This window comes from Inquilinus sp. CA228, assembly GCF_052078665.1.
Taxonomy (GTDB): domain Bacteria; phylum Pseudomonadota; class Alphaproteobacteria; order DSM-16000; family Inquilinaceae; genus Inquilinus.
Window position 1 is genome coordinate 1 of the sequence record NZ_JBQJIK010000058.1, and the last position, 53,808, is coordinate 53,808.

49 protein-coding genes are annotated in these 53,808 nt (G+C 70.4%); 16 read left to right on the plus strand and 33 right to left on the minus strand.

From position 1 onward, the window contains the following. Positions 1-973, plus strand: a 973-nt coding sequence (locus tag ACTOWL_RS25735; RefSeq protein ID WP_441324139.1) for an ABC transporter permease, incomplete at its 5' end; no start/stop codon positions are given. 29 nt (positions 974-1,002) lie between these two features. Beyond that, positions 1,003-1,794, plus strand: coding sequence for an SDR family NAD(P)-dependent oxidoreductase (locus ACTOWL_RS25740; protein WP_441324140.1), 792 nt, complete (start codon positions 1,003-1,005; stop codon positions 1,792-1,794). Between the two features lie 13 nt (positions 1,795-1,807). On the opposite strand, the gene ACTOWL_RS25745 is transcribed toward ACTOWL_RS25740, so the two are convergent. Continuing rightward, positions 1,808-2,668: an amidohydrolase family protein gene (locus tag ACTOWL_RS25745; protein WP_441324141.1), complete on the minus strand. Its 861-nt coding sequence runs from the start codon at positions 2,666-2,668 to the stop codon at positions 1,808-1,810. A 13-nt stretch (positions 2,669-2,681) separates the two neighbouring features. Beyond that, the gene (locus tag ACTOWL_RS25750; protein ID WP_441324142.1) at positions 2,682-3,668 is read right to left on the minus strand and encodes an aldo/keto reductase; all 987 of its coding nucleotides are present in this window, start codon (positions 3,666-3,668) and stop codon (positions 2,682-2,684) included. Between the two features lie 273 nt (positions 3,669-3,941). Between ACTOWL_RS25750 and ACTOWL_RS25755 the strand changes: the two genes are divergently transcribed. The 6 genes from ACTOWL_RS25755 to larA all read left to right on the plus strand — a co-directional run bounded on the left by ACTOWL_RS25755 (position 3,942) and on the right by larA (position 9,904). Then, positions 3,942-5,153 (plus strand): ABC transporter substrate-binding protein, encoded by a 1,212-nt coding sequence (locus tag ACTOWL_RS25755; protein WP_441324143.1) that lies wholly within the window; start codon positions 3,942-3,944, stop codon positions 5,151-5,153. A 107-nt stretch (positions 5,154-5,260) separates the two neighbouring features. After that, on the plus strand, positions 5,261-6,130 hold the full coding sequence (locus ACTOWL_RS25760) for a branched-chain amino acid ABC transporter permease (RefSeq protein WP_441324144.1): 870 nt from the start codon (positions 5,261-5,263) through the stop codon (positions 6,128-6,130). Further along, entirely contained in the window at positions 6,127-7,146 is a 1,020-nt protein-coding gene (locus ACTOWL_RS25765; protein ID WP_441324145.1) for a branched-chain amino acid ABC transporter permease, read from the plus strand. The genes ACTOWL_RS25760 and ACTOWL_RS25765 overlap by 4 nt, the downstream gene beginning before the upstream one ends. Before the next feature lie 3 nt (positions 7,147-7,149). Next, complete coding sequence (locus ACTOWL_RS25770; protein ID WP_441324146.1) at positions 7,150-7,866, plus strand: ABC transporter ATP-binding protein; 717 nt, start codon at positions 7,150-7,152, stop codon at positions 7,864-7,866. Then, positions 7,863-8,594 (plus strand): ABC transporter ATP-binding protein, encoded by a 732-nt coding sequence (locus ACTOWL_RS25775; RefSeq protein WP_441324147.1) that lies wholly within the window; start codon positions 7,863-7,865, stop codon positions 8,592-8,594. Before ACTOWL_RS25770 ends, ACTOWL_RS25775 begins: the two co-directional genes overlap by 4 nt. Positions 8,595-8,614: 20 nt before the next feature. After that, positions 8,615-9,904: a nickel-dependent lactate racemase gene (gene larA / locus ACTOWL_RS25780; protein ID WP_441324148.1), complete on the plus strand. Its 1,290-nt coding sequence runs from the start codon at positions 8,615-8,617 to the stop codon at positions 9,902-9,904. Positions 9,905-9,911: 7 nt separating this feature from the next. Here the strand turns inward: larA and ACTOWL_RS25785 are convergent, their stop codons facing one another. After that, positions 9,912-10,667 carry a FadR/GntR family transcriptional regulator gene (locus tag ACTOWL_RS25785; RefSeq protein ID WP_441324149.1) on the minus strand — a complete coding sequence of 252 codons (756 nt, stop codon included), beginning with the start codon at positions 10,665-10,667 and terminating at the stop codon, positions 9,912-9,914. A gap of 128 nt (positions 10,668-10,795) precedes the next feature. Here ACTOWL_RS25785 and ACTOWL_RS25790 point away from each other — a divergent pair, with 128 nt between their 5' ends. Genes ACTOWL_RS25790 through larB form a run of 3 tightly spaced genes read left to right on the plus strand, consistent with a single transcriptional unit; the run spans position 10,796 to position 13,457 of the window. Next, on the plus strand, positions 10,796-11,983 hold the full coding sequence (locus ACTOWL_RS25790; protein WP_441324150.1) for a LarC family nickel insertion protein: 1,188 nt from the start codon (positions 10,796-10,798) through the stop codon (positions 11,981-11,983). Then, on the plus strand, positions 11,980-12,783 hold the full coding sequence (locus ACTOWL_RS25795; protein ID WP_441324151.1) for a hypothetical protein: 804 nt from the start codon (positions 11,980-11,982) through the stop codon (positions 12,781-12,783). The genes ACTOWL_RS25790 and ACTOWL_RS25795 overlap by 4 nt, the downstream gene beginning before the upstream one ends. After that, positions 12,780-13,457: a nickel pincer cofactor biosynthesis protein LarB gene (larB, locus tag ACTOWL_RS25800; protein WP_441324152.1), complete on the plus strand. Its 678-nt coding sequence runs from the start codon at positions 12,780-12,782 to the stop codon at positions 13,455-13,457. Before ACTOWL_RS25795 ends, larB begins: the two co-directional genes overlap by 4 nt. Here the strand turns inward: larB and ACTOWL_RS25805 are convergent. Then, positions 13,423-14,205: a FadR/GntR family transcriptional regulator gene (locus ACTOWL_RS25805; protein ID WP_441324153.1), complete on the minus strand. Its 783-nt coding sequence runs from the start codon at positions 14,203-14,205 to the stop codon at positions 13,423-13,425. The two genes, larB and ACTOWL_RS25805, sit on opposite strands and share 35 nt — an antisense overlap. A 4-nt stretch (positions 14,206-14,209) precedes the next feature. Continuing rightward, on the minus strand, positions 14,210-15,652 hold the full coding sequence (locus ACTOWL_RS25810) for an FAD-binding oxidoreductase (RefSeq protein WP_441324154.1): 1,443 nt from the start codon (positions 15,650-15,652) through the stop codon (positions 14,210-14,212). A 158-nt stretch (positions 15,653-15,810) separates the two neighbouring features. On the opposite strand from ACTOWL_RS25810, the gene gloA reads away from it, so the two are divergent. Together gloA and ACTOWL_RS25820 are read left to right on the plus strand one after the other, a co-directional pair. After that, positions 15,811-16,215 carry a lactoylglutathione lyase gene (gloA, locus tag ACTOWL_RS25815; RefSeq protein ID WP_441324155.1) on the plus strand — a complete coding sequence of 135 codons (405 nt, stop codon included), beginning with the start codon at positions 15,811-15,813 and terminating at the stop codon, positions 16,213-16,215. 82 nt (positions 16,216-16,297) lie between these two features. Further along, positions 16,298-16,942 carry a hypothetical protein gene (locus ACTOWL_RS25820; protein WP_441324156.1) on the plus strand — a complete coding sequence of 215 codons (645 nt, stop codon included), beginning with the start codon at positions 16,298-16,300 and terminating at the stop codon, positions 16,940-16,942. Between the two features lie 353 nt (positions 16,943-17,295). Here the strand turns inward: ACTOWL_RS25820 and ACTOWL_RS25825 are convergent, their stop codons facing one another. From ACTOWL_RS25825 to ACTOWL_RS25840, 4 genes are all read right to left on the minus strand, one after another. After that, the gene (locus ACTOWL_RS25825; protein WP_441324157.1) at positions 17,296-18,807 is read right to left on the minus strand and encodes a sugar ABC transporter ATP-binding protein; all 1,512 of its coding nucleotides are present in this window, start codon (positions 18,805-18,807) and stop codon (positions 17,296-17,298) included. Positions 18,808-18,809: 2 nt separating this feature from the next. Further along, positions 18,810-19,775: an ABC transporter permease gene (locus tag ACTOWL_RS25830; RefSeq protein WP_441324158.1), complete on the minus strand. Its 966-nt coding sequence runs from the start codon at positions 19,773-19,775 to the stop codon at positions 18,810-18,812. After that, positions 19,775-20,815: an ABC transporter permease gene (locus ACTOWL_RS25835; protein WP_441324159.1), complete on the minus strand. Its 1,041-nt coding sequence runs from the start codon at positions 20,813-20,815 to the stop codon at positions 19,775-19,777. Before ACTOWL_RS25835 ends, ACTOWL_RS25830 begins: the two co-directional genes overlap by 1 nt. Before the next feature lie 67 nt (positions 20,816-20,882). After that, a complete protein-coding gene (locus tag ACTOWL_RS25840) occupies positions 20,883-21,905 on the minus strand; it encodes a sugar ABC transporter substrate-binding protein (RefSeq protein ID WP_441324160.1) in 1,023 nt (340 codons plus the stop codon). Between the two features lie 168 nt (positions 21,906-22,073). On the opposite strand from ACTOWL_RS25840, the gene ACTOWL_RS25845 reads away from it, so the two are divergent. Next, positions 22,074-22,826, plus strand: a complete 753-nt coding sequence (locus ACTOWL_RS25845; RefSeq protein WP_441324161.1) for a GntR family transcriptional regulator — start codon at positions 22,074-22,076, stop codon at positions 22,824-22,826. 11 nt (positions 22,827-22,837) lie between these two features. Here ACTOWL_RS25845 and ACTOWL_RS25850 read toward each other — a convergent pair whose 3' ends face one another. The 9 genes from ACTOWL_RS25850 to ACTOWL_RS25890 all read right to left on the minus strand — a co-directional run bounded on the left by ACTOWL_RS25850 (position 22,838) and on the right by ACTOWL_RS25890 (position 31,438). Then, complete coding sequence (locus ACTOWL_RS25850; protein ID WP_441324162.1) at positions 22,838-23,944, minus strand: mandelate racemase/muconate lactonizing enzyme family protein; 1,107 nt, start codon at positions 23,942-23,944, stop codon at positions 22,838-22,840. Positions 23,945-23,979: 35 nt separating this feature from the next. Beyond that, positions 23,980-24,657, minus strand: coding sequence for a GntR family transcriptional regulator (locus tag ACTOWL_RS25855; RefSeq protein WP_441324163.1), 678 nt, complete (start codon positions 24,655-24,657; stop codon positions 23,980-23,982). Between the two features lie 197 nt (positions 24,658-24,854). Continuing rightward, a complete protein-coding gene (locus ACTOWL_RS25860; RefSeq protein ID WP_441324164.1) occupies positions 24,855-25,745 on the minus strand; it encodes a glycine betaine ABC transporter substrate-binding protein in 891 nt (296 codons plus the stop codon). 31 nt (positions 25,746-25,776) lie between these two features. Continuing rightward, positions 25,777-26,553, minus strand: coding sequence for an ABC transporter permease (locus tag ACTOWL_RS25865; RefSeq protein WP_441324165.1), 777 nt, complete (start codon positions 26,551-26,553; stop codon positions 25,777-25,779). Further along, positions 26,550-27,671: an ABC transporter ATP-binding protein gene (locus ACTOWL_RS25870; protein WP_441324166.1), complete on the minus strand. Its 1,122-nt coding sequence runs from the start codon at positions 27,669-27,671 to the stop codon at positions 26,550-26,552. The genes ACTOWL_RS25865 and ACTOWL_RS25870 overlap by 4 nt, the downstream gene beginning before the upstream one ends. Beyond that, the gene (locus ACTOWL_RS25875) at positions 27,668-28,330 is read right to left on the minus strand and encodes an ABC transporter permease (RefSeq protein ID WP_441324167.1); all 663 of its coding nucleotides are present in this window, start codon (positions 28,328-28,330) and stop codon (positions 27,668-27,670) included. The genes ACTOWL_RS25870 and ACTOWL_RS25875 overlap by 4 nt, the downstream gene beginning before the upstream one ends. 29 nt (positions 28,331-28,359) lie before the next feature. After that, a complete protein-coding gene (locus tag ACTOWL_RS25880; RefSeq protein ID WP_441324168.1) occupies positions 28,360-29,043 on the minus strand; it encodes an isochorismatase family protein in 684 nt (227 codons plus the stop codon). After that, positions 29,043-30,347 carry a M24 family metallopeptidase gene (locus tag ACTOWL_RS25885; RefSeq protein WP_441324169.1) on the minus strand — a complete coding sequence of 435 codons (1,305 nt, stop codon included), beginning with the start codon at positions 30,345-30,347 and terminating at the stop codon, positions 29,043-29,045. Before ACTOWL_RS25885 ends, ACTOWL_RS25880 begins: the two co-directional genes overlap by 1 nt. A gap of 110 nt (positions 30,348-30,457) precedes the next feature. Then, positions 30,458-31,438: a GlxA family transcriptional regulator gene (locus ACTOWL_RS25890; protein WP_441324170.1), complete on the minus strand. Its 981-nt coding sequence runs from the start codon at positions 31,436-31,438 to the stop codon at positions 30,458-30,460. A gap of 92 nt (positions 31,439-31,530) precedes the next feature. On the opposite strand from ACTOWL_RS25890, the gene ACTOWL_RS25895 reads away from it, so the two are divergent. After that, entirely contained in the window at positions 31,531-32,373 is an 843-nt protein-coding gene (locus ACTOWL_RS25895) for an alpha/beta hydrolase (RefSeq protein ID WP_441324171.1), read from the plus strand. Between the two features lie 85 nt (positions 32,374-32,458). After that, entirely contained in the window at positions 32,459-33,049 is a 591-nt protein-coding gene (locus ACTOWL_RS25900) for a dioxygenase family protein (protein ID WP_441324172.1), read from the plus strand. 88 nt (positions 33,050-33,137) lie between these two features. Here the strand turns inward: ACTOWL_RS25900 and ACTOWL_RS25905 are convergent, their stop codons facing one another. The 15 genes from ACTOWL_RS25905 to ACTOWL_RS25975 form a co-directional block, all read right to left on the minus strand. Then, positions 33,138-34,637: a substrate-binding domain-containing protein gene (locus tag ACTOWL_RS25905; RefSeq protein ID WP_441324173.1), complete on the minus strand. Its 1,500-nt coding sequence runs from the start codon at positions 34,635-34,637 to the stop codon at positions 33,138-33,140. A 333-nt stretch (positions 34,638-34,970) separates the two neighbouring features. Further along, positions 34,971-35,660, minus strand: coding sequence for a calcium-binding protein (locus tag ACTOWL_RS25910; RefSeq protein ID WP_441324174.1), 690 nt, complete (start codon positions 35,658-35,660; stop codon positions 34,971-34,973). Between the two features lie 263 nt (positions 35,661-35,923). Then, a complete protein-coding gene (locus ACTOWL_RS25915; RefSeq protein WP_441324175.1) occupies positions 35,924-37,795 on the minus strand; it encodes a GldG family protein in 1,872 nt (623 codons plus the stop codon). A gap of 5 nt (positions 37,796-37,800) precedes the next feature. Further along, positions 37,801-38,535, minus strand: a complete 735-nt coding sequence (locus ACTOWL_RS25920; RefSeq protein ID WP_441324176.1) for an ABC transporter permease subunit — start codon at positions 38,533-38,535, stop codon at positions 37,801-37,803. A gap of 1 nt (position 38,536) precedes the next feature. After that, complete coding sequence (locus tag ACTOWL_RS25925; protein ID WP_441324177.1) at positions 38,537-39,277, minus strand: ABC transporter ATP-binding protein; 741 nt, start codon at positions 39,275-39,277, stop codon at positions 38,537-38,539. After that, positions 39,277-39,597, minus strand: a complete 321-nt coding sequence (locus ACTOWL_RS25930) for a hypothetical protein (protein WP_441324178.1) — start codon at positions 39,595-39,597, stop codon at positions 39,277-39,279. The genes ACTOWL_RS25925 and ACTOWL_RS25930 overlap by 1 nt, the downstream gene beginning before the upstream one ends. 26 nt (positions 39,598-39,623) lie before the next feature. Beyond that, on the minus strand, positions 39,624-40,547 hold the full coding sequence (locus ACTOWL_RS25935) for a peptidylprolyl isomerase (protein ID WP_441324179.1): 924 nt from the start codon (positions 40,545-40,547) through the stop codon (positions 39,624-39,626). Then, entirely contained in the window at positions 40,544-41,188 is a 645-nt protein-coding gene (locus ACTOWL_RS25940; protein WP_441324180.1) for a hypothetical protein, read from the minus strand. Before ACTOWL_RS25940 ends, ACTOWL_RS25935 begins: the two co-directional genes overlap by 4 nt. 11 nt (positions 41,189-41,199) lie before the next feature. Next, complete coding sequence (locus ACTOWL_RS25945; RefSeq protein WP_441324181.1) at positions 41,200-42,807, minus strand: putative porin; 1,608 nt, start codon at positions 42,805-42,807, stop codon at positions 41,200-41,202. Positions 42,808-42,815: 8 nt separating this feature from the next. Then, positions 42,816-43,550, minus strand: coding sequence for an energy transducer TonB family protein (locus ACTOWL_RS25950; RefSeq protein WP_441324182.1), 735 nt, complete (start codon positions 43,548-43,550; stop codon positions 42,816-42,818). 22 nt (positions 43,551-43,572) lie between these two features. Continuing rightward, on the minus strand, positions 43,573-43,980 hold the full coding sequence (locus ACTOWL_RS25955) for an ExbD/TolR family protein (RefSeq protein ID WP_441324183.1): 408 nt from the start codon (positions 43,978-43,980) through the stop codon (positions 43,573-43,575). A gap of 9 nt (positions 43,981-43,989) precedes the next feature. Continuing rightward, complete coding sequence (locus tag ACTOWL_RS25960) at positions 43,990-45,942, minus strand: DUF2341 domain-containing protein (RefSeq protein ID WP_441324184.1); 1,953 nt, start codon at positions 45,940-45,942, stop codon at positions 43,990-43,992. A 48-nt stretch (positions 45,943-45,990) separates the two neighbouring features. Further along, complete coding sequence (locus ACTOWL_RS25965) at positions 45,991-47,637, minus strand: ShlB/FhaC/HecB family hemolysin secretion/activation protein (RefSeq protein ID WP_441324185.1); 1,647 nt, start codon at positions 47,635-47,637, stop codon at positions 45,991-45,993. A gap of 341 nt (positions 47,638-47,978) precedes the next feature. Further along, complete coding sequence (locus tag ACTOWL_RS25970) at positions 47,979-49,469, minus strand: substrate-binding domain-containing protein (RefSeq protein WP_441324186.1); 1,491 nt, start codon at positions 49,467-49,469, stop codon at positions 47,979-47,981. Between the two features lie 190 nt (positions 49,470-49,659). Further along, positions 49,660-53,808 (minus strand): filamentous haemagglutinin family protein (locus tag ACTOWL_RS25975; protein WP_441324187.1); only part of this gene is annotated, 4,149 nt, incomplete at its 5' end.

Consider the following 53,808-nt stretch of genomic DNA (forward strand, 5'->3'; position numbering starts at 1 on the left):
GGCTCCGGGCGGAGGCCGCGCCATGACCCGCCTGCTCGATCCCGCGGCCGTGCGCAGCGCCGCGCCGGCGCTGTTCCTGCTGCTGCTGGTGGTGGCGATCGCCATCGTCGAGCCGGGCTTCGGCTCGCCCGACACGCTGCTGATCGTGCTGGCCGACACCACCACCCTGTTCACCCTGGCCGCGGGCGTGACCTTCGTCATCCTGCTCGGCAGCATCGACCTCTCGATCCCGGCGGTGGCCTCGCTGTCCACCGTCATCGTCGCCCTGCTGCTGCCGCGGATCGGCGTCGGCGCCTTCGCCGTGGCGCTGGCCGCGGGCGCCACGGCCGGCCTGGTCAGCGGCGTCGTCCATGTCCGGCTGCGGGTGCCGTCCTTCATCGCCACCCTGGCGACGGGCGGCGTGGTCGGCGGCGTCGCGCTCTACATCTCCGACGCCCGCAACATCGCCATCCCGGCCGAGACGCGGGCGCTGCTGGACTGGATCACCGGCAGCACCGCCGGCGTGCCGAACATCATCGGCGTCGGCGTCGTCGCCCTGGCGATCGGCGTCTATCTGCAGCGCTACAGCCGCTTCGGCCGCTACAGCCTGGCGATCGGGGCAGGGGAGCCGGCGGCCTGGGCGGCCGGCATCCGGGTCAACCGGCATAAGATCCTGGCCTTCGTCCTGTCCGGCGCCTTCGCCGCCCTGGCCGGCATCCTGCTGTCGGCGCGGCTGGCCAGCGGGTCGCCGACCGTCGCCAACCAGCTGCTGCTGCCGGCGATCTCGGCCGTGCTGGTCGGCGGCACGGCGATCACCGGCGGCATCGGCGGCATCGGCCGCACCCTGGTGGGGGCGCTGACCGTCTCGGTCGTCCGCATCGGCATGACCTTCCTCGGCGTCAACATCTTCGCCCAGCAGATGGTGTTCGGCACCGTCCTCATCCTTGCCGTGGCCATCACCCTGGACCGCGGCAAGATCCTGATCGCGAAGTAGGCCCCGGGGAGGGGCAGGGGAGCAGCCAAATGGATCTCGGATTGGGCGGCAAGGTCGCCGTCATCACCGGCGCCAGCGTCGGCATCGGCCTGGCGGTCGCCGAAGGCTTGGCGGCCGAGGGTGCCCATATCGTGCTGGCCGCCCGCCAGGCCGAAAGGCTGGAGGCCGAGGCCAAGGCGATGGCGGACCGGCACGGCGTGCGCACTCTGGCGGTGGCCTGCGACGTCGCCACCAGCGCGGGCACGGACGCGCTGGTGGCAGCGGCGGAGCGGGAGTTCGGCGGCGCCGACATCCTGATCAACAACGCCGGCACCGGGTCGAACGAGACCATCCTGGAGGCGCCGGACGAGAAGTGGCAGGCCTATTGGGACCTGCACGTGATGGCGGCGGTGCGGCTGGCGCGCGGCCTGGTGCCGGGCATGAAGCGGCGCGGCGGCGGGGTGATCCTGCACAACGCCTCGATCTGCGCGGTCCAGCCGCTGTGGTACGAGCCGATCTACAACGTCACCAAATCGGCGCTGATGATGTTCTCCAAGACCCTGGCCACCGAAGTGGTGAAGGACAACATCCGGGTGAACTGCGTGAACCCGGGCCTGATCCTGACGCCGGACTGGATCAAGACCGCTAAGCAGCTGACCGCCGACAGCGGCGGCAACTGGGAAGGCTACCTGCAGGGCGTGGCCGACGAGCACGCCGCGATCAAGCGCTTCGGCACGCCGCAGGAGCTGGCGCATTTCTTCGTCTTCCTGTGCTCCGACAAGGCCAGCTACAGCGTCGGATCGACCTATTTCGTCGATGGCGGGATGCTGAAGACGCTATAGCCGGCGGGCCCTGTCAGTCGTACAGGGCGGGCAGCCGGTACGCCTCGATCGCCGAGCGGCCGAAGATCTGGTCCCGCTCGGCCTCGGTCAGATGCTCCAGGCAGGACCTCAGCGCCCGGACCACCTGGCCGTAGCTGCCGGCGACCAGGCAGACCGGCCAGTCGGTGCCGAACATGCAGCGGTCGACGCCGAAGATGCGCAGCGCCTCGGCGACATAGGGCTTCAGGTCGTCCGGCGACCAATGCTCCCAGTCGGCCTCGGTGATCATGCCCGACAGCTTGCACCAGACATGGTCGCGGTGGATGGCGAAGCCACGCATCAGCGCCGCCCAGGGCTCGAAGCCGCCGCCCTTGATGTCCGGCTTGGCGATGTGGTCGAGGACGAAGCGCAGGTCCGGGAAATCCGCCACCGTGCGCAGCACCGCCGGCAGATGCGGCGGCTTCGGCACCAAATCGTAGACCAGCCCGGCATCGGCCACCGCACGCAGGCCGCGGCGGACGTCGTCACGCAGCAGCCAGTTCGGGTCCGCCTCCTCATGGATCAGGTGGCGGATGCCGACCAGCCAGCGCCCCTCCGGCGCCGCCTTCAGCTCGGCCAGCACCTGCCCGACCTCCGGATCGGTCAGGTCGACCCAGCCGACCACCCCGGCGACGAGATCCGTCGCCGCGGCGGTGCGGATGAAGTCCCAGGTCTCGCCCAGGTCGTTCCAGGTCTGCACCAGCACGGTGCCGGCGACGCCGTTGCCCTGCAGCGCCGGCCGCAGGTCGTTCGGCGCGAACACCCGGCGAATCGGGGCGAAGGGCCCGCTCAGCCAGCCATAGTCGCCTTTGTCCGGGTCCCAGAAATGCTGGTGCGAGTCGATGATGATGGCCACGGGCCCGCTCCCCTCACCAGCGCTGATGCACGAAGGGCTTGATGTCCTGGTCGTAGATGGCGCGCAGCTCGGCCATCGTCGCCGCCGGCAGCGCGGGCAGGGCGGCGGCCTCGGCGTTCGACCGGGCCTGCGCCCCGTTGCGGGCGCCGGGGATGGCGACCGTGACGGCGTCGAACATCAGGATCCAGCGCAGCGCGAACCTGGCCATGGTGGTGTCGCCGCCGACCAGCGGCCGCACCCGCTCCACCGCCGCCAGGCCCTTCTCGTAGGGAACGCCGGAGAAGGTCTCGCCGACGTCGAAGGCCTCGCCGTTGCGGTTGAACTGGCGGTGGTCGGTCTCTTCGAACCTGGTGTCGGCGCGGAACTTGCCGGACAAGAGGCCGCTGGCCAGCGGCACCCGGGCGATGATCGCGACCTGCTTCTCCTGCGCCCGGGCGAACAGCCGCTCCGCCGGGCGCTGGCGGAAGATGTTGAAGATGATCTGGATGCTCTGGACGCCCGGATACTCGATCGCCTTCAGCGCCTCCTCGACCCGCTCGACGCTGACGCCGTAGTTGCGGATCTTGCCCTGCTCGACCAGCCGGTCCAGCGACCCGAACACTTCCGGGTGGTAGTACAGCTCGGTCGGCGGGCAGTGCAGCTGCACCAGGTCCAGCGTATCGACCTGCAGGTTCTTCAGGCTGCGGTCGATGAAGCCGGACATGGTCTCCAGGCTGTAGCCCGCGACCTCCTGCTTCGGCAGGCGGCGCCCGGTCTTGGTGGCGACGAAGGGGCGGTCGCCGCCGCGCTCCTTCAGCACCCGCGCGATCAGCTGCTCCGACCGGCCGTCGCCATAGACGTCGGCGGTGTCGAGGAAGGTGACGCCGGCATCCAGCGTCTCGTGCAGCGCGGCCAGCGCATCGGATTCGTCGACATGGCCCCAGCTGGCCCCGATCGCCCAGGCGCCGAAGCCGATCTCGCTGACCTTGCGGCCGGTCCGTCCGAAGTCCCTGCTTCGCATCCTCGCCTCCATCTCCTGCGCGGGTCCGTTGCCTTGATTCAATCAAGTCGCAGGGTTATCATACAACCGTCCATGTTCTGGCAAGGGACTTCTCCGGATCGGCCGGCGAACGGTGCATGCCGATCGTGGTCCGCCTCGTCGCTGGCGGATCCGCGCGGGATCGTTCCTCCCAGCCTGCTCTCCGACGGCGGCCCTTGACAGATCGGACAAATCAGATCGTATGGTTGTATGATAACAGTGTAATCAACAGACAATTCAGGGAGGCCCCGCTCGATGACGACATTCTCCAGAGGACATCTGCTTCTCGCTTTGGCGGCCATTGCGCTGGCCGGGCCCGCCATGGCGGCCGACGACACGGTCAAGATCGGCGTGGTGGCGGCGGAATCCGGCTCCTTCGTCTCGGCCGGCCACACTTTGCCGGCCGGCGTCAGCCTGGCGGTGAAGGAGATCAACGACGCCGGCGGCGTGAAGGTCGGCGACAAGACCTACAAGATCGAGCTGGTGCGCCGCGACGACCGCACCGACATCGGCACCGCGGTGGCGGCGACGCAGGAGCTGGTGCGCGACGTCGGGGTGAAGGCGATCTTCGGGTCGGAGTCGCACGACTTCACTTTGGCCATGGCCAAGATCACCCAGCCGGCCAAGATCCTGCACTTCGCCGGCAACAGCACGCTCGACACCATCCTGACCGACGCGGCGGTCGCCCCGGGCGGCGAGGCCCATTACCTGTTCCAGTCCGAGCCGCGCGAGTTCCAGCGCAGCGGCAGCACCGCCCGCGGCGTGCTCAGCCTGCTGCAGCCGCTGGTCGACCATCCGATCAAGACATCGGTGATCATCGTCGGCAACGACGCCACCGGGCAGTTCCTGTCCTCCTACTACATCAAGGCGCTGAAGGCGGAAGGGCAGGAGGTGCCGGACATCATCTTCTACCCGCCCGACACCACCGACTTCTCGCCGATCCTGACCCGGGCCAAGAGCCTGAATCCGGACGTGGTGCACTTCTGGTACAACGGCGACTCGACGCTGACGGCGCTGCCGCAGGCGCTGGAGCTGGCCGTCGCCCCGAGCTACTTCCTGTTCGGCGTCGACCCCGGCATCTGGAAGGAGCGGGGGCTGTCGGCCGACGTGCCGGTGGCGATGAGCTGCGTGCCGGTGTGCTGGGGCGAATCCTCCAACGCCAAGGCCAAGGCCTATTTCGACGCCTATTTCGCGGCCGGCGCGCCGAAGGGCGTCACCTCCTCGGTCTCGCTGCTCTACTACGACTACGTCCACATGCTGGCGGAGGCCTGGACCAAGGCCGGCAGCTTCGACCCGGACAAGGTGGTCGACGCGCTCTTGGTGCTGCACCACCAGGGCGTGGTGTCGGATGACCTCAGCTTCAACGCCCACCACCAGGTGACGCACGCCACCGAGGTCTGCGTCGCCGACCCGGAGGGCAAGATCTCCTGCGCCATGCAGCAGCCGCCGGCCGACGCGCCGATGTGATCCGTTCCGGCGGCGTCCCCACCGCCGCCGGTCCCGGCCTGCCGGAGGGCTCCTCCACCCTCCCCGACGCCCTCCGGCAGGCCGGCCCTCTCGCACCGGGACCCGCCTTGGACATCCTCCTGCAGCAGATCCTGAACGGGCTGTCGATCGCCAGCGTGATCACGCTGATCGCGGTCGGCGTCACGCTGATCTTCGGCCTGACCGGCATCATCAACTTCGTCCATGGCGAGTTCCTGATGGTCGGCAGCATCGTCACCTGGCTGGCGGTCGGCGCCGGCTGGGGCTTCCCGCTGGCGCTGGTCGCCGGCATCGCCACCGTCGCCCTGCTCGGCCTGGTGCTGGAGCGCGGGCTGTTCCGCTTCACCCTCGACCGGCCGACCAACGGCTTCATCGTGTCGCTGGGCCTGATCGTGGTGCTGCAGCACATCGTCATCCTGTTCTGGAACGCCAACCAGAAGAGCATCCCGCGGCCGCTGACCACGATCTGGGAGGTCGGCGGCGTGCGCATCGCCGCGGTCCGGGTGATGGTGATCGTGGTGACCGCCGCGGTGGTGGCCCTGACCTTCTTCATGATCACCCGCAGCCGCTACGGCCGCGCCCTGCGCGCCAGCGTCGAGGACCGCGACACCGCGGCGCTGATGGGCATCCCCGTGCGGCGCTACATCACCGGCGTCTTCGTCTTCGGCAGCGCCCTGGCCGGCCTCGGCGGCGCCCTGCTGATCGCGCTGTTCCCGATCACGCCGTTCACCGGCGGCACCATCGTGATGAAGGGCTTCGCCGTGGCGCTGATCGGGGGCCTCGGCAACCTCACCGGCGCGGTCGTCGCCGGGCTGATCCTCGGCCTGGTCGAAGGCTTCAGCGCCGGCTACGGCCTGTCGGAATGGACCGACGCCTATTCCTTCGCCCTGATGATCATCGTGCTCCTGGTCCGGCCGCACGGCCTGTTCGGCGGCACCTCCGGCCCCAGAGTGACATGATCTCGATGCATTCCCGATCACCCCTCAGGGGACTGGTGCTGGCGCTGGTCCTGTTCGCGCTGCTGGCGCTGGTGCCGGCGCTCGGCCCCAGCAACCGGCTCTTGTCCCTGGCCATCACCGCCGGCATCAACATCGTGGCGCTGTATGGCCTGTCGGTACTGTTCGGCCAGACCGGCATCCTGTCGATGGGCCATGCCGCGCTGGTCGGCGTCGGCGCCTACACCGCCGCCATCCTGGCCCGCGACCTCGGCCTCGACTTCTGGGCGGCGCTGCCCTGCGCCGCGGCGACCACGGCGCTGCTGGCGGCGGTGGTCGGCTTCCCGTCGCTCAGGGTCAGCGGCCATCATTTCGTGATCCTGACCTTCGCCTTCGGCCAGCTGCTGACCATCGTCCTGACCAATGGCGGCGACTTCACCGGCCGGGCCACCGGGCTGGACCTCGGGCAGCCGGTGGGGCTGTTCGGAATCGGGCTCGACCCGCTGCCGCAATTCTACCTGCTGACCCTCGGCTTCGTCGCGCTGGCCGCGATCGCCAGCTGGGCCATCGTCCATTCCCGCTACGGCCGCACGCTGCGGGCGATCCGCGAGAACGAGAAGCTGGCCGCCTCGCTCGGCATCAATGTCGGGCGGCACAAGATCGGCGCCTTCGTCGTCAGCGGTGTCTTCGCCGGCATCTCCGGCGTGCTGCTGGCCTATTTCCTGCGCCACATCTCGCCCAGCCAGTTCGCCTCCTTCCCCAGCATCTACCTGGCGCTGATGGTGATGATCGGCGGCGCCCGGCTGCTGCTCGGGCCCCTGGCCGGCGGCATCCTGGTGGCCTTCCTGCCGGAGCTGTTCTCGCTCGACCCGGTGCAGTCCCGCATCCTCTACGGCATCTGCCTGATCGCGGTGATCCTGCTGCTGCCGAACGGCGTGATCGGCGGGCTGCTCGACCTGTGGCGCCGGCTGGTGCCGCAGCGCGACCCGGCCGAGCGGCCGGCCGCCAGCAAGCCGGCCCGCGCCGGGCGGGAGGGCTGAGGGATGGGCGCGCTCGAGATCCGCGGCCTGCGCAAGCAGTTCGGCGGCGTCGCCGCCCTGGCCGGGGTCGACCTGACCATCGTCGAGGGCGAGATCCTCGGCATCGTCGGCCCGAACGGGTCGGGCAAGACCACTTTGTTCAACGTCATCACCGGCGTGCACAAGCCGACCGCCGGCACGGTGACCTGGCGCGGCCGTGACATGACCGGCGTGCCGGCCCATGCCGTGTCGCATGCCGGCATCGCCCACACCTTCCAGCAGGCCATGGCCTTCCCCGGCCTCAGCGTGTTCGAGAATGTGCAGATCGCCACCGAGCATTGCCGGTCGGCGGGGGACTTCCCCTGGCCGACGCCGGACGACCTGATCGGCTTCGTCGGCCTGCAGGCGCTGCGCCACGAGACCGCCGGGGTGCTGCCCTTCGGCAGCCTGCGCCTGCTCGGCATCGCCCTGGCGCTGGCGACGCGGCCGGCGCTGCTGCTGCTGGATGAGCCTGCCGCCGGGTTGAACGACAAGGAGACGACGGCGCTGGTCGAGCTGGTGCGGCAGCTGCCCGGCCACGGCATCAGCGTCTGCGTCATCGATCACGACATGAGCCTGATGCAGCGCCTGTGCCGCCGCCTGGTGGTGCTGGATTTCGGCAGCAAGATCGCCGACGGCCCGACCGCCGAGGTGCTGGCCGACCCCAAGGTGCTCGAAGTCTATCTGGGGGGTGCGCTGTGACGCTGCTGCAGGTCTCCGGCGTCACCACGGGCTACGGCCCGACCACGGTCAACCGCAACGTCTCGCTGGCCCTGGGCAAGGGTGAGATCGCCACCATCCTCGGTCCCAACGGCGCCGGCAAGACCACGCTCCTGCGCACCATCGCCGGGCTGGTCAAGCCGCGCGGCGGCAGCGTCGTCTTCGACGGCCGCGACGTCACCGGCCAGCCGCCGGACGTCATGGCCAAGCAGGGCGTGGTGCTGGTGCCGGAAGGCCGGCGCATCTTCGCCGACATGAGCGTGGAGGAGAATCTCCGGCTCGGCGCCTATGCCAGGCGCGACCAGACGGCGGTCGATGCCGATATCCGGCTGATGGAAGCGTTCTTCCCGATCCTCGCCGCCAAGCGCCGGGACAAGGGCGGGTCGCTCAGCGGCGGCCAGCAGCAGATGCTGGCGATCGCCCGCGGCCTGATGGCGCGGCCGCGCGTGCTGCTGCTGGACGAGCCATCGCTGGGCCTGTCGCCATTGATGGTGAAGGAGATCAAGGCCATCATCCTGGCCATCGGCGAGCGGTTCGGGGCCTCGATCCTGCTGGTCGAGCAGAATGCGGGGCTTGCCTTGGGCGTGGCCACGCATGGATATCTGATGCAGCAGGGCCGCGTCGTCGCCTCGGGGCCGATCGCCGAGCTGAGGAATGCGGACCTGATGCGGGACCTCTATCTCGGCGGGGCGCCAGCGGCCTCCGCCTGAAGCCGAAGCGGAGCAGCACCGTGAGCACACTGACCCTCTCCTATGGCCGCGGCCATCTGCCGATCCGCCTGCCGGCGGGGGCGCAGGCGACGGTGGTGCGCAAGCAGGCGCTGCCGAAGCTGCCCGACCCGCAGGCCGCCATCCGCCAGGCGCTGGCCCAGCCGATCGGCGCCCCCGGCCTGGCCGAGCTGGCGCGCGGCCGGCGCAGCGCCTGCATCCTGATCTGCGACATCACCCGGCCGGTGCCGAACCGCCTGTTCCTGCGGCCGATGGTCGAGACCATGGTCGCATCCGGCATCCCGCTCGACCGCATCAGCATCCTGGTCGCCACCGGCCTGCACCGGCCGAATCTGGGCGAGGAGCTGGCGGAGCTGGTGGGCGACCCCTGGGTGCTGGAGCATGTCCGGGTCGACAACCACGACGCCCGCGACGATTCCGCCCATGTCGATTTCGGCCGCACCGCGACGCGCGGCACGCCGGTCCGGATCGACCGGCAATTCGTCGAGGCCGATCTGCGCATCGCCACCGGGCTGGTGGAGCCGCATTTCATGGCCGGCTGGTCCGGCGGCCGCAAGGTGATCGCCCCCGGCGTCGCCCATCACGAGACCATCCGCACCTTCCACTCGGCGCGGTTCATGGAGGACCCGCTCGCGGTCCAGTGCAACCTGGTCGGCAACCCGCTGCATGAGGAGCAGCTGCAGATCGTCGGCATGCTGGGCGAGGTCTACGGCCTCAACACCGTGCTGGACGACGACCGCGACCTGGTCTGCGTCACCTTCGGCGAGATCATCGCCAGCCACGCCGCGGCGGTGGATTTCGTCAGCGGCGCCACCCGCGTGCCGGTGCCGCGCAAGTTCAGGACGGTGGTGACCTCCTCGGCCGGCTATCCGCTGGACAAGACCTACTACCAGACCATCAAGGGCATGGTGACGCCGCTCGACATCCTGGCGCCGGGCGGCACGCTGATCATCGCCTCGGAATGCTCCGAGGGCTTCGGCTCGCCCGAGTTCCGCGAGGCCCAGACCCGGCTGGTCGAGCTGGGGCCGGAGCGGTTCCTGGCGACGCTGACGGCGAAGTCGCTGGCCGAGATCGACGAATGGCAGACCGAGATGCAGCTGAAGTCGCTGCGCCTCGGCCGGGTCGAGCTCTACACCACCGGCCTCGGCGCGGCCGAGCGCGGCATCACCGGCACGGCGCTGGTCGACGACCTCGACGCCGCCATCGCCGCCAGCGTGGCCCGCGCGAACGACCCGGCGGTCGCGATCATTCCGGAAGGCCCGTACGTCATCCCGTACCATGCGGCGGGGTGAGAGCCCGTCAGGGCGCCTTGGCCTCGGACCGCAGGGCGGCGTAGCGGTCGCGGGCGCGGGTCAGGTGCACCCGCATCGCCCGGCGGGCGGCGGTGGCGTCGCCGGCGCGGATCGCGGCCAGGATCGCTTCGTGCTCCTGCCCCACCCGGCGCAGATGGCGCTCGCGCTCCGCCTGCGACAGGGCCGCGACCGGGATGCGCTGGCGCGGCATGACCACGTTGAAGACGTCGAACACCCGGGCGAAATAGGCATTGCCGGTGGCGGCCAGGATGGCGCGGTGAACCGCCAGATCCTCGCCCAGCCCGACGGTCTCGGCATCGGCCCCCGGCGCCGTGATCGCGGCCAGGAACGCCGCCTGCGCGGCCTCGATGCGGTCCAGCTCCTCCGGGCTGCGCCGCTCGGCGGCCAGGGCCGCGGCCTCGACCTCGATGCTCAGCCGCAGCTCCAGCACCTGCAGCACGTCGCCGATCGACTGCAGCTTCTCCGCATCGATGGCGAAGGACCGGGCGGGCGCGGTCTCGGCCACGAAGGCGCCCAGCCCCTGGCGGGTGGTGATCAGGCCGCGGGCGCGCAGCGAGGCCAGGGCCTCGCGCACCACGGTGCGGCTGACCCCGGTGGCGGTCACGATGGCCTGTTCGGTCGGCAGGCGCTGGCCGGGGCCGAGGTCGCCGGACGCGATCCGGGCCTCCAGCGTCTCGACCAGGCCGGCGGTGAGGTTGGGGGCTTTCCGGATCGCAGCGAAAGCCGAGGAATCCCCGCTCATATCATCCTTCAGGTCACACGCCTTGCGGCCCGCAGGATCGCAGTGCCGGCGGCGCGGCGCAAGGCTGCGGATCCCGGCGCCGCGGCGGCCGCATTGTGAACCCGCCGCCAATCTGGAACAGTCCGGGCATGGAGCTGCATCTCGATCTGGTCGGCGGCCTGGCGGGCGACATGTTCATCGCCGCGATGCTCGACCTGTTGCCGGAGCACGAGGCCGGGCTGCACGACAGCCTGGCCCGCACCGGCGGGCTGCTGGCCGGCGTCACCGCCCGGCTGGCGCCGCACAATGACGGCGTGCTGGCCGGCCGGCGCTTCCTGGTCGAGCGGCCGGGCGGGAACGGGGACGGCCACGACCATGTCGCCTGGCGCCGGATCCGCGAGGGGCTGGAGGCGTCGGAGCTCGACCCCGCGGTCCGCGGCCACGCCATCGCCATCTTCCGGCTGTTGGCCGAGGCCGAGGCGCGGGTGCATGGCGTCGAGGTCGAGGCGGTCGGCTTCCACGAGGTCGGGGCCTGGGATTCGATCGCCGACATCGTCGGCGCCGCGCATCTGATCGCCGCGGCCGGGGCGACCCGCTGGACCGTCGGCACCGTGCCGCTCGGCTCCGGCCGGGTGCGCAGCGCGCATGGGCCGCTGCCGGTGCCGGCCCCGGCCACGGCGCTGCTGCTGCAGGGCTTCGCCGTGATCGACGACGGCGTCGGCGGCGAGCGCGTCACCCCGACCGGCGCCGCGATCCTGCGCCATCTCTGCGGCGACGCGGCGCGGCCAGCGCAGCCGCGGATCCTGGGTGGGACCGGTATCGGCTTCGGCACGCGCATCCTGCCCGGCCTCAGCAACTGCGTCCGGGTGCTGCGCTTCGATCCGGCGGAGGCGCCGGGCTTCGAGGCGGATGCCGTGCTGGTGGTCGAGTGCGAGATCGACGACCAGTCGGGCGAGGAGCTGGCGCTGGCGCTGGACCGGCTGCGGGCCCATCCGGCGGTGCTGGACGTGGTCCAGGCCCCGGTCTTCGGCAAGAAGGGGCGGATGATGGCGCATCTCCGCCTGCTGGCCCAGCCGGAGGCACGCGACGAGGTGCTGCGCCTGTGCTTCGCCGAGACCACGACGATCGGCCTGCGCCACGCCGTCCAGGCCCGGGCGGTGCTGCCGCGGCGCATGGTCGAGGTCGCGGCCGGGGGCCGCACGCTGCGGGTCAAGGCGGTCGACCGGCCCGGCGGGCGGACGGCCAAGGCCGAGGCGGATGACGTGGCCGACCTGGACGGGCATGCGGCGCGCAAGGCCCGGCGCCGGGCGGCGGAGGATGCGGTGGACGAGTCATGAGCGCGGATCGGATGCGGCTCGAGCATGTGCTGGACGGGCTCGGCCCGGTCGCGGTGGCGGTCAGCGGCGGCGTCGACAGCATGACCCTGGCCGTGCTGGCGCATCGCCGACGCCCCGGCGCGGTGACGGTGGTCCACGCCGTGTCCCCGGCAGTGCCGCCGCTGGCGACCGCGCGGGTGCGCGACTGGGCCGGGCGCGAGGGCTGGGCCCTGACCGTGCTCGACGCCGGTGAGTTCGCCGATCCGCGCTATCGCGAGAACCCGGTGAACCGCTGCTATTTCTGCAAGACCAACCTGTATGGCGCGATCGCCGGGCGGGTCGCCGGCACCATCGTCTCCGGCACCAATCTCGACGATCTGGGCGAATACCGGCCGGGCCTCGACGCGGCGAGGGAGCACGGCGTGCGCCACCCCTATGTCGAGGCCGGGATCGGCAAGGCCGGGCTGCGGGCCCTGGCGCGCGACCTCGGGCTCGGCGACCTGGCCGAGCTGCCGGCCTCGCCCTGCCTGTCGAGCCGGGTCGAGACCCTGATCCCGATCGAGCCGGAGATGCTGCGCACCATCGACGCGGTCGAGCAGTTGGTCGCCGACCGCCTGCGGCCGCGGACGGTGCGCTGCCGGGTCCGCGCCGCCGGGCTGGTGGTCGAGCTGGACCCCGGCAGCCTGGCCGGGCTGGACGAGGACGGGGCGGCGGCGCTGGAAGCGTCGATCCGCGCCGTGCTGCCGGAAGCCGCCGCGTCGCGGCCGCTGGCCTTCGCCCCGTACCGGGTCGGCAGCGCCTTCGTCGGGGTGCCGGGATGAGCCGGGACGAGGTCACCCTCGATTTCGGCCGCGGCGGCCGGATCGGCCAGGACGAGGCGATCTATTGCGGCGAGAAATCCGCCGCCCAGATCGCGGTGATCCTGGACCTGGCCGAGGCGGCCGGGGCCGGCCTGCTGCTGACCCGGCTGGATGCGGCCAAGCTGGAGGCCCTGTCGCCGGGCCATCGCGGCGGCATCGACTATTGCCCGGTGTCGCGCACAGGCTTCTTCGGCCCGCTGCGGCCGGTCGTGGCGACGGGCCAGGTGGCGATCCTGTCGGCCGGCACCTCCGACATCCCGGTGGCGCGCGAGGCGGAGCGGACGCTGCGCCATGCCGGGCAGCAGGCCAGCCTGTTCAGCGATATCGGCGTGGCCGGGCTGTGGCGCCTGACCGACCGGCTGGACGAGATCCGCGCCCATCCGGTGCTGATCGTCGTCGCCGGCATGGATGCGGCGCTGGCCAGCGTCGTCGGCGGGCTGGTGGCCGGGCCGGTGATCTGCGTCCCGACCTCGGTCGGCTACGGCGTCGCCGCCGGCGGCCGCGCCGCGCTCGACGCCATGCTGGCCAGCTGCGCCCCGGGCCTGTCGGTCTGCAACATCGACAACGGCTACGGCGCCGCCTGCGCCGCGCTGCGCCTGGTCAACGGCGCCCGCCGCCTGCGCGAGCGGCCGTAGCCTTCCCGCTGCGGCGCGGCGAGGGCAGGGCGGTCTCGTCCGGCGGCAGGCCGACGCGCTGGGCCGCGCCGTTCAGATGGGCCTGCATCGCCCATTGCGCCTCGACCCCGTCCTGGGCCTCGATCGCCGCCAGGATGCGGTCGTGCTCGCTCAGCGTCGCCTGGGCCATGTCCTCGGACGGGTGCTGGTCGCCGGCCGCCAGGATGCTCTCGCGCACCCGCTGGGCGACGAAGCCGATGAACTGCACCAGATAGTCGTTGCGGGTGGCCGCCGCGATGGCGCGGTGGAAGTCCAGGTCGGCCTCCAGCCAGGCGACGCTGCCATAGGGCGAGGCGGTCATGGTCGCCAGCGCCCGTTGCATGGCGTCGAAATCCTCGGCCGTCCGCCGGTCGGCGGCCAGGGCGGCAGCACGGACCTCCAGCGCGCCGCGCAGCTCGAACAGGCTGCGGAAGGCGTCGCCATCCTGCCCCAGCGTGGCGTGGTCGATCTTCAGCACGGTCGATTTCGGCGCCTCCGAGACGAAGGCGCCGCGGCCCTGCTGCGACCAGACCAGCCCTTCCGACCCCAGCCGGGCGATCGCCTCGCGCACCACGTTGCGGCTGACGCCGAAGGTCTCGGCCAGGGCCTGCACGGTCGGCAGCTGGTCGCCCGGCTTCAGCCGGCCGCGGGCGATCTCGCGCGAGATCGAGCTGGCGACCAGCGTCGGCAGATGCGGTCCGCGGCTGACCTTGTCGAGCTTCAGCGTCATGGCATCATCCGTTCTGGACTCCCGGGTCTTCCGGCAGGATACGCCCGTTGCTGAGAATGCGCGTGGGATCCAGCGCCAGCTTCAGCCGGGTCGCGAGGTCCAGCGACACGGCGTCGATCCGTTCCAGGAAGGCGTGCTGCTTGACCCGGCCGATGCCGTGCTCGGCGCTGATGCTGCCGCCCAGTTGGTCGACCGCGCCGAAGATCAGCGCCTCGGCGCTGTGGAACAGGGCGTCCATCGCCGCCGGGTCCTGGCCCTGCGGCGGGATCACGTTGAAATGCACATTGCCGTCGCCGACATGGCCATAGGCCAGGGCCATCGCCTCCGGATGCTTGCCGCGCACCGCCTGCAGCGCCGCGGCGATGAAGTCGGCGATGCGGGAGATCGGCACCGACACGTCGGTGCGCAGGTAGCGGCCGCCGCGGCCCTGGGATTCGACCATGGTCTCGCGATACAGCCACAGCCGCTCGGCCTGGGCGCGGCTGGAGGCGATGACGCCGTCGCGGATGATGTCGTCGGCGCCGCCCAGGAAGCTCTCCATCAGCCCGCGCAGATCGACCGTGCCGCCGCCCGCGGCCTCGATCAGCACATAGGCGGGGTAGACCTGCGCCAGCGGGTCGGGGAAGTCCGGCCGGGCGCGCAGCGTCACCTCGATGCCGTCGCGCAGGATCAGTTCGAAGGCGGTCAGCAGGTCGCTGCAGCCGCGCCGGGCCCGGGCGTACAGCTCCATCGCATCCTCGACCGAGGCCAGGCCGACCAGCGCGGTCTCGACCTGGGTCGGCTTCGGGAACAGCTTGAAGGCGACGGCGGTGACGATGCCCAGCGTGCCCTCGGCGCCGATGAACAGCTGCTTCAGGTCATAGCCGCGATTGTCCTTGCGCAGCACCTTCAGCCCGTTCCAGACGCGGCCGTCGGCCAGCACCACCTCCAGCCCCAGCACCAGGTCGCGGGTCATGCCGTAGCGCAGCACGTTGAAGCCGCCGGCATTGGTCGAGACGTTGCCGCCGACCCGGCAGGTGCCCTGCGCCCCGAAGGTGATCGGCAGCAGGCAGTCGACCGCGTCGGCGGCGGTCTTCGCATCCTCCAGGATGCAGCCGGCCTCGACCACCATGGCGAAGTCGATCGGGCTGATCTGGCGCACCGCGCTCATCCGCTCCAGGCTGACCACGATTTCGCCCGGCGCCGCCACCGCGGCCCCGACCAGCCCGGTCAGCCCGCCCTGCGGCACCACCCGCAGCCCGGCCTGCCAGCAATGCCGCATCAGGGCCGAGACCTCCTCGACCGACCGCGGCCGGGCCACCGCCAGCGGCGTCCCGAAATGGTCGCCGGACCAGTCGCGGCTGTAGCGCGCCATCTCCTCCTCTCCGGTCAGCAGCGCGTCGCCGGGCAGGATGTCCCGCAGCGCGGCGATCGCGTCGGCGTGCGTCGGGGTGGAGGATGTGGTCAATTGCGGCCTCTGACTCGTGGTGGGCAGAAAATACTGTCGTCCTGTTATCATACAAGTTACTGTAGCCATCAAGCCGTGATTGCACCTCGATGACGGCCCGCCTGATGTCGGCACCGCCTCCGATGCCGCGCGCCGAACCCATGCCTGGAGACGACCCGATGAGCCGCTTTCAGATGATGCACACGATGATCCGGGTGTTCGACCTGGAGGCATCGATCGCCTTCTACACCAGGCTGCTCGGCATGCAGCTGCTGCGCCGCGAGGATTTTCCGGAGGGCCGCTTCACCCTGGCCTTCGTCGGCTACGGGGCGGAGGACGACAACACGGTGGTCGAGCTGACCCACAACTGGGACCAGGCGACGCCGTACGAGATCGGCACCGGCTTCGGCCATCTGGCACTCGGCGTGCGCGACATCCACGGCGTCTGCGCGGCGCTGGAGCAGGCGGGCGCGAAGATCCCGCGCAAGCCCGGCCCGATGAAGCACGGCACCACCCACATCGCTTTCATCGAGGACCCGGACGGCTACAAGGTCGAGCTGATCGACCTCGACACAAGGGGCTGACCCCCGGCCGATTCCGGCGGGCGGCCGACGTTCATCCCGTTGTAAACACATTGTACACTTGTATTAATCTGCGATCTTGTTCATGCTACGTTCTATGAACAAGGCGCAGACCGATTCGGTTTCGGAAGCCCCGGCCGCTCCGGCGGAAGCGGGGGCGGCGGATCTGCGCGTGCTGGCGGAGCTGGTCGAGATCCAGATGTCGATCGCCCGGGCGACGCAGCAGGAGGCGTTGCAAGCACCGCAGCCCGGCGTTGACTATTGCCAGCGGATCGCCACCGTCGCGCGCTCGGTGCGGCTGACCCTGCTGCTCAAGGACAAGCTGTCGCAGCAGGTCGACGAGCGTCGCAAGGCCGCGGCGAAGCGGGAGGCGGCGCAGGAGGACTTTCACGATCTGCGGGTGAAGCTGGCGATGCTGGCGGCGGCCTACGAGGCGTCCGAGGACAATGAGGAGATCAACCGCCGCGTCACCGAGGTGCGCGAGCAGCTGGAGCGGCCGGAGGTGCTGGAGCTGATCGAGGCCAGCCGGGCCCCGGTCGCGGTGGCGGCGTTGTGCCGGCGCTGGGGCTTCCCGGTGCAAGTGGAGCGCTGGCTGGAGATGGCCGACGTGGCCATGGAGGAGCTGGGCTTCCTGCCGTCGGAGGACGGCGAGGACGATCCTGAGGATGCGCCCGCACCCCGCTCGGCCGGTGTCGACCGCCGCAAGCCCAAGCCGCCGGACACGGGGTAAGCCGCTCGCGCACTCGCCGTCTTCACAACCTTTCAGCATCGATGAGCGCAGCCTTCCACACTCCCCCTCCCCTTGCGGGAGGGGGTTGGGGGAGGGGTCTGCGCGCGTCCGCGCGCGAATGCGCGGAGGACAGGCCTCGCCGTCATGGCGGAAGCGTCAGAGCTCAGGCCGGCCTTGATGGTGAAAACCCCCTCCCCCTAACCTCCTCCCGCGAGGGGAGGGGGAGAGTAGAAGGGATGGATTGGCTCGAACGGCGGTATTCTGAAAAGGCCTCGCCCTGCGCGAGAGGCCGGAGGCGCTTGCGCCTCTGGGTGAGGGGAGGACGCCGGGACTCGACCTCACTTCATTCCGCTCTAAGCCGCCTCGACCCGGTGGATCAGGTTCATGATCCCCTCGCTCATCGCCCGGTAGTCGCGGGTGTTGGTGATCTCGCCCTCGATCCGGTAGGCGTTCATCACCACGATGCGGTCGGCCAGGGTGATCATCTCCGGCATGTCGCTGGTGATCAGCAGGATCGCCGTGCCGGTCTCCGACAGCTCGCGCAGCAGCTCGTGCAGCTCGGCCTTGGTCTTGATGTCGATACCGACCGACGGCTCGTCGACGATCAGCACCTTGACCCCGGCGGCCAGCCATTTGGCGACGCTGATCTTCTGCTGGTTGCCGCCGGACAGGTTGCCGACCAACTGGTTCAGCGACGGGGTGCGCACCGCCAGCCGCCTGATGAAGGGCTCGGTCTTGGCCCGCACCATGCCGTCGGTCAGGAAGCCGAAGCGGCCCGCCAGGCGGCGCCAGACCGTGATGCCGGCATTCTCCAGCACCGTGTGCATCAGCACGAGGCCCTCCTGCTTCCGGTCCTCGCTGACATAGCCGATGCCGACGCGGTGGATGGCGTCGGCGACGTCGCGGATCCTGGCCGGCTTGCCCTCGACCTCGACCGTGCCGGCGGTGACCGGGAACTGGCCGAGGATGCATTTCGCCAGCTCGGTCCGCCCGGCCCCGACCAGCCCGTACAGGCCGACGATCTCGCCGCGGCGCAAGGTCAGGTCGACGCCGCGATGGCCGAGGCTGGTCGACACACCCTGCAGCCGCAGCGCCGCTGGGGCCTGGGAGTGGTCGCGCGCCGGCCAGTCGGCGATCAGCTCGGCCCGGCCGATCATCAGCCGCACCAGGTCCTGGCGGCCAAGCCCCTGCATCGACCGGCTCTCGCAGGCGTTGCGGCCGTCGCGCAGCACTGTCACCCGGTCGCAGATCGCCTGCACCTCCTCCAGCTTGTGGCTGACGAAGAGCATGCTGACGCCCTCGTCGCGCAGCCGGCGCAGCAGGCCGAACAGGATGTCGGTCTCGTGCGGGGTCAGGGCCGCGGTCGGCTCGTCCAGCAGCAGCACGCGCGACTTCAGCGACAGCGCCTTGGCGATCTCGACCAGCTGCATCTTGGCGACGCTGAGCCGCGAGACCGGGATGCGCGGGTCGATGTCGAGGTCCAGCACCTTGAGCCACTGGCGGGCGTCGGCGTTCACCTTGGCATAGTCGACCCGGCGCAGCGGATGGGCCGCCAGCTGCTCCAGCGCGATGTTCTCGCCGACCGAGAAGCGCGGGATCAGGTTGCGCTCCTGATGCACCACGCCGATCCGGTGGGCGGTGGCGTCGCGCGGGCCGCCGAATTCCACCGGCTTGCCGTCCAGCAGCAGCTGACCCTCATCCGGCCGGTGCACGCCGGTGATGATCTTGATCAGCGTCGACTTGCCGGCGCCGTTCTCGCCCAGCAGGGCGTGGATCGATCCCGGCTCCAGGGTCAGGGAGACGCCCTGCAGCGCCTTCACGCCGGGGAAGAACTTGGCTACGCCGAGCGCTTCGAACACCGCCATGGTCACGCCCCCGCCGCCACGGCCTTGCGCAGCCGCAGCTCGCGCAGGCGGTTGATGCCGACCGCCCACAGGATCAGGACGCCGAGCACGACCTGGACCAGGAAGGGGTCGATGTTGAACAGCACCAGGGCCTGGGTGATGATCGCGACGATGACGACGCCCAGCAGCGTCGCCGACACGCTGACATGGCCGCCGGACAGCACCGCCCCGCCGATCACCGGCGCGGCGAAGGACAGGATCAGCCAGTCGTCGCCGATCGTCGGCTGGCCGATCTGCAGCCGCGCCACCAGCATGATGCCGGCCAGGGCGGCGAGCAGGCCGGAGATGGCATGGGCGGCCACGACGGTGAAGCCGACCGAGATGCCCGACAGCTCCGCCGCGTGCGAATTGCCGCCGACCGCCAGGATGAAGCGGCCCAGCGCCTGGCGGTTCAGCAGGAACCACAGCCCCACGGCCACCAGCGCCGTCGGCAGCACCAGCCAGGGCAGCGGGTCGATGAAGGTGGTGTTGCCGAAGGCCTTCACCGCATCCGGGATGCCGTAGAAGGGCTGGGCCTGGGTGATGCCGAGGTTGATGCCCTTGAACATTGACAGGCTGGCCAGGGTGATGACGAAGGCGCTGATCCCGGTCCAGGCGATGAAGGCGCCGTTCACCATCCCGGCGGCCACGCCGATCAGCAGCGCCAGCACGGCGGCCACGGGGGCGGGCAGGCCCCAGACCTGCATCATCCCGGCGAAGCTGATCGCCGCCAGTCCGCCGATGGCGCCGACCGACAGGTTCATCTGCCCGACCGCGATGATGATCATCTGCGAGAACGCGATCAGCGCGTTGACCGAGATCGCCAGCAGCAGCACCTGGATGTTCAGCGGCGACAGGAAGGACGGGTTGAAGGCGCCGACGATGACGATCGCCAGCACCGTGACCAGCAACGGGCCGAACCAGTCGGTCCGGGCATAGCGGGAGATCATCACACCATCCTCCGGCGCGCCAGGAACGAGCGACGCGCCATGTCCATCAGCACGGCCAGAAGCAGCAGCAGGCCCAGGAAGGCCTGGACCCAGAATTCGCCGATCTGCAGCAGCAGCAGGCCGCTGGTCAGCAGCGTCACCAGGAAGGCGCCGAGGAACGTGCCGACCACCGACACCCGGCCGCCGGACAGCAGCGTCCCGCCCAGCACCGGGCCGAGGAAGGCGGGCAGCAGCCAATCCTGCCCCAGCTGCCCGGCCATGGAGGGCAGGGCGGCGCCGTTGCGCGCCACCAGCATCAGCGCGGCGATGCCGGCCAGCAGGCCCGACAGCATGTGGCAATAGATGAAGACGCGGTCGACGCGGACGCCGGACAGGGAAGCGGCCTCCGGCCTCGCGCCGGCGGCCAGCATCTCGCGGCCGGCCACGGTGTAGCGGTACAGCACCACCAGCAGTGTGGCGACGGCGACGGCCACCAGCAGCAGCGGCGACAGCGTGCCGTCCAGGATGCGCAGCCGGCCGAAGCTGGAGAACACCGACGGCAGCTCGCGATAGGACTCGCCCCGGGTCAGGAAGATCATCAGCCCGAAGAAGATGCTCATGCTGGCCAGGGTGATGATGAAGCTGTGCAGGCCGGAACGGACGACGGTCCAGCCGTTGACGAAGCCCAGCGCCGCGCCCATCGCCAGCCCGCCGAGAATGGCCAGCGGCCAGGGCAGGCCGGCATCCTGGATCAGCCAGCCGCAGGCCATGGCGGCGCAGGCGCCGATGGCGCCGACCGCCAGGTTCAGCCCGCCGGTGACGATCACCACCATCATCGACAGGCCGATCATGACATTGATCGCGGCGGTGCGGCCCAGCGCGAACAGGTTGAACGGCGACAGGAAGCCGGGGGTCAGGAGGCCGAAGGCGGTGACGAACACCGCGATCAGCACGATCAGGCCGAACTCGTTGGTCAGCCAGAAGCGCGGCCGGCCGGACGCCCCGCGCGGCGTCGCCTGCGGAGACCCGATCTGGGACGGGGCGCTGTCTTCGGCATGCATCGGTCGGACTCTGGGAAACGGTCTGCGGAGTCCGGCCGGGCCGCAAGGGCCCGGCCGGGTGAAGCCGCTAGGAGGCGCAGTTCAGATAGGTCTTCTCGAAGCCGGCCAGCAGGGACTTCGTGATGTCCTGCATCGCCGCGACGTAGCCATCCACCTTGTCGGCGCCGACGAAGACGGTGCCGGAATCGACGAAGTGGCTGGTCAGCGCGTTGGTCTTCCACGGCGCGTCGGCCTTGAGCGTACAGCCGTTGCGCAGCCGGTCGACGACGTAGGAGCCGATATAGGCCTGGCCGTACGGGTTCTGCAGCATGGTGCCGTGCAGGAAGCCGTCCTTGATCGCCTTCAGCACCACCTCGTCATGGTCGATAGCGACCATCTGGATGCGCTTGTCGCCGATCCGGCGCAGCGCGTTGGCGGCGACCACCGACGGCACCCAGGCGGTGCTGACGATGCCGTCGACATCGGCGGCATGGGCGGCGAGGTAGGCGTTGATCTTCTCTTCCGCCGGCTCCGGCGCGTCGATGTCGGCGATCACCTGCACGACCTGCGCGCCGTCCTCCTTCGCCGCCTTCTCCACCGCGTCGATGCGCAGCTGGGTGTTGGGGTCGACCAGGAAGCCGGTGACATGCAGGATCCGCTTCTTGCCGGCCATCGCCTTCAGCAGTTCCTTGGTGCCGAGATAGGCGGAGTTGCCGACATCGGTGCCGAGGCAGAACTGCGCTTCGGACGGGTCCTTCAGGCAGCCGGCGGTGGCGATCACCGGGGCGCCGCTATCCGCCAGCTCGGCCACGGTGCTGACGCTGCCGACCGGGTCGCCGGGGAAGACGAGGAAGGCGTTGTAGCCCTGGGTCACCAGGCTTTCGAGCAGCTGGTTCTGGGTGCTCAGCTCCCACTTCTGCGGCACCTTGTAGTCCGCGGCGGCGAGCTTGAAGTCGCGGGCGGCGTCCTTGCCTGCCTGCTCCCAGGCCGAGAAATACGGGTGCGGGCCGCCGGGCACCAGGGCGACGCGGGTATCGTCGGCGGCGGCCGCTCCGGCCCCCGCCAGCAGCGCCAGGCCGGCCAGAACCACACTCCGGACATGTCGGGACATTTTCCGAGATCCTCCCCAGGGTTTCTTGAGGCCGCCAAGGCATCGGCGCACTTGAACGGCGCGGTGAAACGCTAGTATCCAAGTGTGCAAGGCGCAATCGAATTGTGGCTCTTTCGACCAATCAGGTCGGACAAATGGCCGAAGGCTGCGCTGTTCGGGGAGGGAGAGATGCCGATCGCCGCACCAACCGAAGCGCCGCCGATCGCCGCCGCCGAGCCGGACGAGGAGACCGGCGGGCTGCAGGCGATTCGCCTTCGCCTCGACCGCCGCCTGCCGGTCGCCGACCAGGTGCATGAGGCGCTGCGGGCCGCCATCGTCGGCGTCCATCTGCTGCCCGGCACCCCGATCAGCGAGAACAGCATCAGCCGGCAGTTCGGCGTGTCGCGCACGCCGATCCGGGCCGCGATCCAGCGGCTGGCGGAGGAGGGGCTGATCGACGTCTATCCGCAGCAGGGCAGCTTCGTCGCCCCGATCCGGCTCAGCGGCATCGGCGACGCGCATTTCGTGCGCCGGGCGCTGGAGGTGGCGGTGCTGCGCGAGACGGCGAAGATCTGGACCCCGGCGATGAGCGCCGCGGCCCGGGCGGTGCCGGCGAAGCAGCGGCTGCTGCTCGAGGCCGGGGACTCGGACGGCTTCCACGCCGCGGATGCGGAGTTCCACCACCTGCTGATGAGCTTCGCCAACCGCGAGGGGGTGTGGACCACGATCCAGACCGCCTGGACCCGGCTGGCCCGCTTCATGCGGCTGTTCGGCAGCCCGGACCGGCTGCCCCTGGTGGTCGAGGAGCACACCGCGATCATCGACGCGCTGGACGAAGGCGACGCGGCGGAGGCCGAGGCCCGGCTGGTCTACCACGTCGACCGCGCCTTCGTGCTGCTCGACCAGCTGCCCGAGCGCTACCGCCGCTACGTGGTCGACTGAGGTAGCCGTCATCAGCCGGTGTGCCGGTTGCGGTGGACGATGACGCGGTCCAGCGCCGCCCAGTCCCACTCGATGCCCAGCCCCGGCTTCTCCGACGGGATCGCCCGGCCGTTCTCGACCCGCATCTGCTCGGTGGTCACCAGGTCCAGCTGCGGGATGAACTCCAGCCATCGGCTGTTCGGCACGGCGCAGCACAGCGGCAGGTGCAGCTCCATCAGGAAATGCGGACAGACCGGCACGTTGAAGGCCTCGGCCATGTGCGCGACCTTCAGCCATGGGGTGATGCCGCCGATCCGGCCGACATCGACCTGGACGATCGAGCAGGCGTCGCTCTGCAGGTAGTCCTTGAACTGCGAGATGCTGTACATGGATTCGCCGACCGCGATCGGCACGCTGGTCGATGCGACCAAGCGCTGATGGGCGCGGACGTCGTCGGCGTGGATCGGCTCCTCGAACCAGGCGATGCCGACCTCCTGGAAGCTGCGCACCCGGCGCACCGCCTCGTCCAGGGTGAAGCCCTGGTTGGCGTCGGTCATGATCTCCCATTCCGGGCCGACCGCCTCGCGCACCGCCGACAGCCGGCGCATGTCCTCGGCCACATGCCGTCGGCCGACCTTCACCTTGGTGCCGCCGAAGCCGGCCGCCTTGGCCTGCAGCGCTTCGTCGACCAACGCCGCCTGGTCCAGGTGCAGCCAGCCGCCCTCGGTGTAGTACAGCTCGATGCTGTCCTTGGCGCCGCCGGCCAGCCGGTGCAGCGGGATGCCGGTGCGGCGGCTGCGCAGGTCCCACAGCGCCGTGTCGATGGCGGCCAGCGCGATCGAGGTCAGGGCGCCGACCGTGGTGGCATGGACGCGGTAGAACAGGTCGCGCCAGATCCGCTCGATGTCGTCCGCCTCGCGGCCGAGCAGCAGCGGCGCCAGATGGTCGTCCAGCAGCCTGGCGACGGAGGATCCGCCGGTGCCGATGGTGTAGCTGTAGCCGGTGCCGACGGCGCCGTCCGCGTCGATGATGCGGACCATCGGCGTCTCCTGCAGCTCGAAGGCCTGCACCGCGTCGGTGCGCTTGACCTTGGGCTTCAGGTCGGCCTGCAGGATCTCGACGGAAACGATCTTGGCCACGGGGGATGTCCTTTGCGGTGAAGGGATGGGCCGGGTCAGGCCGGTTCGTCGGCCGTCCAGCCGTCGTAGCGGTGCCAGGAGGCGCGCAGGTGCCGCTCCAGAGCCCCGGCCGCCCCGTCCTCTTCGCCCGCTTCGATGGCGGCCAGGATGGCCTGGTGCTCGACGATCACCGGGGCGATGTCCTGCGGCACCTTGGCGAACAGCCGGGCGTGATGCAGATGTGGGTGCAGGTCGCGCACGCTGCGGGCCAGGATCTCGTTGCCGGCGCCGTCCAGCATGGCCTCGTGGAAGGCCTGGTCGGCCTGGCTGGTGGTGATGTAGTCGCGCGCCTTGCGGCCCAGCCGGCCGCTCTCCATCGCCGCCAGGCTCTCGCGCATCCGTCCGATCGCCGCGTCCGGCCGGCGCCGCGCCATCTGCCGGGCGGCCCAGCCCTCGGCCAGTACGCGATAGGCCAGCAGTTGCTCGAACCAGTCGCGCGGCGGCACCGGCGCCACCGAGAAGCCGGCGAAGGAGGAGGTTGCGACCAGCCCGTCGGCGGCGAGGCGCATCAAGGCTTCGCGGATCGGCGACGAGCTGACCTCCAGCTCGCGCGACAGGGCATCGATGTTCAGCCGCGCGCCTGGCTCATAGACCCGGTCGAGGATGCGCTCCTGCAGCACCCGCACGACCTGGTCGGCCAGGACGACGCGGGAGATGGCGGCTTTCTGCGGCACGACGATCCTCCCGGACCCGGCCCTGATAGCGGCCGGGCCGGGGTGGAGTCAATCATGCATCGTGGATCGTGCATGATTCAGCTTCGCGCGCGGGCCTTCGAGGCCGATGGGACGACACAGCCGCACGAGGGGCACGCAACGCGATCCACAGCGTGCCCGACAGCGTCCGGTGATGGGCACGCTGGAGCCGGACCGCGTCAGAACATGTTGTTCTCTTTCAGATACTCCGTGGCGACCGCCTCGATCGTCTTCTTCTGCACGTCGACCTCGCCGTTCAGGCGCTGCATCGTCGCGTCGTCCAGCCGGGTGGCCAGGGTCTCGAGCAGGGGCTTGAGGTCGGGATGGGCGTCGAGCACGTCCTGCCGCACCACCGGCACCAGCGCGTAGTTCGGGAAGAAGCCCTTGTCGTCCTTGAGCAGGGTCAGGTCCATCGCGGCGATGCGGCCGTCGGTCGCCGCCACCACCGAGACGTCGACATCGCCATTGGCGAGGGCCGGGAACACCAAGCCGATCTCCATCGGCCGGACATTGGCGCGGCCGGCCTTGAAGTCGTAGGCCTTCTGCAGGCCCAGGAGCCCGTCCTCGCGCTTCGGGAACTCGGCCGTGGTCGCCATCACCGGGTCCTTGCCGTCCTTGTAGGCGGCGGCGAGGTCGGACAGCGTCGCCATCCCGTCGGTCTTCGGGTTGCCCTTGCGGACGGCCAGGGCATAGGTGTTGTTCGCCTTGGACGGGGCCAGCCACACCAGCCCCTTCGCGCCGTCCAGCGCCTTCACCTTGGCGTAGGTCTCGTCCGGCGTCAGCTTGTCGGTGACCTTGTTGAAGGTGACCAGCGAGGTGCCGGTGTATTCCCAGTACAGGCTGACCTCGCCGCTTTCGAGGGCGGCGCGGACGATGTTGGTGCCCATCCCGTCCTTCTTCTCGATCGTGTAGCCCTTGCTTTCCAGCAGTTGCCTGGTCATCTCGGCCAGCAGGAACTGCTCGGTGAAGTCCTTGCCGCCGACGGTCAGCTCGGCCGCGCCGGTGGCGCCGCCACAGGCCAGCAGCGCGATCGCCGACAGGATCGCCCGCTTCAACGTCGTCTTGATCATCGACTTGCTCCCTGTTTGCTTGTGTCCCTTGTCACCGCAGCGGGTTGATCCCGCGCGGCACGAGATGGATCTGCAGCCGGCCGACCACGAAGTCGGTCAGGACGGCCAGCAGCGCCGTCGGGATGGCGCCGGCCAGCATCATCGGCAGGTCGTTCAGGGCGATGCCGGTGAAGATCAGCTCGCCCAGGCCGCCGGCGCCGATCAGGAAGGCCAGCGGCGCGGTGCCGACGCAAATCGACAGGGCGGTCCGGACGCCGCCGAAGATGATGAACAGCGCGTTCGGCAGCTCGACCCGCCAGAACACCTGGCCGGCGGTCATGCCCATGCCCCGCGCCGCCTCGATCAGCGGCGTCGGCACGTTACGCAGCCCGGCATAGGTGTTGCGGACGATCGGCAGCAGCGTCGCCGCCCACAGGCCGAACACCGACGGCACCGTGCCGATGCCGAGCACCGTCATGCTCAGCGCCAGCACTGCCAGCGTCGGGATCGTGGTGCCGAGGTTGAAGACCTGCAGGATCAGCTCGGCCGAGCGGCGGAAGGCCGGCCGCGACAGCATGGCGCCGGCCGGCACGCCGGTCAGGATGGCCAGCCCGCCGGCCCAGGCCACCAACTCGATATGCTGGATGCCGAGGAAGACGATGTCCTCCTCATAGGACAGGATCTCGGCCGGCATGTCGCTCGCCAGCCACCACAGCACCGCCGCCGCGGCCAGCAGCAGCCACAGCAGCGCCGCGATGCCCGGCACCGGCAGCGGCCGCCCGGTCGACGGCGGTCCCACACGCCCGGTCCAGGCTTTGATATCGCTCATGCCGATGCCCGCCGCGCCGACAGGCCGCGGATGATGCCGGCATAGGTCAGGGCGCCCTGGATCCGGCCCTCGGCGTCGACGCAGGGCAGCAGCGGCATGTCATGCGCGAACATCAGCGTCACGGCGCTGCGCAGGTCGGCAGTCAGGGGGATGGTGGCGCGGATCGGCTCGGCGCAGTCGCCGCAGGTGCCGCCGCGGACGGCGCCGGCCCGGCTGCCCGAGACCATGGCGCCGGGCTGGCCGTCCGCATCCAGCACCAGCACGGCCGGGCAGCCGCTGGCCTGCATCAGCTCGCGCGCCCGGCCGACCGGGTCGTCGTGCCGGACGATGCCGGGCCGGCCCAGGGGCACGTCGGCGATGCGCACCAGCCGCAGCCGCTTCAGCGTGCGGTCGGTGCCGAGGAAGGTCTCGATGAACGGGGTGGCGGGGTTGGCCAGCAACTGCTCCGGCGTCGCGAACTGCTCCAGCCGCCCGGCGCGGAAGATGGCGACCCGGTCGGCCATCTTCACCGCCTCGTCCAGGTCGTGCGAGACGAAGATCACGGTCTTCCGCAGCGCCGCCTGCATGCGCAGGAACTCGTCCTGGATCGCCTCGCGGTTGATCGGGTCGATGGCGCCGAAGGGCTCGTCCATCAGCAGCACCGGTGGGTCCGCCGCCAGGGCGCGGATCACGCCGACGCGCTGCTGCTGCCCGCCCGACAGCTCCTTCGGGTAGCGGTCCATGAACACCGCCGGCTCCATCGCCACCAGCTCCAGCAGCTCGGCGGCGCGGGCGCGGGACTTCTTGCGGTCCCAGCCCAGCAGGTCGGGCACGACGCAGATGTTCTCGGCCACGGTCTTGTTTGGGAACAGCCCGATCTGCTGGATGACGTAGCCGATAGACCGGCGCAGCCGGATCGGGTCGACCGTCCGGGTGTCGCGGCCGTCGATGAACACGGTGCCGCCGGTCGGCTCGATCAGGCGGTTGATCATCCGCATGGTCGTGGTCTTGCCGCAGCCCGACGGGCCGAGCAGGACGCAGATCTCGCCGGCCGGCAGCTCGAAGCTGACCTCGTCGACCGCCACCACCGGGCCGGAAGGGGTGTCGAAGACCTTGGTCAGGCGGTCCAGCCGGATCATGCCACGGCCCCCCGGGCCAGCCCCTTCGAGGTCAGCCGCCGCTGCACCAGCGCCAGCAGCAGGTCGACCGCGATCGCCAGCAGCGACACCGCGACCGCGCCGGTGATCAGCTGCCGCGGGTCCGACTGGCTGATGCCGCGCGCGATGAAGGTGCCGAGGCCGCCGGCGCCGATATAGGCGGCGATTGCCGTCACCCCGATGTTCATCACCGCGGCGGTGCGGATGCCGGCCATGATCACCGGGATCGCCAGCGGGATCTCGACCTGGCGCAGCCGCTGCGCCGCGCTCATGCCCATGCCGATGCCGGCCTCGCGCAGCGCCGGGTCGACATCGACGATGGCGGTGTAGGTGTTGCGGATGATCGGCAGCTGCGAATAGAGGATGATCGCAATCACGGCCGGGACGGTGCCGATGCCGTGGCCGATCGGCGACAAGAGCGGGATCATCAGCCCGAACAGCGCCACCGACGGCACGGTGATCATCATCGAGGCGAGGTAGAGGACCACATCCGCGGCCCGCCTCGACTGGGTGATGGCGATGCCGATCGGGACGGCGGTGACGATCGCGATCGAGACCGCGACGGCGACGATCGACACGTGCTCCAGCGCCCGCGCCGCGATCACGTCCAGGTTGTCGTAGGCAAAGGTGAGCGTCTCCATCAGGCCGCGTTCCCGTGATTGCCCCGCCGTCAAAGGTCGAGATAGAGCCTCGCCGCGTTGTCATAGGTGAAGCGCAGCGGCGCCGATCCCTGCACCCGCCACGCCTCGACCGTCCCGCCGGCCATCAGCCGGCAGGCGCCTTCGGTGTCGACCACCGCGCCGCCATAGAGGCGATTGGCGAGGTTGAGGATCGCGGTCTGGTGCATCGCCGTGCTGCCGCTGCCGCAGGAATCCTTGACCAGGACGACGCGGAGGCCGCGCCCGACCGCATCCCGCACCGTCTCGGCGATGCAGGCTTCGGTCCACACCCCGGCCACGAACAGCCATTCGGTGCCCAGCGCCGCCAGCCGGTCGGCCAGCCCGCCCCCGGTGAAGGCGCTGGCGTCCGACTTCACCAGCACGGGCTCGCGGTCGGTCGGGCCGACCTCGGCGCAGATCTCCGACATCGGGTCGTTGGCGTCGCTGAAGGCCGAGGTGCCGTCCGCCATCACCGGGTGAAACGGTTTCGCCCGCTGCGCCGCCTGGTCGACGACATAGGCGGAGTGCAGCACCGGGACGCCGGCCGCCCGCGCCGCCCGCTGCAGCCGCTGGACGTTGCCGATCACCGCGTCGAAGCCTTCGACCAGGTAGCGGCGGTCCTTCCGGTGCTCCTCCTGCAGGTCGACGAACAGCGCCGCCACCTTGCCCGGCTCGATGGTCAGGGCCGTCCGCATCACACCTCCCCGTCCAGGAATTCGTCCTCATAGGGGAAGCGCGACAGCAGCTCGGTGCCGGTCTCGGTGATCAGGATCTCGTCCTCCAGCTTCACGCCCTCGCGGCCGCCCTTCTCGCCGACATAGCTCTCGACGCTGACCACCATGCCGGGCACCAGATGTCCCTCCCGGCCATAGGTCTCATAGTCCATGGCATGGGCGATGAACGGCGTCTCGCCATGCATGCCGACGCCGTGCATGACCGAGGTGTAGCGCTGCTCGACGAAGCGGTCGGGGATCTTCCAGGCCTTCTCCGCCACCTCGCGGAACGCCATGCCCGGCTTGACGATGCCGATATTGTGCCGGATCTGGTCGTGCGCCATCCGGTACAGCATCTTCTGGTAATCGCTCGGCCGGCCCGGGCCGCAGCGGAAGGTGCGCGAGAAGTCGGAGTAGTAGCCATAGCAGCCGATCGTGTCGGTATCGAGCGCCACCAGCTCGCCCGGCCTGACCTTGCGGCCGCCGGCCTCGCTGAACCAGGGGTTGGTGCGCTGGCCGGAGGTCAGCAGCCGGGTCTCGATGAACTCGCCGCCCTGCCGGATCACCTCGTGATACATGATGGCGAACAGCTCGTTCTCCGAGATGCCGGGCTTGATCGCCTCGCGCACCGCGGCGACCGCCGCCTCCGCCCCGGCCATCGACGCCTGCAGGCATTTGATCTCCTCCAGCGTCTTCACCGCGCGCACGGCCAGGATCTCGCCCTGGCAGTCGGTGACGGTGCAGCCGCGCTTCTCCAGCGCCAGCGCGTGCAGGTGGTTGCAGCGGTCGAGGCCGATCTTCATCGACCCGCCGCCATGGGCCCGCAGCAGCTCGGCGATCTCGTCGGCGAAGGCGCCGGCGCTCTCGCCGTCGCGGTTCGACACCGAGGACCAGACCAGCTTGGACGGCCGCGCCTCGTCCACCGTGTCGAGCACGGTCGAGACGTGATAGCTCTGCGGGTATTCGAACAGGACGATCGGCCCTGCGGCGGGCACGAAGAAGTAGCGGGTCGAGTTGCGCAGGAAGTAGCCGAACATGTTGCGCGACCCGGTGGCGTAGCGCTGGTTGTACGGGTCGAACAGCACCACCGCGCCGTAGCCGGCCTCGGCCATCCAGCGGCGCAGCCGGGCCAGCCGGCCCTGGCGCAGCGCATGGACGTCGACATAGGACGGCTCGGTGTCCGACAGCCACATGCCGACGGCGGCGTCCGCGGTGGCCGGGTGGCGCATCCGCTCGGCGAAATCGACGTCCTCGACGCTGTCGGGGTTGAACACCACGATGCTCATTCGCGTCTCCCTGTTGGACCCAGGATGCGACGCCCGGCAGGTACAGTTCGTGCGAGAATCCGCAAAGAGTGTGTGGATTTCCGCAAATGGCGATGACGACGTGGGGCTGCCTAAGGCCTGCGTGCGGCGCGGGGCGAGACGCCCTCCTGCTCCCGGAACGCCCGGGCGAAGCTCGACATGTCGGAAAAGCCGCAGGCCAGGGCGACGTTGCGCACCGGCAGGGTGGAATGGGCCAGCAGGTCCGCTGCCCGCCGCAGCCGCAGCCGGCGGTAATAGGCGCCGGGGGAGGTGCCGGCCGCCGCGCGGAAGGCGCGCTCCAACCGGTCGGCGGAGATGCCGAGGCGGCCGGCCAGCCCGGTCATCCGCAGCCGGTCCTCCACCGCCTCCTCCATGATCGCGATCGCCGACAGCACCAGCTCGTCCCGGATGCCGGTGCGCAGCCGCAGCGGCATCAGCTTGCGGTCGACGCTGGAGCGCAGCGGGCTGTGCACGAACCATTCGGCGACGCCGGCCGCCAGCTCGGCCCCGCAATCCGTGCCGATGATGTCCAGCATCATGTCCAGGCTGCCGACGCCGCCGGCCGAGGTAAAGCGCTTGCGGTCGATGACGTAGAGGTCGCGGCGCAGCTCGATCTCGGGGAAGGCCTCGGTGAAGGCGGGCTGGCTGGTCCAGTGCAGGGTGCAGGCATGGCCGTCCAGCAGCCCGGCCCGGGCCAGGAAGAAGGCGGCGTCGGCGACCGCGCCGATCCAGGCCCCGGCCCGCCGGTTGCGGCGGATCCAGGCGACCGCGTGCTCGGCCACCACATGATCGGCATCGCCGCCGGAGCACACCACGATGCGGTCGACCAGCGGCGCCTCGCGCGCCCCCTGCACCGGCTCGATGGCGAAGCCGTTCGACGCCCGGACCTTGCCGCCGGACAGGCCGACGGCGATCCAGCGGTAGCACTCGCGCCGGGCCAGGATGTTGGCGGCGCGCAGCGGCTCGATCACCGAGCTGAAGGCCATGGTCGGGAAGCCGGGGAAGACCAGGACGGCGAAGGTGATCGGCGTCCCCTGCTGTGCGCGCCCGCGCGGCGCCGGTGGCTGAATCACGTTGCGTCCCCGGCGCTGGTCGTTGCATCCCTGTCGGACAGTGTTCCGCCCGGCGACGGCGCGGTCAACGTCCCCAGTCCGGATGGCGTCGCATGAGCGTGTCATGGGCCACATCGAGTCCCGCGGAGCTGCGGGCGCACCACGCCCGGGATGCCGAAGAGCGGGCAGGGCCGCTGCCTGAGGATGTTCGCGAGACGGCGGTGGCGGAGGCGGGCGCCTTCCGCGGCGGCCTGCTGTTTACGCCGCCGGATCCCGCGCCGGATGCCGCGATCCTGTATTTCCACGGCGGCGGCTTCGTCGCCGGAAGCCCGGCGAGCCATCGCTGCGTCACCGGCTGGCTGGCGCAGCTGACCGGGATGCGGGTGCTGTCGGCGCGCTACCGCCTGGCCCCGGAGCACCCGTTCCCGGCTCAGCGCGACGACGCCGTCGCCGCCTGCGCGGCCCTCGCCGGAATGGGTACGGACAGGCTCATCCTGGCCGGCGACAGCGCCGGGGCCTGCGTCGCGCTGTGGGGGCTGCGGGGGCTCGATCCGGCAATGCAGGCCCAGATCGCCGGGCTGGCCCTGCTGTATGGCGGGTTCGGCGGCATCGCGGGCGGCAGCATCGCCCGCCATGGCACGGCGGAGAACGGGCTGGATGCGGCGACGCTGTCGATCATGTACCGCCGTCTCGGCCCGGCGGCGCCGGACGCCTGGCCCCTGGACTTCGCCGGCGAGGTCGCCGTGCCGGCCTATGCCCTGGCGGCGGAACTGGACGCGGTGTTCGACGATTCCGCCCTGCTGTTCCAGCGCCTCGGCTCCCGCGCGGACAGCCGCTTCGTCGTGGCCGCCGGCCAGGACCACGGCTTCCTCAAAGGCGCCGGCCGCGATCCCGTCGCGCTGCGCGAGCTGCAGGCTCTCGCCGGCTGGCTGAAGCAGCGCGTCGGCGCCGTTTGACGCCGGATTCGGCGGCGACGCCTTTCCCGGCTCTGCCGGCCTGCCCATCTTCTGAAGAACCGGCGCCCGCCGGAGGAGGAAGATCATGATGCAGCCGACGCGCCGGACCGTCCTTGCGACCTTTCTGTCTGCCTCCGCCCTGCCGTTCCTGGCCGGCAGCCCGGCCGGGGCGGAAACGCCGCCGGCGCGGCTGCTGCCGACGCCGGCCTGTGACGATGACGACGCCACGCCGGCGAGCTCGGAAGGGCCTTTCTTCAAGCCCGACGCCCCGTTGACGCGGGACCTGGCTGCGGACGTTCCGTCCGGCGAGAGGATCACCGTCGCCGGCTTCGTGCTGGATGCCGATTGCCGGCCCGTCCCCAACGCGCTGGTGCAGATCTGGCACGCCGATGCGGCCGGCCGCTACGACAACGCCGGATTCCGGTTCCGCGGCCACCAGTTCAGCGATGACGGCGGCCGGTGGTGGTTCGCCACCATCGTGCCGGCGCTCTATCCTGGCCGCACGCGGCACTATCATTTCAAGGTGCAGCGGGCGGGCGGATCGATCCTGACCACGCAGCTGTTCTTCCCCGGCGAGCCCGGGAACCGGCGCGATGGTCTGTTCGACGAGCGCCTGCTGCTCGCCGTCACCGATGTGCAGGATGGAAGGTTCGGCCGCTTCGACTTCGTCGTGTGACGGATCAAGAAAAAGCCCGCCCCCTTGTGGGGGGCGGGCCAGGGCTGAGAACACAGGCCGGAAGCGGCCCGCGTCCGGATGTCGAGGCTTAGGAGCCCGTCGCGATGGTGCAGAAGGTGCCGCTCGGGCCAGTCCGGATCTGGGTGGCCGCGGTGTTGAGGGCCAGGTTCTTGACCGCGGTCTTGATGCTGGCGGTCAGCGGGGCGAAGCCGCGATTGCGCGCAGCCGTGTCGTAGACGCCGCCGTTGGTGTAGTCGGTGATGAACTTCCGGATCGCAGTGGTCTCGGTCGCCGGGAAGTAGCAGCTGTAGAAGTTCAGCATGGTGAAGCCGGCGATCGGATAGGCTTCCGGGTTGGCCGGATCGAAGATCGGCGCCACGGTGTCGTCATGCGGGTTGTGCAGCGCAGCGGCGTCGAGCGCGGCGCTCCACAGCGCGTCGTTGGTGAACGGCGCGGTGGTGTCGATCGCCGGGATCACGAGGCCGTCGATCGAGTTCTGGGTATAGGTCGGGGCCGGCGGGATCGGGAGGTCGAGCGGCAGGCCGCCCGGCGTCGCGACGTCCGTGCCGGCGTCGAAGCTGTCGCGCCGCTGCAGGTTGGCGGCCGGCGGCGGCGAGGCGATCTCAGGCGAGATGGCCTGAGCGGTGTAGTCCGCGCTGACGTAGCCGATGGCGCCCGAGGTGGAGTCGACGGCGGCCGCAACGCCGTTGCTGCCGGTCGCGCGGGTGAAGCCCGCGGGCCAGGTGATGGGTGCGGCGGGGCCACCGGTGCCGACGCCGAAGCTGTAGTTGGCGAGGTTGCCCGGGTTGGCGGGATGGCTGTTGTCGACCGCGCCGTTGCACGCCGCCTCGAGATGACGGGTGAACAGGAAGGTGGTGCCGCTGCTCTCCTGGCGGACAACGACGTTGATCGGCGTGGAGACGGCGACCAGCGGCGTGCCGAGGTTGTCGGCGGTGAGGATCGGGTCGTTCCAGTTGGTGATGGTGCCGGTGAAGATGCCGCAATAGGCCCGGCGCGACAGATACAGCGCGCTGGAGCCGCCGGTCGCCGACTTGGCGCCCGCGGGGATCTCGCGGTCGGGATCGATGGTCAGGCCGGTCGGGTTGAAGGCGATCGCGACCGGGCTGCCGACGGTCGGGACTTGGATCGCCGGGCCGCGGAGTGCCAGCGGGCCGGTTGCGGCGTTGTAGTTGCTGATGTTCGTGGCGGTCAGGACGGCGTCGCTGCCGGCGAAGTCGAAGAACTCGCCGCCGGCGCCGTAGCCGTTGCCGGGCGTCTCGGCGTAGGGAATGGACGCATTCTCATAGGGCGTGTCGCTCGGCACCGCGTTCATCGACTGCTCGTTGATGAACGCGGTGATGCCGGCGCCGCTGCCGGTCGGGGCATAGGCGAAGCACTGCGTCGTCGAGGGAACGCAGCTGCCGAGAGCAATCCCGCCGTTGGTCTCCTGGAACCAGCGCAGATACACGCCAAAGGGCAGGGTCGCGCCGCCGCTGTAGTAGGCCGCGGCCGAAGCCGGGGCGCTGTTGAGCGTCAGGCCGCCCACGGCGAGCGCCAGCAGGCTGCAGGACTTCAGAAGCTTGGACAAAGTCGTCTCCTTCTTCACGTCTGGGACAAGTGTGTCGATCACCGCCGCTGCGGCGGTGTTCCCCGCACGAAGGGGACGAAGTCCCGCGGATCCAGCCTCACCCTGACCTCCTGCATCTGGAGGTTCGAAATGAAGCCTGGAGCCTCAGAGCCTGCCTCCCCCTTCCAACTCCAATAGTCTCAAATATTTCTGATGAAACGGTGATTGAATCATTTAATATTCGTGAACGTATGTTTGTAAAAAGTCGATAAAATACCGTTGTTGTAGAATAATTTATGGCGAGGCGAGAATACGTGCTGAAGTATTCTCGCCTCAATTAACATAAATTAGAACTTAGAGAACGAAATCGCCGGCGGTCAGAGTGCCGGTGCCGCGCACGTCGATGGCAAAGTCGGCAACCGAATCGCCGTTCAGGTCGCCCTCGACCCGCACCGCGCTGTCGCTGACGGCTTCGAACCGCAGTTGGCCGGCATGGCCGGAGAAGTCGCTCTCGCCGATGAAGGTGAAGGCCTGGTTGCCGGAACGGGTGCTGTTGGCGTCGACCAGGAGCAGGTTGATCACATCGTCGGCCGACGAGAAGTCACGGATCACATCCGCCGCCGCCGCCGTGCTGTCGGACGCGCTCGCGTAGATGAACGTGTCCACGCCGGCGCCGCCGGTCAGCGTGTCGCGACCCGCGTCGCCATGGATCATGTCGTTGCCGTCGCCGCCGGCGACGCTGTCGTTGTCGGCTCCACCGAACAAGAGGTCGGTGCCGGCGCCGCCGCTGAGCGAATCGCTGCCGTCGCCGCCATAGGTGATGTCGTTACCGTCGCCGCCCAGGAGCGAATCGGCGCCCGTGCCGCCGAGAATGATGTCGTTGCCGGCGCCGCCATCGAGCAGGTCGTCGTCGGCGCCGCCATCGATCAGGTCATTGCCTTCGAAGGCCTCGATCGTGTCGGGGCCGCCCAGCCCCTGGATGATGTCGCTGTCCGCAGTGCCGGCGAGATAGTCGTCGGCCTCGGTCCCGATGATCTGACTCATGGTTCTCCCCCTTGCATCAAGGTTCGCATGTCTGTGCCGAGGCGACCCCGACGGTCTGGCGAAGCTCAGGGGCCGCCCTTCACGTCCGCTCTTGCGGACTCGCCAAGCCGGTATAGAAAATCCTATCGATTCTCTGTTGCAGCTGTGAGACTCAACCGTGAAGTAATCAAATATACCTCAAATCGATAAGAATAATTTTAAGCAATTATTTTGAATCAATCCGAAATTTCCACGTTGATTCAAAAGAGTATATTTGAACCGTATTATGACAAGCGAGGCCGTATTCGGATTGAGCGAAATATCACTACCAGAATGACGAGTAGAATTATTGTGATCGGTATGGCCGCGACATTGAGCCAGATCAGGGTCCTCTCGATCGTCTCGACATCGGCGCGCAGGGCCTGCCTCACCTCGCGCAGCTCCCGCCGGGTGTCGACCACCTTGATCCGCAGCGCCTCGATCGCCTGGCGCGACGGCTCGGCGCCGCCTTCGGCCCCTTGGGCCGCCGCCATGTCGCGCTGGAACTGCGCCAGCCTTTCGGTCAGCGCCGTCTCGCTGTCCTGCAGCCGTGGCGCCGCGGCGCGGCCGATCTCGGCGATCCGGGTGAAGGGCCGGGCGCCGGCCGACCGGTTGCGCAGGGCCGACAGGTCCTGCGCCCCGGACAGCTCCTCCAGCAGCGCCAGCAGGAAGTCGCCATTGGCGGCGAAGGCGCGGGCCGGCTGTCCGGGCTGGCCGCGGGCGACCCAGAAGCGGTCGTCGAGGATGTCGGTGTCGGCGATCACCACGAGATCGAGCGCGTCGGTTTCAAGCTTCCGCGCCGCGGCGGCGTCGATGCCGTCCGGCAGCTGGTTGGCGAAGGCGCTGCGGGCATGGCCGCCGATTCGCGCCGCCAGCACCAGCCGCTCGCTGCCGGTCGGATGGACGGCCCACAGCGTCTGCGGATCGGTGTGCGGCACGATCTCGTCGACATCGACCGGGCTGCCTTGGTCGGTGGTGAACAGGAGCGGCGAGAAGCTCGTGCTCGCGCCCAGCAGCGGCCGCAGGATGCCGGCGGTGCCGACCGTGATCGGCCCGAGGCCGGCAAAGGCCGGGTCCGCGGCGTCGCGATTCCGCTCGCCCAGGGTGAGCCACACCAGATGCTGCAGCTGCAGCGGCCGGCCGTCGTCGCGCCGGACGGTGATGCTGGAGGCGAGATTGCGGTCGCCGGCCACCCGGCCGATATCGAGGTTCAGCCCCCAGCTCGGCCCGAACGCGCCGAGGGCGGAGAAGGAGGCGCCGCGCGCCGCCTGCTCCGGCAGCCGCTCCGCCGCCGCCTCGGACAGCGGGTCGACCAGGACCAAGGCGCGGCCGCCGGCCATCAGGAACTGGTCGATCGCATATTGCGCGGTCGGCGGCAGGTCGCGCGGATGCACCAGCAGCAGCACGTCGATCACGGCGGGGTCGAGCGCCGCGGTGCCCTTGGCCGCCAGGTCGTTGATCGCGATCGGCCGCAGGTCGAAATCCGCCTGCATGTCGCGATAGGCGGTGAAGGCCGGCAGCACCCGGCCGCCGAAGGCCAGCGCCCCGCCCAGCGGCAGGGTGCTGACCACCGCCACCTGGCGCCGGTCCGGCGAGGCCAGCCGCGCGATCATCCGGGTCAGCTGCAGGTCCAGCGCCGGCTCCTCCTCCGGCCGCAGGAACGGGATGGCGACCCGGTCGGCGGGGCTGCTGCCGACCAGGCCGAAATAGATCGGGTCGCCGCCCTTGGTCAGCGGCAGGCCCAGCAGCCCGTCCTGCACGGCGCGGTCCTCGGCGTCGCTGAACGGCTCCGGCGCCTCGCGCTGCAGGGTCAGCCGGTCGCCGGCGGCGGCGGCATAATCCTCTAGCCGCGCCTCGACCCGGCGGGCATAGCCGGCCAAAGCGGGGGAGGCGGCGGCGATCCGGTCGGAGACGACGAGCCGCAGCGTCACCGGCTGGCTCAACCCGCCCAGCACGGCGTTGGTGGCGGCGCCGAGGGCGTGCCGTCGGTCCTCGCTGAGGTCGAGCCGGTGCCCGCGCAGGGCGCCGTCGGCCCAGAGGTTGACGCCGACCGTGGCCGCCAGCGCCAGGGCCAGGACGGCGAGTCCGGTCAGCCGGTGTCGGAGCGGGCGCCGCATCGCCGTCACCCCGCCCGCCGCAGGCCGAGCGCCACCGACGCCGCGAACAGGAAGAAGGCGGTGACGGTGGCGAAGAAGATCAGGTCGCGCAGGTCGATCACGCCGCGCGCGATCGGCCGGAAATGCGGCAGCACGCCGAACACCGCCAGCGCGTCGGCGATCCCGGCCGGCAGCCGGTCGCCCAGCAGCCCGGCCAGCGCCGGCGCGCCGGGGATGGTGACGATCAGGCACAGGGCGACGCCGAGGATGAAGGCCACCACCTGGTTGCGGGTCAAGGCGCTGGCGGCGGAGGCGACGGCCAGGTACAGGCCGGCGACCAGCAGGCTGCCGCCATAGCCGGCGGCGATCACCCGGTGGTCCGGGTCGCCCAGCCAGGCGACGGTCAGCCACATCGGGAAGGTCAGGGCCAGGGCCAGCGCCATCACCGCCCAGCCGGCCAGGAACTTGGCCAGCACGGCCATGCCGGGGCCGATCGGCAGGGTGAACAGCAGCTCGGCCGTGCCGCTGCGCATCTCCTCCGCCCACAACCGCATGGCGATGGCGGGGGCCAGCAGCAGGTACAGCCAGGGCAGGAAGGCGAAGAAGGGCTCGAGATCGGCCTCGCCGCGGCCGAAGAAGTCGCCGGCATAGATCGGCAGCGCCCCTGCCAGGACCAGGAACACGACGACGAAGACGGCGGCGATCGGCGTGGCGAAATAGCCCGCCAGCTCGCGCCGGAACAGGGCGAGGCCGGCGCGCATCTCAGGCCGCCTCCGCCGGGTGCTGCACATCCGGCAGGGTCAGGGCCCGGAACAGCCCCGCCAGCCGGCCGTCCGGCGAGCGTGCGGCCAGGGCCGCCGGGGTGTCGTCGGCGCGGATCCGGCCGGCGGCCAGGATCACGGCGCGGCTGCACATCGCCTCGACCTCCTCCAGCACATGGGTCGAGACCAGGATCGCCTTGTCCCGGCCCATCTCGCGGATGGCGTCGTGCATCTGCTGCTTCTGGTTGGGGTCGAGCCCGTCGGTCGGCTCGTCCAGGATCAGGATCGGTGGGTCCGGCAGCAGCGCCGCGGCCAGGGCGGTGCGCCGCCGATAGCCCTTGGACAGGGTCTCGATCGGCCGGTGCAGCATGGCGCCGAGCTCGACCCGCTCGGCCGCCATGGCCACCGCCGCGCGCCGTGCCCGGCCGACCAGCCCGTGCACGCCGGCGACGAAGCTCAGCAGGCCGGCCGGCGTCATCTCGGGATACAGCGGCGCGCCCTCCGGCAGGTAGCCGAGCCGTCGCCGCGCCGCGATCGGCCGCCGCCGGACATCGATGCCGTCCAGCGACGCGGTGCCGGCATCGGGCTCGAGATACCCCGCCAGCATGCGCAGCAGCGTCGACTTGCCGGCCCCGTTCGGGCCCAGCAGCCCGACCACCTCGCCGCGCCCGACCTCGAGCGAGACGCCGGCCACCGCGACCACGGGGCCGAAGCGGCGCTGCAGGCGGTCGGCGCGGATCATCAGGCGGCCGCCGGGGTGGTGGCGGCGCCCGGAATGTCGGCGATCGGGCCGAAGGTCCGCTCATAGCTCGCCACGGTCTCGGCCAACTTGCGGGCCAGGTCCTTCATCGTCACCGGGCTCATCGCCAGACTGACCAGCCACTCCGTGGCCATCGGCTCGGCGGAGGGCGACGGGCCCGATCCGACGACGATGCGGGCGCGGCCGACCAGCAACTGCGCCTCGGCCGCATTGGCGGTCAGGTGGAACAGCGAGAAGTAGCGGGTGTCGGGGGAAAAGCGCTCGGCCGCTCCGTTCGCCGCGCCGGTCTGCTGCGTGGTCATGCTCGTCTCCATCGGTTCCGTTCGGGTCACTGGGACGGGGCGGCGGGGGCCGCCGGCGCCAGGCGGGCCAGGATCTCCGTCACCGCGATCTCGTTGATAGCCGGCGGGGCGGCGCCGACCAGGCCTTCGATGTATTGGCGCCGCAGCTCCACCGCCTGTTGCCGGCGCAGGGCCTCGACCAGCAGCGGCCGGACCTCGTCGAAGCCCTGCACCCGCGACTCCTTGCGGTCGACCAGCCGGATCAGGTGCCAGCCGGCCTGGCTGCGGATCGGCGTGCTGACGGCGCCCTTCTCCAGCCCGGCCACCGCCTCGCGGATCTCGGGGATCAGCGCGTCCTCCGCCAGCCAGCCCATGTCGCCGCCCTTGTCGGCGCTGTCCTTGTGCTGCGAGGACTGCCGTGCCAGGGCGGCGAAATCGGCGCCGCGGGCCCGGGCGCGCCGCCGCAGCTCGCCGATCCGGTCCTCCGCCGCCTTGGCCTCGGCCGCCGGCGCGCCTTGCGCCACCGGCAGGAAGATCTGCGCCAGGCGCACCTCCGCCGGCGCGACGAAGCGGGCGGTGTTGTCGTCGTAGATCTTGCGCAGGTCAGCCTCCGGCGGGTCGGCGGCCGGCGGCTCGGCTTTGGCGGCCAGCCAGGTGTCGACGATCACCTGCTGCCGCGCCTGGTCGATCCGGGCGGCGACCTCCGGCCGCTCGGCCCAGCCGGCCCTGGCCGCCTCGGCGACCACGGCGCGGCGCGTCAACTCGGCCCGGATCAGCCCGTCCAGCGCCTCTCGGCTGGCCACGGCCTGGGCCCGGATCCCGGGGTCGAGCCCGCGCAGGAAGGCGTCGATCTCGGCCGGCGACAGGCCGATCGCGCCCATCCGGGCGACCGGTTCGGCCGGCGGCTGCTGCGCCGCTGCCGGCGCGGCGCCGAGCGCGAGCAGCGCCAGGAGGACCGGCGCGCGCCTCACTTCGCAGGCTTCCGGTAGCGGGCGTCGGTCAGCTTGTCCTGGAGGTCCTGGATGATGTTTTCCATCTCGACGCTCTTGAGCTGCGTGAACGGTTCGTTCTGCGTCAGCACATCGCCGAGATCCTTGCCGTCATAGGCGGCCAGCACCTCGCGGCCGACCTTGTAGAGCTGGTCGTTGGCGGCCTCGCAGGCCTTGAGGAAGCCGGAGGTCTGCTCCAGCCCGGCCTGGGCCGTCGCCCGCCGCCCTTCGGTGTCGCGCAGCTGCCCCTGGGTGCGGCCGAGGCTGCGCCGGGTCTGGTCCAGCTCGCCGCGCGTCGACTCCAGGGTCGCGGCGGCGGTGTCGAGCTCGGCCTGCAGCCCGTCCGCCTTCTCGGCGGCGGCGTCGAGCCGGCCCTGCAGCTGGCCGATCTGGGTGCGCAGCTGCTTGGCCTCGGCGTCGCGGGTGGCGATGGTCTGCTGCGCCTGGCTCAGCTGCGACTGCAGCGCCGTCGCCTGGTTCTGGGCCGTGCGCAGGTCGACCGTGGCCCGGCGCAGCGCCTCGCGCAGCCGGCCGACATCGCTCTCCTCCTGCGCTACCGCCGGGCCGGCGAGCAGCAGGGCGAGGCAGAGAGCCGGGATCGTCCGATGGCGGGTCGCGAGCATTGGTCCCTCCGTCAGAAGCGGGCGTTGATGTCGAGCATCAGCGTGTCGACCGAGAATTTCGGGCCGCTGATGGCGTCGCTGCTGAGCCAGCGCAGCCCGAGCCAGACATCGTCGACGACGCCGTAATTGCCGGCCACGATGTAGCCCTTGGCGTTGGTGCCGCCGTTGTGGAAGTCGCTGTCGGTGAAGGCGTCCATCACCGCGTCCGACTCCAGGTATTTGTAGGTGAAGCTGGCGTTCCAGTCGTTGCCGTGCCGGATCTCGGGATGGCCGACCAGGATGCGGGCCATGTAGCCCATGTTGCCGCTCTTGTAGCCCTGCTCGCCGACGCGGGCCGACACCTTGTCCTTGTCGTAGCCGAGATTGGCGACCAGGTCGCCGGTCAGCACGACATGGATCGGGTCGAACACCGAGATGTCGAGCGAGGCGGTGACGTTCAGCTCCTGGAACTTCGACGCCAGGCCGAAGGCGACGAGGTCGTCATCGTCAGTGGCGGGATTGCCCTTGTCGCCGACGTCCCACAGGCTATTGCCCTGCTGCAGGAAGGACGGCACCGAGGTGTTGCGGAACCGGTCGTTGGCGTCGATCGCCCGCGGGTCGCCCAGCGCGTTCTGGAAATCGAAATAGGCGACGCCGAGCTTGAACGCGGCATTCTCGTGCGGCCGCCAGTCGACGCCGAGCTGGCCGCCATACAGCACCTGGTCGCGTGCGGAGAAGGCCATTTCCTTCAGCGGGAACAGGCCGACCGCGCCCCAGGCGTCCAACTGGTCCAGCACCGGTTGGCGGTAGCCGACGGCGAGGCCGTCGAAATTGACGTCCTCGTCCCACACCAGGTCGGTCGAATAGAACGGGTTGCCGAAGCGGCCGGCGTTGATCTTCAGGTCTCCTCCCGTGCCCAGTGCGTCGCCCTCGTACTGGACATAGGCGCGGTCGAGGTTGAAGTTGTCGTTGCCCAGCGCCATGCCCATGTCGGCGTTGGTCGAGACCGGGTCGAGGTCGTTGCCGGTGGCCAGGCGGATGTTGGTGGAGAAGCCGGAGCCGAGATCGGCCTCGACGCCGAGCCGGGCGCGGATCTGGCCGCGATAGCGGTCCTCGCGGGTGTTCTCCAGCGGCGGGAAGGCGACCGCGTCGTCCAGAGAGGTGCCGTAGCCGTCGTTGTTGAGCTTCTGGAAGTCGAGGAACTCGGCGTTGTTCGGGTCGTAATAATCGGCCCGGCCGCGCACCCGGACGTCGCCGTACAGCTTCACCTTGTCGAGCCAGGCCGGCAGCGTGCCGGGGTCGCCCCAGCGCTCGGTCTTGGCCTGGGCCAGGACCTCCTTCTTGACGTCGTCGCGGATCTGGTTCCGCACCACCTCCGGCACATAGGGCACCCGCACCGTGCCCGGCGGGGTGCCGGGCGGCACCGCCTGGCCGCTGGCCGCCTGGTTGGCCTCCGCCGCCCGCGCCTCCTGCTCGGCCTGGGTCAGCAGCACCTGCGCCTTGTCGCGCGACAGGATGCCCTCCTGGACCAGCAGCCGGATCAGGGCCAGCGTCGTCGACTGCTCGGTCGGGGTCTGGCCGAAGGCCGTGCCGACAGCGAGAACGCTGATCGCGGCGGCGAGGCCGGTACGCTTGAACATCAGATCCCTCATGCCCTGGACTGCTGGATGTTGAGCTGGATGCGCAGCGTCACCGGCGTGCCGCTGGGTGGTGCCTGGCGGAACGAGCCGAGCTTGCGGACCGCCTCCACCACGGCGCTGTCGACCGACGGGTCGCCGCAGGATTGCGCCAGGCGGACCTGGCCGATGCGGCCGTCCGACCCGACCGAGATCGCCAGCACCACCGAGGCGCGGCGGCCGCGCACCGTGTCGCTGCCGTTGACGGCGCGGCGCAGGGCCGCGTCGCGCTGCGCCGCGCGCTGCGATTCGACGAAGGCGTACTGGCCGTAGCCGCCGCCACCGCCGCCACCCCCGCCGGTGCCGAGGCCAGTGCCGCCCTTGCGCGCGGTCAGGCAGGCGGCGCCCGAACAGGCCTCGCCCTCGGCGTCCAGCGCGTCGTCGCCCGGCGCCTTGTCCTTCGGCCCCGGATCGGGCTTCGCCTCCTCCTCGGGCTTGGGCTCCTCCGCCTTCGGTTCCGACACCGGCTCGGGCTCCTTGATCTCGGGGGTCTCGACCGGCTCCGGCGGCTTGATCTCGGGCTCCGGCGGCGGGGGAGGGGGCGGCAGCGGCGGCAGCTCGACCATCTGGATCGGCGGCGGCTGGCGCGGCGCCTGCACCGGCTTGCCGCGCAGCACGGCCGCGCCCAGCACGATCACGGCGGCGACCAGGGCCAGGCCCATGCCCGCCCACGCGATCCGCCGGATCCAGTTGGGGCGCTCCTCCATGGCCCTGTCCTTCCCCGCCCGCTCAGCTCGCCGCCGGGCGCTGCGAGACCAGCCCGACCTGCTGCACACCGACGCGGCGCAGCAGGTCCAGCACATCCATCACCCGGGCGTATTGCACCGCCTGGTCGGCCTTGATCACCACCGGGAAGTCGGGGACGGTGGCCTTGATCTGGGCGATGCGGCTCTCCAGCTCCGGCAGCGTCACCGGGATGGTGTCGAGATAGACCTGCCCCTGGTTGTCGATCGAGATCGCCCGCATCTGCGGCTGCGACATGCTCGCGGCCGCGCTCGCCTTCGGCAGGTTCACCTCGATGCCCTGCACCGCCGCCGTGGTCATGATGATGAAGATCAGCAGCAGCACATAGGCGAGGTCGAGCATCGGCGTGACGTTGATGTCGTCATACGGCTTGTTCTCTTGCTGCACCTGCATGACGGATCCTCAGCGCGCATAGAATTCGGCCATCTTCGTCGTGAACTCATCGACGAAGACCTGCATGTCGGCGGTGATGTCGCGGATCCGGCTGGCCAGGTAGTTGTAGCCGAACAGGGCCGGGATCGCGACGGCGAGGCCGGCGACGGTGGCGACCAGCGCGCCGGCGATGCCGGGGGCGATCGAGTTGATGTTGACCTGGCCGGATTCGGCGATCGCGGCGAAGGTGATCATGACGCCGACCACGGTGCCGAGCAGCCCCAGGAACGGCCCGCCGGAGATGGCGATGGTCAGCACCACCATCAGCCGGTTGGCGCGCTGGATCTCGCGCGTCAGGGTGGCGTCCAGCGTGGCCCGGATCGCGGCGATCGATTCCGGCGACAGCACCAGCCGGCCCGGCTTGCCGCGCGCCGCCTTGGCCCGGTGGGTGATCTCCTCGGCGCCGACATGATACAGGCGGTACAGCGAGGCGTTGCGATAGGTCCTGGCCTCGGTGCCGCCAGCCAGCCGGGCCGGCGCCGTGGCGTCGTCCGGGTCGCCCTGGTCGAGCGCAGCGAGATCGGCCACCAGCCGGCGGAACGGCACCAGGAAGCGCTTGTTGGCGCCGTCGACCCGGTTGACGTAACCGATCTTCGACACCATCACCACCCAGCTCAGCACCAGCATCAGGCCCAGGAACCCGATCACCGCCCAGCCGTCGACCGTGACCGAGGCGAGGATCGCGTTGAAATGGCCGAGGTCGAAGCCCGACGCCTCCTCGTCGACCCCGAAGGCCAGCAGCCGGCTGTCGGCCGCGGCGCTGCGGGCGGCCAGCAGGATCGCCGGGCCCGGCCGCGCCACGGTGGCGATCTCCAGCTCGTCCAGTTCGCCGATGTAATGGGCGAAGACCGGGGCAGGGGGGGCGGCCGGCACCGGCTCGACCACGGGGGCCACGGCCTCGACCGGCGGCGTGCCGGGGGCAGGCGTCGTTGTACTCGGCACCGCTTCCACGGCCGGCGGCGGCACGACCGGCTCGGGCGGGGGCGGGCGGACGAAGGGGCCGCCCAGCACCGCGGCGCCGGCCAGCGCCGGCACGGCGACGGCCCCGGTCCCGGCCGGACGGCCGTCGACATACAGCGTCACCTGCCCGGCGGCGACGGTGACGGCGAGATGGGTCCAGGTGCCCGCGGCCACCGGCGCTGTGGCGGCGATCCGCTGCGGCCCGGCGCCGCTGTCGACGCTGACGAAGGGCGTGGCCTGGTCGAGGCCGATGGCGAGGCCGCCGGACTGGATCAGGCCGGGCGCCGCCTCCTTCTCGTAGATCACGGCGTCGGGCTGCAGCGTGCCGGGCTTGATCCAGGCCGACCAGGTGAAGGCACCGCCCTGCGGCACGGCCAGGCTGGGCGTCGCCGGCAGCATCACCGTGCCGGTGCCGTCGAAGCCGATGCCGCCGGCGATGAACGAGGCGTCGACCTTGGGCGCGGTCGATTGCGCCGCATTGTTGGCGTAGCCGGTGGAGTCGAGCGGCAGGGCCCCGGGCTCGGTGAAGTGCCAGACCAGGGCCTGGGATGCGTCGTAGCCGGCCTTGGCGTTGCCGGTGCCGACCGCCTTGTCGTTGCCCCAGTACAGCCAGATCGTCTGCGGCTTGTCGGCCGTGGCGTTCGGCAGGTCGACCCAGACCAGCCCCATCTCGAACAGGTTGTCGAACTTCTCGATGTGGAAGGTCAGCGGCGTCTTGTCGTCCTCGGCGATGACGCGGAGGTCGGAGCCGTCATCCTTGGCGGCGAGGAAGTTGAAGTTGCCGGCGGACAGGCGGACCAGCACCTGCGCCCGCCCGGCCATGCCGGGGACGGCGCCGGCATTCGCGCCGAGATCGACGGTGATCGGCTTGCGCAGCGTCCAGTCGCTGTTCCACCAGGCCGAGGCGGCCTGGGGCGTCAGCAGCAGCGCCAGCAAGGCGCCGAGCAGCAGCCGGAGTGTCATGCGCGGTCGGGTCGGGAAGAAGGATGTCATGCTCGCGTCGGTCCGGGGTCAGAGGCTGGCGCCGAGGGTGAACAGGATGCGGATGTCGTCCGCCTTGGTGTCGCTGGCGTCGATCAGCGGCACGGCGAGGTCGACCGATCCGGTGAGGTGGTTCAGCAGCTTGACCCGCGAGCCGAAGCCGAGGCTGGCGAGCTGGAACTCGTCGTCCTGCCCGGGATTGACGTCCTGCAGCCACAGCTCGGCGAAGTCGCCATAGGTGTAGATTCGCCAGTCCTCGACCACCGCGGGGTCCAGCAGCGTCCCGAGATTGGGCGTCGACAGGCGCAGCGAGGCGATCCAGCCATTGTCGCCGAGCTCCTCGGATTCGAGATAGCCGGGCACGCTGGAGACGCCGCCGGCGCTGAACTGCTCGTTGCTGATCAGCGGCTGGCCGGCCAGCTGGCCGTCGAACCGGGCGGTCAGCTCGAACGCGGCGGGCAGGATCTGCTGCCGCTCAAGCCCGGCGCGGAAATAGCTGAAGTCGCCGGACGCGCCGGTGCGCTTCTGCGCGAACTTGTCGTCCGGGTCGCCCAGGCCGCGCAGCCCGAAGGTGGCGGCCAGGCTGGCCGTGGTCATGCCCTGCGCATCGGGCCGGGTGGCGTTGTATTCGATCGTCGCCGTGGTGTAGGTGATCGGCGTCTCGGATTCGTCGGTGCCGAACACCTGGCGCTCGCCGAAATCCTTCCAGTCCAGGCCGAACATCAGCGTGTGGTAGAAGTCCGGCAGGCCAGGCAGGGGCAGCACGCCGCGGCCGCCGACGATGGTGCCGTCGCCGATCACGTTCACCCCACCCAGCGTCGCCACGCTGGAGGAGGAGGTGATGCCGTACAGCACCAGGCTCTCCTGCCACTCCGGGATGCGCAGGGTGTAGGTCGCGGCCACCGCCGAGGTCTGCTCCGGGTCCTCCGGCGCGGTGGTGTATTGCAGCGAGATGGCGTGGCCGAGCTGCCACAGATTGTCGTAGCCGACCGAGCCGGACAGGCGCAGCGGCTTGGTGTTGGCGCTGTACTGGTTGGTCAGCTCGACCGAAGCCTGGAACGGCGATTCATCCTCGACATTGAGGTCGGCGTCGACCGTCCCGGGCTCCGCCCCCGCTTTCAGCTGCGGCGTCACGGTGCGGCCCGGCAGCCGGTTCAGCACCTCCGAATCGCGCTGGATCCCGGCCAGCTGCGGCACCGTGCCCTCGGCCAGCGACGGCGCCGCGCCCTTGATCCGGCCGAGCGAATAGTAGCGCGAGTTGCGCACCCTGAGCCGGCCGACCCGCGCCTCCGCCACCTCGAGCCGGACGACGCCCTCGCGCACCGTCTGCTCCGGGATGTTGACGGCGACGGTGATGTAGCCGGCATCGCCGTAGCGCTTCTCCAGCGCGGCGCGGGCGCCCTCGACATCGTCGATCGTCCTGTCCGGTCCTAGGAAGGGGTAGATCGCCTCCTCGATCTCGACCACCGGCAGCACGGTGTTGCCCTGGACCTGGTACTCCAGGATGTCGAAGCGGCCTGCGGCGGGGGCAGGGGCCGGCGCGGATGACGGCTCGCCCGCCACCGCCGGGGCGGCAGCCGGCGCCTCGGGCGCCGCCGCCTGGGCCACGGCGGCCAGCAGCGACGCACCCGTCGCCCAGCCGGCCACGGCTAGCCTGGACCCCCACCTCGGCCGCATCGATCCCCCTCCGCTGGCCACGGCCCCTCTATGGGCAAAATGCAATAAAAACGCCACACATGCGCCATTCCGAAAATTCAGAAGGGCGAATGTTTTGTTCATTTGTCTAGAAATCTGAGTAGCACATACATACAGACACGTTCAATCACCGATCGAAAAACTAGGAAACGTTTCATGTGGACAAGTCTGTTGTCATTCACGGATCTGAAATATTGATTTGTATGCAGATTTATTACGAAACGATTGCGGAGATTCGTCACGGAACTGTCACAGCCGTGAGGCGGGTGCCCGGCGGAGGCGGCTCCGCCGGGCGTGCTGGCTGGCCAGGTTGGTCGGGGCGCTCAGCTCCCGGAGCTGATGGTGCAGGTGCCGGGGATCGGGCCGGTGTGGATGCTGGTGAGGGTGTTGTTGAGGGCCAGGGTCTTGACCGCGGTCTTGACGCTGGGGGGCAGCGGGGCGAAGCCGCGATTGCGCGCAGCAACGTCGTAGACGCCGCCATTGGTGTAGTCGGTGATGAACTTCCGGATCGCCGCGGTCTCGGATGCCGGGAAGTAGCAGGTGTAGAAGTCGAGCAGGGTGAAGCCGACGATCGGATAGGCCTGGGGATTGGCCGGATCAATCGGATTGGTGGCGTCGTTGGGCGGGTTGTGCAGCGCGGCGGTGTCGAGCGCCGCGCTCCAGTTGCTGACATTGGGAGTTGTCGGCACCACGAAGCTGTCGACCGCGTTCTGGGTATGGGTCGGAGCCGGCGGGATCGGCTTCACCACGGCCGGGCTCTGGCCGTGTTCGAAGCTGTCGCGGGTCTGCAGATTGGCCGCCACCGGCGCCGGCGAGACCTCGGGCGCGATGGCCTGCTGGGTGTAGGTCGGGCCGACATAGCCGATGGCGCCGGTGGTCGAGGCGACGGCGGTCGCCACGCCATTGTCGCCCGTCGCCTTGACGAAGGTCGTCGGCCAGCTGACGACGGTGCCGACGCCGAAGCCATAGTTGGCGAGGGGGCCCGGGACGACAGGATGGCTGGTGTCGACACCGCCATTGCACACCGTTTCGAGGTGGCGGCTCAGCAGGAAGGTGGTGCCGCTGCTCTCCTGGCGGACGACGACCCGGATCGGCGTGGACGCGGTGACCAGCGGCTGGCCGAGGTTGTCCTCGGTCAGGACCGGGTCGTTCCAGTTGGTGATGGTGCCGGCGAAGATGCCGCAATAGGCCCGGCGCGACAGGTAGAGCCGGCCGGAGCCGCCGATCGTCATTTTGGCGCTCGGGCTGCCGCCCGCCGGAACGATGCGGCTGGGATGAAGGGTCAGGCCGGTGGTGTTGAAGGCGATCGCGACCGGCATTCCTGCAGCCGGGATCTGGATCGCCGGGCCACGCGCGGACCGCGGGCCGGTTGCGGAATTGTAGGCGAAGATCTGGGCGGTGGTGAGGACGGAGTCGCTGCCGGCGAAGTCGAAGAACTCGCGGCCCGCGCCGTAGCCGACCCCGATATGCGGCGTGAACGTCTCGTCATAGGGGATGAACGGACTCTCGTAGGGCCAGTCGCTCGGCAATGCGCTCGGCGACTGCTGGTTGAGGAACGCCGCGAGGCCCGCGCCGCTGCCGACCGGGGCATAGACGACGCAGGTCCGGGTCCCGCCGCCCGTGAGCACCTCGCTGGGGTTGCAGTTGAGGAGGGTGAGGCCGCCGTTGGTCTCCTGGAACCAGCGCAGATACAGGCCGAAGGCCGCGCTCGACCCGCCGCTATAGAGGGCCGCGGCAGGCGCCTGAGTGGTGCCGGACAGAAGGCCGCCCGCGGCCAGGGCGGCGAGGCACAGGCGTGACGAAAATCGCTTCATGAAATTCCCCTTCTCGATGCAATGGCTGGTTTCGTCGTTCAGGGGCGTGTGGCGGCGCCCCTCCTCCTCGGAACGTCATTCTCGTGAGAGCGGGAATCTCTGTCCGATCGGGCTGTGACGAGATCCCCGCTTTCGCGGGAATGACGGGAACGGGTTGGGATGACGAAAACGGAGCGGGATGCCCGCGCGCCTACCCCCCCTCGTAGCCGAGGAAGGCGCCGGTGATCAGCAGCGGCGGCGGCTCGGTGGAGGGCTGGGCGCCGCGCTGTGCCTGCTCGCGCACCGAGTCCTCGATCGCCCGCGTGGCCTGGGCGGCGACGTCGCTGACGCCGGCGATCGAGGCCGGGTTCACCGGTGCGCTCGGCAGGCCCACCGTCTGGCCGCCGACCTGGATGTTGTCGGCGTTCAGCACCTGCAGCGCGAAGACGTTGAAGTTGCCGGAGACGCGGATGCCGCCCTCGCCGGCATCGACCACGCCGTTCGGGGCGTAGAGGTCGACATCGCCCGGCGGCTGCAGCGCGCCGATGCCGCTGCCGCTGACGACGCCGCCGGGTTCGACCTGCAGCGTGCCGGTGTCGCTGAGGCGCACGATCGCCGGCGCGGTGCTCACCGCGCTGCGCGAGCCGGCGCCGGCGTCGATGTCGCCGAAGGAGGACCAGAACAGGATGTTGCCGCCGCCGGCGGTGAGGGCGCGGGAGGAGCGGATCAGGATATCGTCCTGGGCGAACACCCGGATGTCGCCGCCGAGCACCGTCCACAGGCCGGAGTCGTTTTCGTCCTTCGGGTCAACACCCGTTTCCTCGGTGTTGGCCCCGAGCTGGATGCCGCCGCCGGGGACCAGGATCGAGATGTCGCCGCCGCGCTGGGTCTTGATCTGGCTGTCCCGCATGGTGATGCCGCCGGCATAGCCGTCGCCGGGGAACATCGCATCGGCGGCGGCATAGCCGCGGTCGGTGGCGCCGAAGCGCGGGCTGGCCGGATCATTGGCCTCGCGGCCGGAGGCGCGCAGCTCGGCGAAGAGGATGTCCTGGACCAGCGAATCCTGCTGCTGCCGCGGCAGCGCCCGGAACAGGGCGAAGGCGGTGGCGGCATCCAGCCCGCTGCGGCCGGTCAACGCCTCGACATAGGCGATCATCTGCGCGGTGTAGATCGACGACCCGTCCCCTGCCTGCAGATAGACGTCCAGCCCGGTGTAAAGCGCCGGATCCAGATAGCGGGTGAGGAAGGCGGTGAGGTCGCGCTGCTGGTCGCTGCCGAGCCCGGCGATCACGGCGATGTCCGCCCCCTGGTCCGGCAGGACCGAGGTGCGCAGGTTGCCGTCGGTCAGGATGCCCTGGCCGTAGCCGAGATCGATGTTGCGCCCCGCGCTGACCTCCAGCCGTCCCGGACCGCCGACCAGGATTTGTGCGCGCTCATTGGCTTGGTTTGCTGCCAATGCCAGGTCGATGTCGCGGCCGGCCTGGACCAGCGTGACGTCGCCCGGATCGGTGTTGGTGGCGATGATCGAGAGGTCGGCGATATCCGTGCCCGCGCGAAGCTGCAGGCTCTTCGGCACGATCAGGTCGTAGGCAGATCCGAGGAACTGCCCTCCCTGTCGTATGTCGCCGGCGACGGCATAGATCCGCGCCGGATCGCGGTCGCCGACATGCCGGCCGGCCTGGTCGAGCCGGCTGTCGGTCAGCAGATGGGCGTTCATGAACTGCAGTTGTTCGCCCTGGCCAAGGAAGTTCTGAAAATTCACATCGAGGGGGTTCAGCGGCGTCGGCTCGAATTGCGGAAGGGCATCCGCCATGGCGACAGACACAAGCACAAAGTCGAACCTCGGCGGCACGGTCGGGTCGCCTCGCGGCCGGAACACGACGTCGTCCGCCGCCAGCAGTTCCAGCGTGCCCCGATCACCGCTGGCCAGGACCATGCCGCCGTCGATCAGGATGTCGCCGCCGAAGGCGGTCGCGCGCAGGGCCGACGGGTACAGCAGCATTGCCCTGGCGATGTTCGGCGCACCTGATCTGCCCGCCAACCCGGCGACCGTCTGGCTGTCATTGCCGAAACGGACATCGCCGCCGATCGATTCCAGGCTGACCGCGCCGTTGGCACCGCGGGAGAAGAAGCCGCCAAAGAGATGCTGGTCGATGTTGCCGGACCAATTCTGCCGCACAGACACCGGCAGCAGCATCGGGTCGAGCGCGGTCTCGATGGTCAGGTCGCCGCGGCTGCGCAGCCGGAAGAGGGCGTCGCCCACCGCCAGGATGGTGCGGGGGGTGTATGTGTCGAAGGTGACCTGGCTGAAGGCAGACGCGCCGCCCCTGATCGCGCCGCCGGATTCGATGGTCGCGTCGCCGCGACCGACATAGTAGACGCCGCTGACGATGTCGCCGAGCGCGTCGACCGTCAGGCTGCCGCCATTGCGGATGTTGACGACCTGGCCGGACCCCGTGTCGGAGACCCAGCCGACGGTCGGGATCGCCGCCGACAGGTTGGAGATGTCGCCGCCGGCCCTGAGCGTGACGTTGCCGCCGCCCAGCGCGCCGACGCCCTGCTGGAAGCCGTCGACATCGATCCACCAGCTGGTCTGCAGGTCGGTGGTGCCGTCGGCGTCGCCCTGGCGCCAGACATAGTCGGTGACCAGCTGGGCCGTGGGCACGCCGTACAGGCTGCCGCGGGCGGTGACGGTGATGTCGCCGCCGCCGGTCGGGTAGGTGGCTCCGGCCGGTGGGGTGAAACCATCCTCGTCCGGATCGATCTCGATCGGCCGGCCGGCGGTGTAGATCATGGCCGGCTGGATGAAGCCGCCGGTGTCGGGGTCGAGATTCGTGGTCTTGCGCGAGCTCAGCACCACGTCCATGGCCGCGGCGACGTCGATGTCGCCGGTGCCGGTGCGGATATAGAGCGGCCGGGTGGTGCCGTCGGGGAGCGCGGTGTCGACCACGACGCTGCCTTTGCGGTCGGGCCGGGCCGGGTCGGGCGGGTCGGCCGGGCCGTAGCGCTCGAGATCTGCCTCGGCACGCAGCGCCAGCGGATCGGCGCCCGCCACGTCGGCACCGGCGACCAGGCGGTAGGACCAGCTGTCGCCGCCATGCGGCGCGGTCTTCGGGCTGCCGGTGATGGGGTCCAGGATCGGCTCGCCGTTCTGGTCCCTGGCGATGGCGAAGCCGTCGCTGAGATTGCCCTTGAAGACCAGGTCGCCGCCGGCGCGCAACGTCAGGACGCCGGGCGCCAGCCGCTCGCCGTCGCCGGTCTGCAGCAGCGCGTACAGATCCAGATCCGTGTCCAGCGTCATGTCGCCGGCGCTGCGCAGCTCCACCCCGGCCATGGCCGTGACGCCGGCGCCGAAGCGATTCCTGATCGTGCCGGCCGTGCTTTCCGCAAACGCTTCGACGTCGGTCTTGATCAGGCCGCCGTCGATCACCGAGACGTCGTAGACCTTGTACGCCTCGACCGCCACCTGCCGGGCCCCGGCGATGCCGCTGCCGATCCGGGTGATCGCGACATCGGTGCCGTCGGCGGTGCGCGGCGCACGCAGATGCACGGTGCCGGTGTCGCCGCCAGCGCCGACCGCGATGGCCGATCCGGACCGCAGGTCCAGCCGGCCGCCATCCCCGGCCGCGAGCAGCACCGAGCCGCCCTTGCCGGCGGCGTCGGCCGCGGCGCCGGAGGCGTTCAGCACCGCACCGTCGTGCAGGGTCAGGGTGCCGCCTGCCGCCAGGCGAATGTCGCCCCCGATGGCGCCGGACGCGTCGATGGCGCCGCCGATGTCGAGATTGCCGCCATCGGCCGCCAGCGCGAATTCGCGGGCGGTGACGGTCTGGCCGGCGCTGAGCGCGACGTCGCCGCTGCGGATGCGCAGCCGCTGCGCCTCGGCGAAGCCCGCCGCCGACAGCTTGCCGGCCAGCGCGTCGAAGCTGCCGTCCAGCCGGCCGAGGTCGAGATCGGCCTGGCCCTGGCGGGTGCCCGCCGCCGAATGCGCGTCGATCGTGCCGTCGGCGACGAACCGGCCATGCGCGGCGTCGACGATCAGCCGCCCGGCATCGCCGCCCGGGCCGCCGCCGATGGCGATGCCGGCGCCGCTGGCCAGCACCACGTTGCCGCCGGCCGAGGACAGCTTGACCACGCCGCCCGGCGCGTATTCGGTCTGGTCGAAGAAGCGGCGCTCCACCCCGGCGGCATCGATCGTGGCGCCGCCGGCGATGATCAGGTCCCCGGTCGCCGCCGCCTCCAGGATGCCGGCGCGGGCCTCGATCCGGCCGCCCAGCGAGACCGTGCCGCCGGACAGGCGCAGGCGGCCGCCGATCTCGTCGAAGCCCGGCAGGTCCGGCGCGGCCCGGCCCTGAAAGCTCAG

What these genes read in the sequence shown, in the direction of transcription:
- ACTOWL_RS25740 (WP_441324140.1), top strand. Translation starts at nt 1,003, where the DNA reads ATGGATCTCGGATTGGGCGGCAAGGTCGCCGTCATCACCGGCGCCAGC.
- ACTOWL_RS25750 (WP_441324142.1), bottom strand. Translation starts at nt 3,668, where the DNA reads ATGCGAAGCAGGGACTTCGGACGGACCGGCCGCAAGGTCAGCGAGATC.
- ACTOWL_RS25755 (WP_441324143.1), top strand. Translation starts at nt 3,942, where the DNA reads ATGACGACATTCTCCAGAGGACATCTGCTTCTCGCTTTGGCGGCCATT.
- ACTOWL_RS25765 (WP_441324145.1), top strand. Translation starts at nt 6,127, where the DNA reads ATGATCTCGATGCATTCCCGATCACCCCTCAGGGGACTGGTGCTGGCG.
- ACTOWL_RS25770 (WP_441324146.1), top strand. Translation starts at nt 7,150, where the DNA reads ATGGGCGCGCTCGAGATCCGCGGCCTGCGCAAGCAGTTCGGCGGCGTC.
- ACTOWL_RS25785 (WP_441324149.1), bottom strand. Translation starts at nt 10,667, where the DNA reads ATGAGCGGGGATTCCTCGGCTTTCGCTGCGATCCGGAAAGCCCCCAAC.
- ACTOWL_RS25790 (WP_441324150.1), top strand. Translation starts at nt 10,796, where the DNA reads ATGGAGCTGCATCTCGATCTGGTCGGCGGCCTGGCGGGCGACATGTTC.
- ACTOWL_RS25795 (WP_441324151.1), top strand. Translation starts at nt 11,980, where the DNA reads ATGAGCGCGGATCGGATGCGGCTCGAGCATGTGCTGGACGGGCTCGGC.
- larB (WP_441324152.1), top strand. Translation starts at nt 12,780, where the DNA reads ATGAGCCGGGACGAGGTCACCCTCGATTTCGGCCGCGGCGGCCGGATC.
- ACTOWL_RS25805 (WP_441324153.1), bottom strand. Translation starts at nt 14,205, where the DNA reads ATGACGCTGAAGCTCGACAAGGTCAGCCGCGGACCGCATCTGCCGACG.
- gloA (WP_441324155.1), top strand. Translation starts at nt 15,811, where the DNA reads ATGAGCCGCTTTCAGATGATGCACACGATGATCCGGGTGTTCGACCTG.
- ACTOWL_RS25820 (WP_441324156.1), top strand. Translation starts at nt 16,298, where the DNA reads ATGCTACGTTCTATGAACAAGGCGCAGACCGATTCGGTTTCGGAAGCC.
- ACTOWL_RS25825 (WP_441324157.1), bottom strand. Translation starts at nt 18,807, where the DNA reads ATGGCGGTGTTCGAAGCGCTCGGCGTAGCCAAGTTCTTCCCCGGCGTG.
- ACTOWL_RS25830 (WP_441324158.1), bottom strand. Translation starts at nt 19,775, where the DNA reads ATGATCTCCCGCTATGCCCGGACCGACTGGTTCGGCCCGTTGCTGGTC.
- ACTOWL_RS25835 (WP_441324159.1), bottom strand. Translation starts at nt 20,815, where the DNA reads ATGCATGCCGAAGACAGCGCCCCGTCCCAGATCGGGTCTCCGCAGGCG.
- ACTOWL_RS25840 (WP_441324160.1), bottom strand. Translation starts at nt 21,905, where the DNA reads ATGTCCCGACATGTCCGGAGTGTGGTTCTGGCCGGCCTGGCGCTGCTG.
- ACTOWL_RS25845 (WP_441324161.1), top strand. Translation starts at nt 22,074, where the DNA reads ATGCCGATCGCCGCACCAACCGAAGCGCCGCCGATCGCCGCCGCCGAG.
- ACTOWL_RS25860 (WP_441324164.1), bottom strand. Translation starts at nt 25,745, where the DNA reads ATGATCAAGACGACGTTGAAGCGGGCGATCCTGTCGGCGATCGCGCTG.
- ACTOWL_RS25865 (WP_441324165.1), bottom strand. Translation starts at nt 26,553, where the DNA reads ATGAGCGATATCAAAGCCTGGACCGGGCGTGTGGGACCGCCGTCGACC.
- ACTOWL_RS25870 (WP_441324166.1), bottom strand. Translation starts at nt 27,671, where the DNA reads ATGATCCGGCTGGACCGCCTGACCAAGGTCTTCGACACCCCTTCCGGC.
- ACTOWL_RS25875 (WP_441324167.1), bottom strand. Translation starts at nt 28,330, where the DNA reads ATGGAGACGCTCACCTTTGCCTACGACAACCTGGACGTGATCGCGGCG.
- ACTOWL_RS25880 (WP_441324168.1), bottom strand. Translation starts at nt 29,043, where the DNA reads ATGCGGACGGCCCTGACCATCGAGCCGGGCAAGGTGGCGGCGCTGTTC.
- ACTOWL_RS25885 (WP_441324169.1), bottom strand. Translation starts at nt 30,347, where the DNA reads ATGAGCATCGTGGTGTTCAACCCCGACAGCGTCGAGGACGTCGATTTC.
- ACTOWL_RS25895 (WP_441324171.1), top strand. Translation starts at nt 31,531, where the DNA reads ATGAGCGTGTCATGGGCCACATCGAGTCCCGCGGAGCTGCGGGCGCAC.
- ACTOWL_RS25900 (WP_441324172.1), top strand. Translation starts at nt 32,459, where the DNA reads ATGATGCAGCCGACGCGCCGGACCGTCCTTGCGACCTTTCTGTCTGCC.
- ACTOWL_RS25910 (WP_441324174.1), bottom strand. Translation starts at nt 35,660, where the DNA reads ATGAGTCAGATCATCGGGACCGAGGCCGACGACTATCTCGCCGGCACT.
- ACTOWL_RS25915 (WP_441324175.1), bottom strand. Translation starts at nt 37,795, where the DNA reads ATGCGGCGCCCGCTCCGACACCGGCTGACCGGACTCGCCGTCCTGGCC.
- ACTOWL_RS25920 (WP_441324176.1), bottom strand. Translation starts at nt 38,535, where the DNA reads ATGCGCGCCGGCCTCGCCCTGTTCCGGCGCGAGCTGGCGGGCTATTTC.
- ACTOWL_RS25925 (WP_441324177.1), bottom strand. Translation starts at nt 39,277, where the DNA reads ATGATCCGCGCCGACCGCCTGCAGCGCCGCTTCGGCCCCGTGGTCGCG.
- ACTOWL_RS25930 (WP_441324178.1), bottom strand. Translation starts at nt 39,597, where the DNA reads ATGACCACGCAGCAGACCGGCGCGGCGAACGGAGCGGCCGAGCGCTTT.
- ACTOWL_RS25940 (WP_441324180.1), bottom strand. Translation starts at nt 41,188, where the DNA reads ATGCTCGCGACCCGCCATCGGACGATCCCGGCTCTCTGCCTCGCCCTG.
- ACTOWL_RS25945 (WP_441324181.1), bottom strand. Translation starts at nt 42,807, where the DNA reads ATGTTCAAGCGTACCGGCCTCGCCGCCGCGATCAGCGTTCTCGCTGTC.
- ACTOWL_RS25950 (WP_441324182.1), bottom strand. Translation starts at nt 43,550, where the DNA reads ATGGAGGAGCGCCCCAACTGGATCCGGCGGATCGCGTGGGCGGGCATG.
- ACTOWL_RS25955 (WP_441324183.1), bottom strand. Translation starts at nt 43,980, where the DNA reads ATGCAGGTGCAGCAAGAGAACAAGCCGTATGACGACATCAACGTCACG.
- ACTOWL_RS25960 (WP_441324184.1), bottom strand. Translation starts at nt 45,942, where the DNA reads ATGACACTCCGGCTGCTGCTCGGCGCCTTGCTGGCGCTGCTGCTGACG.
- ACTOWL_RS25965 (WP_441324185.1), bottom strand. Translation starts at nt 47,637, where the DNA reads ATGCGGCCGAGGTGGGGGTCCAGGCTAGCCGTGGCCGGCTGGGCGACG.
- ACTOWL_RS25970 (WP_441324186.1), bottom strand. Translation starts at nt 49,469, where the DNA reads ATGAAGCGATTTTCGTCACGCCTGTGCCTCGCCGCCCTGGCCGCGGGC.